Source organism: Pseudomonas sp. B611, assembly GCF_055407965.1.
The window spans coordinates 1-54,562 of sequence record NZ_JBUZST010000010.1; the positions used below are offsets into that span (position 1 = coordinate 1).

Here is a 54,562-nt window from a genome sequence, read left to right on the forward strand (position 1 = left end):
GGGTCTGCTTACGTTTGCCGGCGTACTCAGCATCGGCGAAGGACATCTGTTTCATCGGGACTCAACCGTTCGATTCCTGTGAGGCGGGTATTTCACCAAATCTGGAAGCCTTTTTCAGAGTTTCCACAGCGAATTAAAAATAATGATTCACTTCAGCCTTCGGCAAATCGAATACTTTGTAGCAGCGGCCCAATGTCGAAGTACCGTCAATGCGGCGAAGTCGCTGAGTGTGTCCCAACCCTCGATATCGAACGCGATTGCGGAGTTGGAAGCCTTATGGGATGAGCGCTTGTTCGTGAGGATTCCAGGCAAAGGGATCGAACTCAGCTCCGCCGGAACCCGCCGCTAGGTTTTACTGAGGAAGATTTCTCTCGGTTCAGGGCTGAGGTCGAGGAGCATAGCCAGTAGTCCGGGCACCCACCGTAGTGCACTGACGCGTCACTTGTGTCTGTCTCTGGCCGGAGAAATCACTTTCGCTATACTCTCCGCTCCAGTTCAGGAGCAGATCATGCCAGACCCACGATACCTCACATGGAACGACAAGTGGCTCATCACAACCGACATGATCAAATGCTCGGAGTGCTGGGCAGCCCAGTTCATGTCGCAGCGCGGCGCGACAAGGACTTCGAACACGCGTCGATCTGCCCACGGCGTGGCCCGGGCCAGCGGCCGTACATGGAGCTGCTGGAAATGCTCAAGGCCATCCAAGATGATTTGCCGGAGGATTCCACTCCGAAGTCTGGGCACCGCCCATCCAAGCCGACTTGAGAAACCACCACCACTCGAATACTGTACGCACACACAGTCAGGATCGAGCAGTAACATGCAAATCGACGACAGCGACTTCGGGTGCCTGGGCATCCCTTCCCCTCTGGAAATGTACCAGCAGCAGTGCGTGCTGCTCGCGACCGAGATCGAGGAGCACCAGGTGGACCTCCGCCAGTGCCGCGCCAATATCGCCAAGCTGGTGACCATCAACGCCCAGGTGTCGGCCGAGCGGGACAGCGTGAAGCACGAACTGGCCTGCACAAAGCGGATGCTTTCTGATGCCTACTTGAGGCTTTCGACAGTCGAGAACACATTGGTCGGGTACCGGAGCTGGCAGGCAAGGCTCGCTGCCAATGAAGCGGCGAAACCACCCGCAGACCACTGACAAGGAGTTGGCCATGGCCTTCGAGAACCTCATCCTCCCGCCAGCAATCCTCGCCGTGAGCCAGCGCCTGCTTGCAGCTATCGAGGAAGCGGCCACCCCGAACCACACCGTCAAAGCCAGCGACATGGCTGAGGGTTTCGTCCTTGGTCTCGAAACGGCGCGCACTCTGGAAGCTGCGCGGATCGAGGCCTTCTACATCCTGTTCGACGTGGCGACCGAGAAGCGGCTGCGAGAAATGGCGAATGCCGGGAAGTGAGCCGATGGCCCGTTACGCCGCGATCCCGAAGAACGACAAAAACGCCGTTATCAATTCGGCGCCCATACGGTTACGCTGCATCAGGCGAACCCCGTGGATGCCATCCGAAGTCCATGGCGAGCCAGAACCTGCGTACCGCTTCCGAATGTCGACGGTGCCCTTCACGCTGACCATATCGACCACAAGGTCGAGGCCTGCGGCGTCGAGCATGGCGTTGTGCTGATCAACTACGCCGCCCTGGACGTATGCGGCATGCGTGGTCTGGGTGTCTGTGGTGTATGTCCCGGTAGTGCGTGGCGGGACCTTCAGGACGGCTACCTTCGGGATACCTTGCGCCTTCACCTCGGTCACGACGGACATAAGGTCGTTATAGACGCCAGCAGCAGTGACGCCTGCACCGTCGAAGTCGTTCGTGCCGATCATCAAGGTCGCGGTCTTGAAGTACTTCATCCAAGGGCCTGTGCGTGCGTCTGGCTTGCGGTTCAGGGCCTTCCATCCCACGGCCCTGAAGTTCATGCCTGGGATACGCTTGGCGGCCGGGAGCGAGAGTTGGATGCCGTCCGGATACCGGATATTCAGGCATTCGACTATCGCAGTATCAATCAGCACTACGGCCGGGACAACTGACGCGCAATTTGTTGAGCAGGCCCCTGAGAGTGGCGGCCATACACCGCGCATTCTCAGTCGCGCTTGCACGGACGTCAGAGCAGCATGAACGGTATCCTGTCTTTCATGGGGCTCGTTCAGATGCATTGTGGTTCAGCGGCGCGCTCGCGTTAGCGCTAGGCGTCTTTTTTTTGAAGGTCCCCCGCCGGTGGCAACTGAGCTATACGTCACGTTAGGCTGAAGCAGAATGGGAACTGTAATGACCATGGTGACTCTCCTGACCGGTCAAAGAGCATGCGGTCCGATGGCTTCCTGCAGATCGCTGGGATCTCCGAAGAGCTACAACCAGTCGCTATTGATAGTTTTGCAAGCCCATAGGCATGCCTGGGCGGTGAGTTTCGGGAGGAGGCTAATCAATACAGAAGCTCAATCTGAATGCATTCGATTGAAGGTTGGGCCGACAGCGCTGTTGACGCCTGAAAAACCGGGCGTCGGTTGCATCCAATCGGTGATTTAACACTTTTTGTACCAACCGGCCCGTGCACCAAGCCAACGCCGCAAGCCAGAGTTTGTTACATTTTATTTCGACAAGCACGCTGTCAAAAAAATCACGCTAAAGGATCGACCCCATAAATAAACGACCTGCTTGAATATCTGCTTCAACTGTCGGTTTTTTTGACACCACTCTCTGAAAGCGCTGTTGTAGAGCACTTGCTCCACATGTTTCCACGTCCTATCCTCGCCCTCTCCTGAATGGAGTTTATTACGGACGCCTGAGTCTGATATGAATTCGCTCATCGCCTGGGAGCAGTTCAGCAAGGGCCTTACCGCTTTTCATGCTGCAACTAAGGCCATCTCGCTGAGCGCATAACAATATGGGATTTCGCCCACTCTCTGTGCGGCCAATCCACACGACCAATGCGAGAGGCCATCCTAAGGAATAGGAGGTCCCATGTGCCGACAATGCTCGGATCCGCATTTCAAATTGCTTTACACCCCTATCGAAGCAGCACTGCGCTGGTGTGGGCTTCAAGCGTTCGAGACACAGATCTGCCAGGCGAACTGGCTGTATCCCGAACAACTGCTCAAGCTCTTTCCCCGATGGCCCTGCCTGGCGACAAATGTCGGCGTGATCCTGGATGCCGTGCAGCACCAGGAGCTGCCGAGTCATCCGCAGGCGTTGTTTACCGGGATTGATGCCAACCTCGGTCCGAGGTCCCTGCGCATCCGCCACGGCGAACTGAAAGCCTGGATGAGCCTTTACCACCCAGACCAGAAACCGCCCTTTCTGTTTGCCTACGCAGCGGACTCGGAGGGCTCGGTGAAATGGGGTCACTATCTGGTATTGAAGGCTGACAGGGACACGCTTCAAGTCTTGTGCAGTCGGCTGACGAAATCTCACGCTGAAGTGGTGGACCAACTCGCCACGCTCGGGGTCGAGGTGGAGCAGCTTCGCGCCTCCGCCGAGGAGGGAAAGCCTGCGGATGCACGCACTGAAGCAAGCTTGCTGGATGTCACCGGCGCCCTTCTGAGGCTTTTGCTCAACGGAAATCCTGGAGAAAAAAATAAGCCTTTTTTTGCCAGCCAGGACGCGATCGTTTCCGCTATCCAGCAGCAGTACCCTGACCATCCAGGCTTCAAAAAACGGACGTTGGATCAACGGTTTGCGGACGCAAACAAGCGATTCAAATAGCGCGTCTGTACCAAGTTGCAATGCAATCGTCCGCGATTGCATTGCAATGACAAGCTCGATTTCCTGGTGTTGACTCATGTCACTTCCCATCGCAAGCCATCTGGCGCCAAGGAGTGACACGTATGCAAACCCAAACTGACGTGACCGTTAGCCCCGCCCAAACCGACCGCTACATCATGCGCCGTGATGAGGTCGAGAAACGTACCGGATTCAAGCGGGCGCACATCTACAACCTGATGAAGGAAGGCAAGTTCCCCTTGGCCCGGCGCATTGGTATGCGCGCCGTCGGTTGGGACTCTGCCGAGATCGACCGGTGGATCGCCGAACGCCTCGGCGCGCAGGCGTGACGGTGAAGGTGCTCTCCGTAGTGTCGACCAAAGGCGGCGTTGGCAAGACAACCGTCACGGCCAATCTGGGCGGCCTACTGGCCGATGCCGGACTGAGGGTGCTGATGATCGATCTGGACAGCCAACCGACGCTGTCCAGCTACTACCCGCTCACCTGCGCTGGCACCGCGGGCAGTGTTGAGCTGATCGGCCATCGCCTGGTAGATCTCGATCAGATCGTTTCACGGACCTGTGTCGAAGGTTTGCACGTGGTCCTGTCCAATGATCCGCTTGGCCAGTTGAATACCCTCTTGTTGCACGCCGCCGATGGCCGATTGCGGCTGAAAAATCTGCTCCATGTCTTCGAGCCTTTTTACGATGTGGTGCTGATCGACACTCAGGGCGCGCGCAGCGTCATCGTCGAGATGTCAGTGCTGGCCTCGGACATGATGCTCAGCCCCATCCCACCCGAAATGCTCGCGGCCCGGGAGCTGCACCGCGGCACGCTTGCGCTGCTGCAAAGCTTGGCGCCCTATGAGCAGTTGGGCGTCCGCCCTCCCCCGGCACGGCTGCTGCTGAACCAGGTCAATCTGAGCCGCCGCGATACGCGCTTAATCATTCAGAGCCTGTCTGCAGACTTTGTCGCACATAACCAGGTCACCCTGTGTTCCGCGGTAGTGCTGGATCGCGTGGCCTATTTGAACGCGGCCTCGCTGGGCCTGCCCGCGCACCGGATCGACTATCGCCCCTCTCCCTCTGGCGGGTTGAGCGCGGCGCAGTCGATGCGGCAGCTAGCGCTTGAGCTGTTTCCCGAATGGCATCGACTCATCGACCCTGCGTCAGCACCGGATGTCTGTGCCCGCTACTGAAATCTTCCAGCTAACTTATTGGAGCTCGCCATGCATGAGCCACGCTGCGTGATCCCATCGCCATCAGCTTCTCCCCATCGCGAGGTAACAGAACCCTGTTATTGCACTGTGGTGTTCGACCTCCCGGGCGGTCACCCCGCTATCACCAAGCTGTTGCATGAGCTCAGCCAGCACTTCGAATTGCCGGGCACAGCTTTTGTGGTCAAATTTGAAGTCGGTGACAAGCTCCCGCAGGCGTGACTGAGGCCCATCATGATCAAACCCACTCAGGAACAGATCAGCGCTGGACTGCGCCCACAGATATTGCTGCGCAGGCCAGGCGAAAGCGCGGCGCCGGGGTTAGACCAGGAATCGGAGATCGTCGTAACGCTGGAACAGTTACGGCCCTACGAACGCAATCCCCGATTCATCCGCAATCCGCTGTATGACGACATCAAGTCATCGATTCGTGAACGCGGGCTGGACCAGGCGCCTTCCATCACCCGACGACCCAGCGAGACCTATTTCATCATCTTGAATGGGGGTAACACCCGCCTGTCCATTCTGAACGAACTGTGGAAAGAAACGCGCGACGAGCGTTACTTCCGGATCGCCTGCCGCTACCGCCCCTGGACCAGCGAGACTCACGCCTTGCTCGGGCATCTGGCTGAAAGCGATCTGCACGGACAGCTGGCGTTTATTGAACGCGCGCTGGCGGTGGTCAACGTGAAGGCATTGCTGGAGGATGACGGCACGTCCCTTTCGCAACGCGAACTCGCCCAGGCGTTGGCATCGGGCGGGTATCCGGTCTCGCAATCGCAGATCAGCCGCATGTTCGACACCGTCGAATACCTGCTGCCCAGTCTGCCCAATGCCCTGTGTTCAGGGTTACCGAAGCCTCAGATCGAGCGCCTCATTCTGCTGCGCAAACGGGCCGAACAGGTGTGGAACCGCCTGCTGGCCCCGCTCGATCGACTGCTTGTGCTGTGGCAGCAGACGCTGTCCAACTTCGACACGACGTCCGACGAGTTCGACTGGGACGAGGTGCGCGGCGCCTTGTTGGCGCAGATGGCCAAGGTGCTGGACATTACGCCGCGGCTGATGGAATTGGAACTGACGCAGAACGGCTCTCACGTTATGCCGCCGAGTGAACGCTCCACCAATGAGCGGCCCACCACGACGGTAAACGAATTGCCAGACGCCGGAGCCAACCCCGCAAGCGCGCCGCCGCTGGTTCACAGTCAGACACCGCCTCCTCCCTATCTAACCGATCAGATCCGGGACGATGATGACCCCGTCGACGAGGACTCGCTAAGGTTGGACGATATTTTCGGCGGCCTGCGCCCAGGTAGCACAGAGGTGATCGAAGCGCAGACGACCAGTACCTCATCGCTCCCTTCTCTGTCACAGCTGATGGAATCCATCGCGCCACTGGCCATCGCCGAACTGCGCAGCCTCGCCGCCGAATTGGCGCAGTCATTGGCCCACTACGCGGCACTGACAGACTTTGTCGTGGGCGCAGAGCATGGTCTTGGATTCACGCTCAACTGGCAGGCCTCAGAGGCCACCGAACCCCTAGGCGTGGCCGTACAGCTGCTGCTCACCTCCATTCTGCGCGCGCAGGACGGGGTCGAATGGGAACTCAAGCAGCAGCTTCCCCCGACACTGGTGGGCCAATTGCTGGTCGGTGACTATCTGACCCCGCTCGTGGGCAACTCCAGACTCACCTTCGAACTTCAGCGCCTTCCCGACCCACAACTGAACCAGTGGGTCCAGTTGGTGGTGCTGGCACGACGTATCGTGGACCTGAGCCAGGCCACATCTCAGGACGATTCGGAGACACTCTCATGAACGCGATCTTCGCCCTGCTGAATAACACCATGCTTAACCAGGTGTTGCACGAGTTGCGCCAAGGCCACCTTCAGCGCTGTCGCGCGTTGGGCTTGGCCGAAGAGGACCTGGAGATCTTGCAATCCCTGCCACCGACCACGCTCTCGCGTTTAGCCCATGCCGCAGTCCCCTGGGTGGAAATCAAGGTCGATACCGCAGTGATGCGCCGGCTGATCGAGCAGGCCGACCGTGACGAGCAAAACGAACGCCTGATCAATCGCGCACTCAAGCTCGGCGCGAGCTCGCTGATCATGAATAAGTGCTTTGGGCTGGACCACTCCGAAACCGCCATGCGCCGCCGGCTGCTGAAGATCGAGGTCAGCCGCGGTCGCCCACAGAGTCTGACCGAAGCCCAGGAACATGCGTTGTGGCAGCGCTGGCGTCAGCTGAGACAGCAGGACGGCACCGCCGACAAGCTCGACACCATGATGATGCTCGCCGAGGAGCAAGGCGTCACCCTGACCATGGTCTGGCAACAGTTGCACCTCTACGGAGAGCAGCTATGAAGCACGGTCTCAGCTTTGAGGATCTAAAACGCGCCATGCGCCAGTGCGCCCAATACATGCAGGACAACCCTCACCTGTTTCCACTCCCGTCGCCGCCCAAACCCAAGCCACCGCCCGACACCTCAATCCAGTTTCGCTACATCGGCAAACCCCAGAACATCATGCCCCGCTCTCTGCTGCTTGATACCCGACTCACACCACTGGAGCGCAACGCCTGGCAGGCCCTGCACTTCATGATCGTAGAGCGCGGCCTCAAATACCCCCGCTACGAGGACCTGCAGCCGTATCTGTCCGCCGTCCCCTGCGGCGAGAAAGCTTCACGAGAGACCGTCGCGCGTGTATTGCAGAACCTGCGGCTGACCCGATGGCTCAGCCGGGTCACGCATCTTCGCGACGATCTAGGTCGGTTGCGGCCACCCATCTATGTCCTGCACGACGAGCCGCTGACGCCGGCCGAAGCACTGCAGTTGGACGAGGGTTACGGAGATCTGATCAAGCGCAGCCTCAAGCACGCCGCGAAGGGCATACGCATCACCGCCGGACATGTGCTGGGGGAACTGCGGCGCGACCAAACGGTACCGGCGGACTATGTACCCAAGGTGCTCGCCCTGGTGCCGTTGGCGCCTGAGCAACACTCATTCGAGCTCGAGGCGCCCTCTCCTGCTCACGAATCCGAACAGCCTTCGCTGGTTGTCGCTTCCTTGCCCTACGCGGCACAACGTCAATCCGAACTGCCAGCGAAAGCCCCGGATTTAGAGGCGGTTCGGATTCCGAATCCCCCTAGTACTGTACAAAAGCGTATAGAGCAAAAGAGTACGGTACTTCGCGAAGAGGAAAAATCCGAACTCGAGTGGCCAGCGAACCTGCCCATCAGCGCGAGTGATCGGCAGATCGCCTTGCAGGCCATGACCGCATTGCCCAATGAGGCCAGGGTGGCCGTGCTGCAGGAGGCCGTGGCCCGGTGCACGACGGGGGTCGTGCGGCGCCCCGCCGCTTACCTCATGGGGTTGATCAGGAAAGCGATCGAGGGGGACTTTCGATTGTGGGCCGCCAGGGACATCGCGACCAAAGTGCCTGCGCCCAAAGCCGTGCGGGTCCAGCAGGCGGTGCCAGAGCCGAAGAGCGCTGAACGCAGCGGCGCGCCGCGATCGGCGTCCCCCGTGGCACGGGCCTGCCTGGATCAATTGCGCCAACAATGTGGGCTGATGAGTAGCGCTTAATGGATTTGATGCCTGAGGCATCAAATCCATGGACGTCCAGTCGCCCTGTTCAGCCGTTCGCGTTGATCGAACCTGAAGCCCGGCTTCACGCACTTGCGGTAATGAGCACCAGCCTTCAGTAGATTTGATGCCTCAGGCATCAAATCCATACTGTTCCAGTTGCCATAGCTTATCCGAACACAGGTCCTTCAGGTTTTCGGCAGTCACGCCGGTGTTTGCCCGGCACTGTGTCCTCACCCGCCGACTTGAGGACCTGCCCATGGCCGACCATTTCCAGCTCAACCTGGGCTCGCTGCGCAGCACCATCACCCTGACCCTGCACACCCATCACGCCGCTCGGCTGTGGCAGGGCCGCCTGGCCCGCGAAGGCAGCCATCCGATCATGAGCATGGCGGCCTACATCAACATCACCAACATCCTCAAACAAGCGGCGGCGCAGGACGACCCTTTTGCTGACTGGTTCATGCTGATGCTCGAGGACAAGGTGCTGCGCGCCAAGGCGCAGATGGGCCAGTTGATGGAGCAGGTCAGCCATCTTGAAAAACTCCTGCCCTCGCAAATCGACGTAGGTGACAACCTCAACATCCACCCAGTGACCCTACCGCTGTTCATCGCCAGCCAGCTGGGATTTCTGGCGGTGTACCTGCTCACCGACTACGACACGCTGGTCAGACGCGTGCTCCTGGCCCATCACACGGCGCTCATTGGCCGGCCGGACATGGAGGGATGGATTGACCAGGGCGCTCACCAGGTGCGCAGCTTGTTTGGTATCGCCCATCGATACCGCGTGTCCGGCGTCACCCGCAGCGATGTGGCCGCCGACAATGCTCGCTTTCAGGAGGCGGTCGATAAGTTCGGTCGCCCGCCTCAGGATGTGCTCGATGGCGAGCGCCGCTCGCAGTTCGCCCCGCCCATCATCGCGGTGGCGGGATCGACGGAGAGTGCGCCGGCCAGTGCAAGTGATGACGTTCCGGCGGACCACGAGACAGACGCGACGGATAAGCCGTCATGACCCCACGAGACTTCCCCGCCGATCTGACCCTCGCACCCACTGCCTATCGGGACATCGAACACGCTGCCTCCCTAAAAGGCCTTTTAAAGCCTTTTAAGGGTAAGGGGGAACTGGTTCAGTTGACGAACGTCACGAGGGAGCTTGAACAGCGTGTGGCGCAGCTCATGGGCACCCAAGCGGCGATCATGGCGCTGCCGCCCTTGTCGTTGCTGGGCATTCGCCTGGTGCTGCAGAACACCGGCGCCGGCACCACCTTTCTGCGCTGGCGCACCCAGGACTTTTCCCGCATGGGCGCCCTGGTCTGGGAGCGGCTGATGCGCAATCCGCGCCTGCCCCCGGATCTGCGCACTGCCCTGTTCCAGCTCGAATGCAACCGCATTGCGCTGAACCTGCAGATGAGCGTGCTGCATTCCCTGCAGCGCCAGGCGCTCGACTGCAGCCACAAGATGGCCAACGCCGAAGGCGTGCTGCGCCAATCCCCATCCGGAACGGAGACATTACCATGAGCACTTTTTTTGTCGGCGAAGGCAACATCGGCAGCGCGCCGGACTTTCAGGCATTCACCTCGGGCAATGATGAGCCGCGGCGTCTGCTGCGCCTGAATGTCTACTTCGACAACCCGGTACCGCGTGAGGGCGGCTACGAAGACCGAGGTGGATACTGGGCCCCGGTTGAACTGTGGCACCGTGATGCCGAGCATTGGAGCACGTTGTTTCAAAAAGGCATGCGCGTGCTGGTCGAGGGGCGCACGGTGCGCGATGAATGGGAGGACAGCGAGGACAACGCGCGGGTGACCTTCAAGGTCGAGGCACGTCGCATCGGTATCCTGCCCCATCGGCTGGCCAGCGTGAGCATGCGTGAAAAGCCCTCCGACGCCGCACCGTCGGGCCCGGCCGACAAAGCGAGCACCGGCAGTAGTCGCAAAGGAGGTCGAGCCAAGAGCTGATCAGTGGACCTCAGTGGAATGAGCGCCTCACCGCGCGGCGCTCATCCAAACCCCACGCCATCGACGCGAGTCACTTCAATGCCGTGTCGAGCCCGCGCTGTATTGCAACAACATCGCCTCCAGTGCCGTCTCCAGCACGTCCGGATCCTCAGCGACTTTCGCCAGCGCCTGCCCCAGTTCCCGAAACGCCTGCCGGTGCGTAGGGCATTGTTCCAACCACTGCGCCAAGGCGCTGAGCTTGTCCTTGTCGTCGGGTGATCGATGAATCTCCAGAAAGCGTCGAAGCGCCTGCAACCGCACCTGGCCTATCAGCGCATCGTCCGCTGTATCCACGTGAGTTTCCTTGTACGTCAACACGCGCCTCGCGCGCGCAGCGACCGCAACTGATTCTTGCCCATTTTCAGCAATCCACACACTCAATTGAACAAATACAACCCATATCGCCCAGAGTCAACCCGATAGGTTATTCATCTTGCGAGGTCTTTGCTCGACCATTCAGGTTGAATGGGAGACCCGCACAGTTGCCGAAAATCATCGCCGCCGCCGATAAGCAGATTGGCCAAATGATCGCCAAGCGCCGCCGCGCCCTGGGTCTGACTCAGGACCAGTTGGCCGAACGCCTGTCGATGGGTCGTGAGGCCTATTCCCGGCTCGAACTGGGCAAGACGTCGCTGTCGGTCCCCAAGCTGATTCAGCTGTCGGGCGCGCTGGATTGCGGGCTGGCCGAGTTGGTGACCGACTTCAGCCCACGCCCCAGTGACCAAGGTCACAAGATCGGCTTGTTGCTCGCGCCGCTGTCCGATGCCGATCGCCAGTTCATCCTGTCTTCGACCGAGCACCTGATTGCCCACCTGAAGCAGCGTTAGTCTGCCGCCACCGTCCAATTGGACACCGCACATTCAGTTTTAAGCTGGCTCCCTCCCCCCTGAGCGTCACCCTGCTTCAGTCATCCGACTGGAGCGAAGCCATGCAATTGTTCATCTGCGAAAAGCCCTCCCAGGCGCGCGACATTGCCCGCGTGTTGCAGGCCGGCCGGCGTGCCGAAGGCTGCCTGGTGGGCGAACGGGTCACCGTCACCTGGTGTGTCGGGCACCTCCTGGAGACTGCGCCACCTGAAACCTACGGCAGCCACCTCAAGCGCTGGGCCCTGGAAGACCTGCCGATCCTGCCCCAGCAGTGGAAGGTGTTGCCAAAGCCCAAGGTCGCTTCCCAACTCAAGGTCATTCGCGGCTTGCTGGGCCGGTGCGACGAGGTGGTCATCGCCACCGACGCCGATCGCGAAGGCGAGATGATCGCGCGCGAGATCCTGGAACTGGAAGGCTACCGCGGGCCGGTGCAGCGCCTGTGGTTGTCGGCGCTCAACGATGCCTCGATCCGACAGGCGCTTGCGGCGCTCAAGCCCGGTGCGGAAACCTTGCCGTTGTATCACTCGGCCCTGGCCCGGTCGCGGGCCGACTGGCTGGTGGGCATCAACCTCAGTCGATTGTTCACCCTGCTTGGGCGCCGCGCGGGTTATGACGGAGTCCTGCCGGTGGGGCGCGTGCAGACGCCGACCTTGAAACTGGTAGTGGCGCGTGATCGGGCCATCGCGAGCTTCGTGGCGCAGCCGTACTGGACGCTGGATATTCGCCTAGCCGCAGGGGCCGCAGATTTTCAGGCTCGCTGGCAACCGCCCCCTTCGGTCTGCGATGACCAAGGCCGTTGTACCCAACAAAGCGCCGCCCAACAGGTGCTGAAGAGAGTGCTCGAGGCCGCACAGGTGCACACCGACAGTGTCGAAACCGAGCGGGTGCGCGAGTCCGCACCCCTACCGTTCGACCTAGGGACGCTGCAGGAAATCTGCTCGGCCCGGCTCGGCCTAGGCGCCCAGGAAACGCTGGAATGCGCCCAGGCCTTGTACGAGACCCACAAGGTCACCAGCTATCCTCGAAGCGACTGCGGCTACCTGCCCGAGAGCATGATCGACGACGCACCAGCGGTGCTCGAGGCGCTCACTCAAGCCGATCCAACGCTTCGGGATCGTATCCAAGACTTGAACCTGTCCGTGCGTTCGCGCGCCTGGAACACCGCCAAGATCTCCGCCCACCACGGCATTATCCCGACCGCCGTGGCGTTCCGGATCGACAGCCTGCCCCCGCGTGAAGGTGCGGTGTACGCGTTGATCCGGGCCCGGTACCTGGCGCAGTTCTGCGCGCTGCATGAGTACCTGAAGACGGAAGCGCTGTTCATCGGGGCCGGCGAAACCTTCAAGGCCGCGGGCAAGCAGATTCTGGTACCTGGCTGGAAGCCCTGGATCAACGAAGCCGACCCCACTGGCCAGGCCGAAGCCTCGCAGGCGCTGCCCGCGTTGCACGAGGGCCATGCCCTGACCGTGTGCTCGGCAAAAGTCGATGCCCGCACCACACAACCGCCCCAGCCCTACACCGAAGGCACGCTGATCAGGGCCATGAAATCCATCGCCAATCAGATCGAGGATCCGCGCCTGCGCCAACGCCTCAAGGACAGCATCGGTATCGGCACCGAAGCCACCCGGGCCTCGATCCTGCAGGGGCTGATCGACCACGGTTACCTGGTGAAAAAGAAGCGCAGCCTGTCGGCCTCGGCGGCCGGTCACACGCTGATCGAGGCCGTGCCGCCCGAGGTGGCTGATCCGGTGATGACGGCGTTGTGGGAGCAGGCGCTCGAGCATATCGAAACAGGCCGGCTGACCGTGGACGCCTTTCTCTTCAAGCAGGGCGAATGGCTCAGCCAACTCATCAAGCACCACGCGACACTCAAGCTCAACGTGCCGGCGGCGCGCGGCCCGGGCTGTCCGATCTGCAAGACGGTGATGCGCAAACGCACCGGGCGGACCGGCACCTTCTGGTCGTGCTCGCGTTATCCCGACTGCAAGGGCACCAAGCCCTTGGCCAAGCCCAAGGCGTCAAAGCCCAAGTCCAAGGGACCGTGACCCTCACCGTGCACTTGACGGGTCTGGTCGGGGCTGCTGTAGTGAGGACGCCCTTCGCCATTGGCGAGCCAAGACCGATTCGCTCCGGGCAGTTCGGTCGGACTCCATGAGTTCGGAGCCACTTCTTCCTGCAACCTGGTTGCCCTTCACCGCCCTGCATATCGCTGCAGCGAATGACCCGTGCCGCTTTTCACCAGGCCGCAGGGGTCATTCGCTTCGGCGATGACGATCAGCTCCGGTGCCCGCCGGCGAAACACTGGGCGCCTTTTGTGCGCGGATGCGTGCCAGAAAATTCCGACCCAGGCCACGACAAGGGTCGGTTGGTCAGGTCCTGCCAACGTGTGCTTGTCACGAGGAGCGACGTTGTCGCGATTGGCCAAAGGTGGTCCTTTTTGTCCCCAGCCCGATGACCGTCGGGCTATTTTTTGCCCGCGACGTTTCCACTGTGTGCCACTCGAATCTGGGCCAACAGCCTCTGTTTGATCGGCTGTTGACGTCCCATTGATCGCGTTTTATAGATGGGCTGCACTTGCTGTCGATGACAGCGCCCAGGCAGCTTGAACCTTCAAGGCTGCGCCATTTCGATGGTGGTTCTCCCAAGTGCGATTCGCGTTCGGCAGCTCGCACGGTCATCGATTCGTCGGTAATGAGCGCTGATTGTTTTCTCAGCCCTTCTGGGCCTACTTGTCATCCCCCTGCGGAATTCACCTCCCGCCGGGACGGTGGGTTTCCGCGTTTCTTGCAAACAGGAGATTCACCATGACTCAGTCCACTACCCAAAACCAAACCCAAGCTAGCAGCTACTTCAACCTGCACACCCAAGGCATCGGCTATCTGAACCGCGTGCGTGAAGTCACGGTTCGTCGCGGCCAGCCGTTCATGGCTTGTGATATCGCTGCCCTGCATGGCGCCAGCGATGACGTGGAATACACCCGTTTCGACTGCAAGGTCGCCGGTGGTGAAGCGGAAAGGCTGATCCGCCAACACATGGCCGACGTCCAGGCCGAACGCAAAGTCCTCTTGGGTTTTCGTATCGGTGATCTGTGGACCGATGCGTTCATCTACGAAAAAGGCGAACGTCAGGGTCAACCCGGCGCCTGTCTCAAAGGCCGCTTGATCTTCATCGAGTGGATCAAGGTCGATGGCACCCTGGTGTACAAGGCCCCGGCCCGTACACCCGTTGCCACCGATGCTGAGCAACCCACCGCTGATGCAGATCACGCACAGCATCAGGACGAATCGCAGGCACGTCAAACCGCCTGATCGTTCCGTCAACCCGCAACAGGCGCTCTCCCCCGAGCGCCTTTTCTTCTACCGCAGGAGGCTCCCATGGAATCCTTCTGGCTCTGCCAAACCTGCCTGTTTGCCGTCGCCTATGACGACTTCAGCGCGCTGTCCCTGTATTACACCGATGAGGAACTCGAGCAGCGCATGGCCGCAATCCATTCGGGTGCTCGGGAACTGATGCCCCTGAGCGCTGATTTCGACTCAGAGACCGGCCTAGGCATCGACCACTTTTCCACGTCACCTTGTGATGCGTGTCACTGCTCACTTCACGGCACCCGCCACCGTTTCACCCGATTGTGATTACTGAAATCCACAACTCTTTCACCCAACCCATCAGGGGCCATCACGCCCTTAGGGTGTGCCCCTTTGCGACTGGAGGATCACACCATGCACGCTCCCCTCACCTTGATCGACGGTACCGATGTCACCCGCCGCGGTGCAGAAGACCAAATGATTGCCGAAGCGCTTGACCTACTGGATCGGCGTTATTTCACCCGTGGTGAATGCCTGTTCAGTCCGACTGCGGTGGCCGACTACCTGAAGCTCCAACTGGCCCGGCATCACCAAGAGGTCTTCGCCATGGTCTGCCTAGACGCACGTCATAGGACCCTGAGTTTTGAAAAAGTGTTCTTCGGCAGCATTGACAGTGCCAGCGTGTACCCGCGAGAGATCGTGATTCGCGCCTTGGCCTGCAATGCCGCCGCGGTCATTTTCGCCCACAACCATCCTTCAGGGTGTGCCGAACCCAGCCAGGCCGATCGCAACCTTACCGCACAGCTCAAGAACGCCCTGGCCTTGGTGGAAGTTCGCGTTCTGGATCACTTCGTGGTGGGTGAGGGAAAACCCGTGTCGCTCGCCGAGATGGGTTGGCTCTGACTTCACGTGCAAACGCTTCACCGTGCCGGGGAAAATCTCTTCCCCGCTGGGGAGGCGGTGACTCCGGTTTCACTCAACCGAAACAGGAGAATCACCATGGAACTGTCCATCAATGATCTGGCGGGCGTTCAGTTTGTGGAAAACCCGTACGCACCCGACACCCTGCTGCGACGCGACGTGTTCGAGCGTCAATTCGTGGTGATGGGTCAGGGCGAGATGATCTTTTCCAAAAGCAGCTTTTGCTCCCAGGCCTTCCAGGAACGAGCGCTGGTGGTGCTGGGCTACTGTGGCCTGATCACCGAGGGCATGGCGACTGCTCACGATTGCCTGTTTAGCGACACCTTTGGGCTGCGTGCATTGGAGCAGGCGTGCGCGGTGGATTTCAGAATCCACCAGGTCAACATCGTCGACCTGCAGCGCCGCACCGTGCTGTCGGGCGTTGTCCGTGAAGCAAGCATCGAGTGGCTGTCGCCCTGTGTGACTCGAACCGAACGGATGTACGCCAGACTGACCGCTCAGGACCTGTTGAATCGGGCACAAGTGCATACCCACGACGGTCTGCACGAGGCCGCCCGGCAACTGCGCAACGAGGCCGAAGAGTGGCAAGGCCGGATGATCGCCGAACACTGGATACCTCACGCGCTGCAAGCGCTCTCGCGCTGACCCAGACCCGACCGGGGAGTAACCTCCCCATCGGGTGGACTCTCCCGGTTTTTCCATAAACTTGGAGAGACAGCATGAACCTTCATGTACAGCACTTCGATGGCGTCGCTTTCGTTCACAACCCCTATCTCGCTGGAACAGCCCTGCGCCAGGACATCTTCGAACGTCAGTTCCGGGTGCTCGCCCACGGCCAGGCAGAGCTCGCCGATGATGATGGCTTTGCTCACACCTTCTGGATGCCGCTGACAATCGAGCTCGCACAGTGCGGCTTGCTCGAGCAGTGCCTGCTCAAGGCCCTGCATTATCTGGTCTCGGGCAACGCTGGCTTCATCGGCGATGCGGTGCTGGACTTTCGGCCGGAGCGTATCTCGGTTCAGGATCGCGGCGGTCAAACCGTGCTGTCAGGCCTCGTCAGGCAGTCCGCTCTGACCTGGTTGCCGCCCTACTGCACCGGTGACGAATTGCTCTTAGCCGAAGCGCAAATAAGGCGCCTGCTGGCAGAAGCCATCGACGAAGACCGTTGGGACAACCACAGCACCGCAAAAAACCTGCGGCGTCAGGCAGACCATCTCCAGGCCCGCATTATCCCCACTCGCTGGCGGCCGCACGTGCTGAAGCTGCTGAACATCTGACTATTGATGCACATCCCTTGGGGGCCTTTCCCCCTTGGGGCGGGGTCCTCCTCACCTTGTGGAGAACCCGAGCATGAACACGACACCTGAAAACCCTTTCGCCCGCGGCTACCTGGCCATGGTCAGCGAACGCATGCTGATGATCATCTACGACGACAAGCAGCCGCCCTGCTACCGCACGCTGCACCCGTCACAGATTCATCTGAGCGACGAGCACATCGAGCAACTTGCCTGCCGTTTCAACGACGACATGGTATGGGTCGGTACTGATCCAAAGCCAGACCCTGATCTGGAAGCGCAATGCTCGTCCGAAGGCACCGTCGCGGCAGTGATTTACCAGGTGACGGCTGACCATTTCGGCAACGCCGTGCACCTCGGGGATTTCCCCTCCGAGGCTGCTGCGCAATCGGCGATCCTGCAGATGGCGTTTGAGACCGGCCACTACAGCCGCAGTTGGGAAATCAGCAGTGCCCACGTGCCTCAGCCGGACCTGTGGACTTTCTGCTTTCCGGCCAGCAGCGGGCGATCGACGGGCTACTTCGAGTGCTTCAGCCTGCCGGGCAGTACCGCGGTTGGGTTCAAGCTGTACTCGACTCCTTGGTCGGCAAATCCCTCTCGACGCTCGTTCGATGCCAGCAGTAGCGACGTCGAAGCGCGCATGCGCAGTGAAGACGTGCCCGAGGCGCTGATCAGGATTCTGATGCTGGCAGGTGAGGCCGATGTGCGGTTTTTGTTCCTTGATCCTGACGCTGCAGCAGTGCCTGGATTACCTGTTTTTCCTGATGATTGAACCAAAGGCGCCCTTGATACGGGCGCTTTTTTTCTGCGTGGCGCACCGGCAACCACTTGAGGCTAACGCATCCTGTAGTTCAGAAAAGTGGCCAGGTTGAATTCGGGTTTCTGGTAAGTGCTGTGTCATCCTGACTGCCATGGTTAGCCCTCGCAAATGCCGAGAGTTCATCATGAACCTGAATCTTCCCATCAGTCTCGCGTTGGCCCTCGCACTGACGGGGTGCGCCACCGCCCGCACTGACGCTCCGCCTGTGCCCAAAACGGCAAAGCCTGTGGTATCCAGCGCGATCGATCCCAGGTTCAAGCCGAAGTCGGCTCCCGAAATCGCCCAAGGGCGCTACGGCCTGGTGAGCACCCAGCCAACCGTGGAACAACGTGATCCATTGCTTCAGATCATCGACGTCCATATCACGCCGACGCTCAACGCCACGGTCGCCGATGCCTTGCACTTCATCCTGCAACGATCCGGGTACTCCCTGTGCGCCGCTACCCCTGGGGTCCAGATGCTGTTCAGTCGTCCACTGCCGTCAGTGCACTACCAGTTGGGGCCCATCTCGCTGATAGACACCTTGGACGTGTTGGGGGGCGAGGCCTGGCAATTGCAGACGGATCCGGTGCTGCGCACCGTGTGTTTTACCCAGCGGCAGGTCGTTACCAACGACCCATCGCTAACGGCCGAGGGCCAGCCATGAAATCGACTTCCTTTCAGGCGCTGGTTGTCGGCGCCCTGTGCCTGTGTACGTCGGGACTGGCGGCGGTGGCTGTTAATCAGCATCGGCAGCTACAAGCGTTACAGGCCAAACCGCAAAACGAAATGACGGTCTCCGAGTACCAACGCCAATGGAGTGAGCTGAACGACAAGCAAGGCTTGGCTGATACCGCCATCGCGCAACTGCGTAGCACGTTATCCAAGCTGGCCTCGACACAAACCGAGCACGGTGAACAGACGGTGCAACTGGCCAGCGACATCGAATCCCTTAGGGTCGCCAAGCAGGCACCAACTGCCAATCTCGACCTGCAGCCTTTGGAGCTACGGCTCTCGCTCATCGAGGAGCAACTGGCTCAAGTCCGTCTGCAAGCGGCGCCTCAGCCGAAGGCGAGACCCGCCAGCGTTTCAAGCAAGTCGCCGGCCGTCCCACGCCCACGCCCACAACCGCCAACGCCCCCTTCTCGATCATGGGCAGCGAGCTTCGCGGGCCAGAGCGCTTTCTGTCGCTCCTGCCACTAGGCGACCGAACGCTTAGTTCGGTACGCCTGATTCAAACTGGCGAGACCTTTGGCGGATGGCGACTGGACAACCTGAACACGAGCACTGCCGTGTTCTCGATCGCCGGCCAGGCTCAAACCCTACCAATTCCATAGGGAGGCGCCATGAAAACCTTCGTGTCGTTATTCGCCTGGTCGATGGGCTGTTTCTGCCACCTGGCCCTGGCCGCCCCTGACATCTCGACCGCAAACCACACGGCACCTGAGCGGCAAGCATTGCGGGCTTCAGCCCAGCACTCCCAGGAGATATGGGGGCTCACCGAACAGGAGTGGGCCAAATTCGAATCCTTGCAAACGGGTCCGCGCCGCTACTGGAGCCCGCAACTCGATCCTCTGACGACCCTCGGCGTCGAGGCCGAGACGGACCAGGAACGCCAGCGCTATGCTGAGCTGCAGGTTCGCCTTGAGGCCAAGCGTGCCGAACGCGAGCTTGCCTATCAGAAGGCCTACACGCAGGCGTGGGCCAAGCTGTACCCCGATTTGATGCCAATCCAGGGCATGGCGACCACTGCCAGTACCGCCTCTCAAACCGCCACTCGCAGCGCGCTCTTCGTCAAAGACGATTGCGACAGCTGCATGAACGTGGCGAAGCGCCTGCAGGACCAAGGTACGGCGTTTGATCTGTACCTGGTAGGCAGCGACGGCGATGACGATTCGGTCCGTCGCTGGGCTAAAGCAGCTGGGATTGTCCCAGCCAATGTTCAACGCCGGCAGATCACCCTCAATCATGACCGCGGTCGCTGGTTCAGCCTCGGTGCCTTTGGCTCGCTCCCCGCCCGCTTCGAACAGGTCGATGGCCAATGGCAGCGCATCGAATAGCCTGGCTGGCCGTGCTGCTGCTGCCGGTGCGGCTGGTGCTTGCCGAGAGCATCCCGCCGCCGGCTTACCAACTCGCCGCAGAGCGCGCCGGCGTCCCGGCGACCGTGCTGTTCGCGGTGGCGCTGCAGGAGAGCGGGACGCTGCTTCGCGGTCAGCGCATCCCCTGGCCCTGGACACTGAACATTGCCGGCCAGGGGCAACGCTATCCCACCCGGGATGCAGCCTGCCAAGGGATACACAAGGCTGCGAGGCAACACGACCTCAAACGTATTGATGTCGGCCTGGGGCAAACCAATCTGGGCCATAACGGCGCACGCTATTCATCCCCATGTGCCGCCCTGGATCCGCAGCAAAACCTCATCGTGACCGCGACGCTACTGCGCGAGCACTACGATCTGACCGGCGATTGGGTCCAGGCTGCCGGCCGCTACCACCGCCCAGCCGGTGGCGTGATCGCCGCGCGCTACCGCGCCCAGTTTCGGCAGCAGCTGCAGCAGTTGCAGGCCTCGACTTCTCCCACCTTGGAATCCTCACCATGATTGGACATGACCTCAATCGCCTTTTGCTGTCTCTGGGTATCGCTGCGCTGTGCGCTGCACCCGCAGCGGCCCAGGACCATACCCGAAAGCTCAACCCGGTATCGCCGTCGATCATCCATACCGACATGCCCCTCCCTTCGGGACTGCACTGGATCCTGCCGGTACGCAGCCCCAAGCTGAGCCCAGGCAATGTTGAAGCGAGAACGCTGCATATGCCGGGCCTTAAACCTTTCTTTTTGGTCGGGGAGGATGCGACCTCAGTGGAGTGGCTGAGCAGCAACGCCGCCCGCCTGACAGAGCTGGGCGCCGCCGGACTCGTGGTGGACGTGACTGATGCCGGCTCGCTGCGGCGCATCCAGTCATTAGTACCCGAGCTGACCATCATGCCAGTGAGCGGCGATGATATTGCGGAGCGATTACAGCTCTCCCATTACCCGGTACTGATCACCGCCACTGCCCTGGAACAGTAAGGTACCCGTCATGGCCGATCACGTGATGGAGTCGTTGCTACGCCCCGCCGTCGAGCTCTACACCGTGGCGGTCTGCGGTGGGGCCGCTGCGCTGTGCCTGCACTCCCCTTGGGCTGTCGCGCTCTCCCCGGAGATCGGCGCCGGGATGGCCATGGCCTACACAGCCTTCGGCCTCAAGCGGCTCAATGAGGCGCGCATGGTGCTGCGCTACCGGCGCAATATCCGGCGCCTGCCCCGCTACGAGCTGACCAGCCGCCAAATACCGGTGAGCCGTAAACGGCTGTTCATGGGCAGGGGCTTTCGCTGGACCCGCCTGCACACACAGCGCCTGGTCGAAGCTCAGGATCCGGATGTCGCCCGTTACGTGAACCAATCGTTGCCCCATCGGATGGCTAGGCACCTCGAAAAGCGCCTGGAATGGGCGCCCTATCCGCTCACCCTGCTGGGCCGCGCCACCGCTTGGGACAGCGCCCTCAACCCCGTCAGACCGCTGCCGCCTGTGGGCGGCTCGCCGCTACTGCATGGGGTCGAGCCCAATGAGACCGAGGTTAGCCTCCCGCTGGGCGAACGCGTAGGACACACTCTGGTCTTGGGCACCACCCGGGTCGGCAAGACGCGATTGGCAGAGGTGTACATCACCCAGGATATCCACCGAAAAGCGCCCGAAGTGGTGATCGTGTTCGACCCCAAGGGCGATGCCGATCTGCTCAAGCGCATGTACGTCGAGTCGCGCAGGGCCGGTCGTGAAAAGGAGTTCTATGTCTTTCACCTGGGCTGGCCAGACATCTCCGCGCGCTACAACGCAGTCGGTCGTTTCGGCCGCATCTCTGAAGTGGCCACTCGTATCGCTGGCCAACTGAGCGGCGAAGGCAACTCCGCGGCGTTTCGCGAGTTTGCCTGGCGCTTCGTCAACATCATCGCCCGTGCGCTGGTCGAGCTGGGCCGAAGGCCGGACTATTTGCAGATCCAGCGGCACGTGGTGAACATCGACGCCTTGTTCATCGAGTACGCCCAGCAGTTCTTTGCCCGACATGATGCCAGTGCCTGGGAAGCCATTGTGCAGCTCGAGGGCAAGCTCAACGAGAAGAACATCCCGCGGCACATGGTCGGGCGCGAAAAGCGTGTGGTAGCGATCGAGCAATACCTGGCCGCCAAGCGCATCTTTGATCCGGTCATGGATGGTCTGCGCTCGGCGGTACGCTATGACCGCACCTACTTCGACAAGATCGTGGCTTCCCTGCTGCCGTTGCTAGAAAAGCTCACCAGCGGCAAGACCGCGCAGTTGCTGGCCCCCAACTACACCGACCTGGAAGATCCGCGGCCGATCTTCGATTGGATGCAGATCATCCGCAAACGCGGCATCGTCTACGTTGGCCTGGATGCCCTTACCGATGCCGAAGTGGCTGCGGCAGTGGGTAACTCCATGTTCGCCGACCTGGTGTCGGTCGCGGGTCATATCTACAAACATGGCGTCGACCATGGACTCCCCGGTGCCGATGCCTCGGGGCAAAAACTCCCGATCAATCTGCACGCCGATGAGTTCAACGAACTGATGGGCGACGAGTTCATTCCGCTGATCAACAAGGGCGGTGGCGCCGGTATCCAGGTGACAGCCTATACCCAGACCTTGAGCGATATCGAAGCCAGGATCGGCAATCGCGCCAAGGCCGGTCAGGTCATCGGCAACTTCAACACGCTGCAAATGCTTCGTGTGCGCGAGACCGCGACCGCCGAGCTGCTCACCCACCAACTGCCCAAGGTGAATGTGCAGACCCGTACGCTGGTCTCAGGAGCCACTGATACGGCTGACCCTGATGCCCATACCGATTTCACGTCCTCATCCCAGGATCGTGTCAGCACTACTGCCGTGCCGCTGATCGAGCCCGCGCACATCGTCAGTTTGCCCAAGGGCCAAATGTTTTCCTTCCAGGAAGGCGGACAGCTCTGGAAGGTGCGCATGCCCCTGCCCAAACCGGCGGATGACGATGCCATGCCCAAGGACCTGCAGGAACTGGCCACCCGCATGCGTGCGGCGTATAACGCCCACGCGAACAAGTGGTGGACCGCCAGCGGCGGTGGTCCGACCGTGGACTATGACCCAGAGCAATCCCCGCCAGGACGCCGCCGTGGATAGCGGTATTGCACAGTCCCTCTGCACGCGGCTAGTGCTATGAGTGCCGATCTGCCGCGGCAGGCCCCACCGCAGCAAAGTCCTGGCCTGATCATGTCGTTCATTGCCGGCGTGCTGAAGATCATCGGACTGCTCTTCATGTCCCTGCTGGCGTCGATCATCATGGAATACATAGGGCTGATCTGGTTCTGGCCGGAGCAAGGCTGGCACCACAGTTACGCGATGCTCGACAGCGAGCTCGCGTGGCTCAGCAGCCACTTCAAGAACTCGCTCATTGTTGAACAACCTGGAGCAGCGACGCTGAAGGCTTTGACGCTTCTGGAGGAGTGGCTCATCGAGGGAACCGGGCTAGCGCGCCTGGATGCTCGCGCCAGCGAGATCAGGCAATCCGATAGCTTCTGGGCGTGGGTCGGTGGCGTATATGTTCTCACCAAGGACTACATCCTAGCCGCGGTTTACACGACAATGACCTTTGCGTTGCGCCTGGCCGTCCTGAGCTTGGCGACGCCACTGTTCTTGCTCGCGACACTGACGGGCTTGGTCGACGGACTGATGCGCCGGGACTTGAGAAAGTTCGGCGCCGGACGCGAAAGCAGCTTCATCTACCACCGTGCCAAACGATCTCTTGTTCCGCTGATGTTCCTGCCCTGGATTATCTATTTGTCATTCCCCATCACGGTAAATCCTCTGTGGGTGCTAGTGCCCTGCGCAGCTCTGCTAGGGATCATGATTGCCATCACTGCCTCGACATTCAAAAAGTATCTTTAAAGCCCCTCACAGGCCCCTCACCATGGGATGCGGCACATGAGCTTTTCCACTGTATGTGCCCATCCACCCTTATCTCGAATTTAACTTAAAGGTTTCAGCACGCTAGTCGATAAATCAGCCCGACGTCCCCACGGAGCTCGCGGTGCTAGGCTTTTCAGCATCCACCTTCCCTTGTTAGCCATCGGGGACTCACACAGCATCCATCACAGAGGCTCACATGAAACACATCCTGACGACGATCAGCTGCTTGCTGCTAGGCGCGTGCGCCAGCCAGTCCATCCCGCAAGGCACCTCCGCGGCGTTCCCGGTCGCGATCACACGGCTGACATCCAGCGTCGCCCCTGCGAGCGGACAGTTGGAGGTGCAAATCACGATCAAGAACAGTTTTCCGCGAACCCTGAAGACGCTGCGCGTATTCGTGGCTGCGTACACTACGGACGGTACGAAGGCAAGCATGGCGGACGAAAGTATCGAAATTCTGGGGCCCATAAACCGCGGTCAAAGCACTGGCCCTCTTGAAAAAGTGACGTCAATCCGAGACCGTAACGTGAGTTGTGTCGAAGTCGTGCGGGTGGAAGCCGTCATGATGGATTACGCGACGACTATCGCGTCCGGTGACAACGCCAAAGCACTGGTTACGGATGCAAATCATCGGCCTTGCAGCCCTGGTTCGCGGTAGTTGAAAGGCGTCCCACATTGATGCTAGCCGGAGGGGGCTGATACTCGCGTACCATCGGCCATTCGCCTATGGTTCAATGTTCTAGTAACTGGGCCGCCTTGGGCAACTGCTGGAATTCATTAAGATGAGCGACGAGTTTGAACGCGTCACCGATAGCATGCGAGATCGTGCGATGCGACTTTGCGATGGTGTGCTGCAGGCGCCCGGTGATCGTCGGCGACTCAAGTCGTTGAGGCTTTGGTTGCGTCAGGATGACCGCCATCGGCTCGCGCTCAGGGAATTGCGGCAGTTCATGGAAATCGTCCCGGATGATCCTGTGGGGCTGCTTAATCGGATGGTCTCCCGTCTACCCCCGCTGCCGACTCTCCATTGAGCATCACCGCTACACCGAAAGCCCTGCCCCCAATTCGATAGCCCTGTATTCGATTAAACGAATGCTTGCGACTCCCCATTCCAAGAGCCTAGGTCCCAGTCTTATCTGAGATCTGTCTCATGCCTGCTCTGAAGCCCCGAACCGTGCTGCTCAGCCTCGTTGCGATGGCATCGCTCAATGCGATGGCGTATGCCGGCGACGAACGTGCAGAACTGGACCTCATCATCCAGCAAATCCGAGCGATCAATCAGATTGCGCAGCGTGCCGACCAATCGTCGAACTCAACTGCGCGCTACCGGTTTGATTACCCCAGGTTCCGCCACGACCTTCAGCGTATCAAGGCAGGCCTCCAGGATTATCTGTCCCCTCGCCGTGCCCAACCTGCCGATCCCACCGAACTGATCGGCGACTACGCCGCCGAGCCCGCCCGCGAGTCACCGCCATGAGCATGACTGAGGCGCAAACCGCAGCCTTTCAGGGCGCCGCCGGCTATACCCCGCAACTGAGCTCTGGGCTCTGGATCTCGCTGACGCTGGTGATCGCTCTGCTGTGGTGTAGCTGGGCGTTGTGGACCGGCTACCGAGGCTGGGCGGCGGGTCATGTGAGTTTCGGGGCACTGGGCGGCAGCGCTGCCCGCGTGTCCGTCGCATTGTTGGTCCTGATGTTTTTCACGTTGTCCTGATGCCCTGGAGGTAATGCCATGATCCCCACCGTCCTCAACACTGCGCTGATCAAATCCCGCTACATACAAGCCAAGCAGCAAGCTTTCGGTCTGGTCCTGATTTTGGGGCCGGGTATGGCGTTGGCCGAGTTGCCCGCCATGGAAGCGCCCTCTCGCGGGGAGGGCGGCGGCCTGATCGAAACTATCAAGAACTACGCCTATGACGGCGGTATCATGATCGGGCTGCTCATTGCTGTACTGGCCTTTCTGGGTGTCGCCTGGCACTCCCTGACGGTCTACGCCGATGTGCAAAACCAGCGCAAGACCTGGAAGGATCTGGGCGCGGTGGTCGGGATCGGCGCTCTGTTGGTGGTGATCATTCTCTGGTTCCTCGACAAAGCCGCCACCATTCTGTGAGGCCCACATGAGTGACGATATCGCTCGCCTGGCAGATGGCACCTTGAGCTTCCTGCCAGAGCGTTTGAACCGCGATCCTGCCGTACTGCGTGGGCTCACCAACGACGAAATGTGGGTATCGTTGGGTGCCGGCGCAGTGATCGGCCTCGTTTTCGGCGTGCCGCTGGCGATCGTCACCGCGTCGATCGCCATGGCGCCCACGGGAATGATCGTCGGCATGGCGATCATCCTCTTGGTCAGCGGCACCCTGCTGCGCCGCGCCAAGCGTGCACGCCCTGAGACTTGGCTGTACCGCAACCTGCAATGGCAGTTGGCAATTCGTTGGCACATCGGCCAGGAGGCACTGGTAATCCATTCCGGCCCTTGGACGGTTCGCCGTACGCGCCGCCTGCGAGGACCCAGACCATGAGCCGATTCCGCAACAAAGTGGATGCCCAGCAGGCCCATATCATCAGTCTACGCATGGGGGTGATTGCGCTGACCCTCGTGTGCGCCGGCCTGTGGTATGGCTGGCAGTCTGCGCCGACCTCGCTGACGGTGCATGTGCCGCCGGACCTGCGCTCAGGCAGCACGCGCAAATGGTGGGACGTCCCTCCCGAGAACATCTATTCGTTTGCGCTGTACATCTTCGGCCAGCTCAACCGTTGGCCCACGGATGGCGAAGCTGATTATCAACGCGCCATCTATGCCTTGCAGTCCTACCTGACACCTTCGTGCAGAACGTTCCTGGAAGGCGACTTCGAGTTTCGCAAGGCCGCCGGCGAACTGCGCGATCGAGTGCGGGGGGTTTATGAAGTGCTTGGCCGCGGGTACAGCGACGACCCCGAGTTGCGGGTCGCCCAACTCGACGCAGATTCCTGGTTGGTGAAACTGGATCTGAACGCCGACGAGTATTACGCCGCGGAACCGGTAAAGCGCGTTGTGGTGCGTTATCCATTGCGGGTCATCCGCTTTGACATCGATCCGGAGCGGAACAAGTGGGGCCTGGCACTCGACTGTTACCAAGGCACACCACAGAAGCTGATATTGCCGGGAGGTGATTCATGAACCCACATTCGTGGCGCGCTCTGCTAGCGCTGTGCCTGGGGATCAGCACTGGCGCCCAGGCCGTCGAGGTCAAACAATGGGACCGCCTGCCGATCGCCGTACCCCTCATCGTCGGACAGGAACGCATTATTTTTGTCGACCAGGACGTCCGGGTAGGCCTGCCGGGGGGCATTGCCGGCAAGCTGCGAGTGCAGTCGATCGGAGGCACGGTGTATCTGCTGCCGTCTGACTCGATCGGGCCAACGCGGCTCCAACTGCAATCGATCAGCACCGGCGAAATCATTTTGCTGGATGTGGACGCTCAACCCGGCGAGCGCGCTTTGGAACCCATTCAAATCGCGACCACATCTTCGGCCACTGAAGCCGATGGAACAGGTAGATCCGAACGTCCACCGCAGCGTACGCCCGTTCCCGTCGCCCTGACCCGTTACGCCGCCCAAAACTTGTATGCGCCCTTGCGCACAGTCGAACCGCTTCCCGGCGTTCGACGTATGACGTTGAAGGTCCCCACCGATTTGCGCCATTTGCTTCCCACCCAACACGTTGCGATCACCCCGCTGTCCGCCTGGCGACTCGATGACTTCTGGGTAACCGCCGTGAAGATCAAGAATCTAAGCCTTCAGGTTATCGAGCTGGATCCGCGCGAACTGCAAGCTGAATTGTTCGGTGCTGCTTTCCAACACTCGACACTGGGTCGATCCGGGACCGCCGAAGACACCACCGTCGCCTATCTGGTTACGCGCGGCAGTGGCCTGGATCAAGCCGTTCTGCTGCCACCGACCCCGCCTGCAGGTGACGACCATGAAGGCTAACGCACTGCTGAAGTGGCTCGTACCAGGCGCCCTGGTGGCCGTGGTGCTGATTATTCTCCGCTCCTGGGTCAGCGATGCCCCAACCTCCAGCTCTACCGTCTCAGCGGAAGCGGAGCCGGTGCAACTGACCGCTGACCAAGCGAAGTCCCTGGGCATCGCCGGTGACACCCCCCGCGACACGGTCGCAACGCTGGTGGGACAGGTCAAAGCGATGCGCACCGAGATGCTGTCACTGAAGAAAAGCAACGACTCCCTGCAATCGGAGAACAATCGTCTGCGCACACGCGAAGGCAGCATCGATACCCGTATTCAATCAGCACTCGGCAGCGTGACACAGCAGGTCAGCGAGGAGCGCAAGCAAGCCGATGCGGCACGCCAGAAAGCCGAGCAGGACAACCGCGAGGCCAAGTCTTTGTTATCCCAGTTGAAGGATCAACTCTCCGGATTGGGGGGAAAGAACGATGATCTGCCTGTGGGATTTGGCCTCGAGCCCGGCGATGGGGACCGATTCAAGTCAGCGGCCAGCGAGAATGATGCCATGCGCTGGGTCGAACCCTCGGACAGAGCCGCTTCCGCCAAGCCCAGCGAGGGCTCGATTGCGCTGTCCAACCTTCCCTCGCAGTTCAAGCTCGACGGGTTGAAAGACAACGCCATCAATCGTGGCCAAAAACAACTCCGCGCCAGCTCGAAGGGCGAGCGCGACCTGGACGGCAAGACCGACCGCACCGAGGACGCCCGCCCCGTCTACACCATTCCCGAAAACTCGACCCTCATGGGATCGGTAGCGATGACCGCACTGATCGGCCGGGTGCCAGTGGACGGTACCGTCAACGACCCTTACCCCTTCAAGGTGCTGGTCGGGCCGGAGAACCTCACCGCTAATGGCATCGATTTGCCCGACGTGGCAGGAGCGGTCATGAGCGGGACCGCTTCTGGTGATTGGACGCTTTCATGCGTACGCGGACAGGTCGAGTCGATTACTTTCGTTTTCCAAGACGGCACGGTGCGCACCGTCCCGCAGCCGCAAGCAGTGGTCAACCGTAACACGGCCGCAACACAGTCCAGCAACACCGAAAAAATTCGCGGCGGCCTGGGCTTTCTTTCGGATCCTTATGGCGTCCCCTGCATCGCCGGCGAGCGCCGCTCCAACGCGCAGCAATATCTGGGCAGCCAGAGCCTGATCACCGCCGCCGGCGCCGGACTGGCCTCGGTGCTAAGCAATGAGCAGAACAGCACCAACGTGATCAGTTCAGGCAGCACGGCGCTGGGCATGTCTCAGAGCAACGGCAACAGCGCTTTGAACTCGGTGCTCAGCGGTGGCATCAGCGATATTCGCGAGTGGGTCAACAAGCTCTATGGCGAAGCCTTTGCCGCGGTTTATGTGCCGCCGTCGGCCAAGGTGGCGCTGCACCTGGACCATGAGATCGCAATCGACTACGAGCCCAAGGGCCGGAGGGTGAACCATGCAAGCACATCGGTTTCGTCACTGGATCTCGACTAGCCTGCTGCTGGTATTTTTGGCTGGATGCTCTACCGACAAGGAAGCCATGCTGCCCCACGGAGAGCAGACCATGATGGATATCTGGAACAGTGCTGGATCTATCGGCACCCAGCAGCAGTTGTTCGATGCACGCAGCGCGCTAAGACGCCCGCTGGTGGATCCTTCCTCAAATGCCGGTGAGCAGGCCAGTTACACCCGCACGGCTAAAACCGAGATTTACAATCTATTCCCTCGGCTGCCCAATCCGGACCTCGTGCTCTATGTCTATCCGCACCTGAGCGGCTCCGAGCAGGCGCCGGTGCCGGGGTACTCGACAGTGTTTCCGCTCTATCGCACGGTGCAGTATGCGCAGCCCGGCGAACGCGTGGATGACCTGTGATGGCGGAGGATCAAGCAGACCCTCGGCCCTTCTGGAAGCCCTGGCGCGATGACCGGCGTCGCCGCGCCACCCAGGGCGACGAGTCAAAGTTCTATGAGCATAATCCCAGCTTCACGGACCACCTTCCTTGGGTGGAATACCTCGAAGAAGGCCAATGCTTTTTGCTCGACGACAACCGTTCCGTCGGTGCCGCATTCGAGCTGACGCCCATTGGCACAGAGGGGCGAGAACCAGAATGGCTAATGACCGCGCGTGATGCTCTTGAAGATGCGCTGCAGGACAGCTTTGAGGAGCTGGATCGTGCGCCTTGGGTGGTGCAGTTCTTTTGCCAGGACGAAAGCGACTTCTCGCCGTACCTGCAAAGGCTGTCGGATTACATCCAGCCGAGCGCCCGCGGAACGGCCTTCACCGAAGCCTACCTTGAACTGACCCGGCAACATCTCAAAGCCATTGCCAAACCCGGAGGACTGTTCGAGGACACGGTTGTCTCGCACCTGCCATGGCGAGGCAGCAATCGTCGCGTTCGCTTGGTGATCTACCGCCGCGTGCAGAGCTCAGACGATGACGTAGGGTCGCCTGTCGCATCTCTGGAGCGCGCCTGCGAGCACATATCGGCATCACTGCAGGCCTGCGGTGTTGCACCACGGCGTGTGGACGGTAAAGCTTTCTACGCCTGGCTTCTGCCTTGGTTCAATCCCGCACCAACGCTGACCGATGAGGCGCCCGCTGACTTCTACGCCCGTGTCCCCTATCCCGAGACGTCTGACGGCGAATCCTTGGAATTACCCTTCGATCATGACTTCACTGAGCGACTGTTCCACAACGAACCTCGGTCTGATGTGGATCACGGACGATGGTACTTCGACAATCAGCCCCACCGGGTCATAGTGGTGGACAAACTTCGCAAGCCGCCACACATCGGCCAGGTCACCGGCGAAACCCGCAAAGGTGAGGCCTTGAACGCGCTCTTCGACCAATTGCCCGACGACACCATCATGAGTTTGACCATGGTGGTGACTCCGCAGGACGTGCTCGAGGAACAACTCAATCGCCTGTCCCACAAGGCGATTGGCGAGAACCTCGCCTCCACTCAAACGCGACAGGACGTTGAGCAAGCGCGTGCGATCATCGGCCGGCAGCACAAACTCTACCGGGGAACGCTGGCGCTCTACCTTCGAGGTAAAGACGATCGCGAACTGCATCAGCGATCGATTCAGGCGGCTAACGTCTTACTGGCGGCGGGGCTTCAACCTGTGCGCGAAGGTGACGAGGTGGCCGCCTGTAACAGCTATCTGCGCTGGCTGCCCATGAGCTATAACCCGATCCTGGACAAACGCAATTGGTATACCCGGCTGATGTTTGCCCAGCACCTGGCCAATCTGTTGCCCCTGTGGGGCCGTAGCATCGGTACCGGCAACCCAGGGATCACTTTCTTTAACCGCGGCGGCGCGCCACTGACCGTCGACCCGTTGTCACGCCACGACCGTGCCATGAACGCTCATCTGCTGTTGTTCGGCCCGACGGGCTCAGGCAAGTCGGCCACCCTCGTTTCGCTTCTGATGCAGGTCATGGCGATTTACCGCCCGCGGCTGTTTATCGTTGAGGCGGGAAATTCCTTTGGGCTGCAGGGTGATTACTTTGCGACACTCGGCCTGTCGGTCAACAAGATCCAGCTCAAGCCCGGTACCGGCGTCAGCCTAGCGCCGTTCGCTGATGCGCGGCGCCTGGTCGAGGAACCGCACAAGGTGGCCTCTCTGGCAGTTGAGGATCTGGATGAAGCTGAAGATGACAGCGATGAACAACGCGATGTCCTGGGCGAACTGGAGATCACCGCGAGGCTAATGATCACGGGCGGTGAAGCCAAAGAGGATGCTCGGCTCACCCGCGCCGATCGTAGTCTTATCCGTGAATGCATTCTGGATGCAGCGAGGGCTTGCCAGGTGACCCGGACACCTGTCAGAACGCGGCATATCCGTGATGCACTGCAACACGTTGCCGGCAACACGCTCTTGCCTGACAAACGCCGTGACCGAGCTCAGGAGATGGCTGAATCCATCGATCTGTTCTGTCAGGGATTCGAAGGTGAGCTGTTTGACCGCGAAGGCACACCGTGGCCCGAGAGCGATGTGACCATCGTCGACCTCGCGACCTATGCCCGAGAGGGATACGAGGCACAAATGTCGATCAGCTACATCAGCCTGATGAACACGGTGAACAATCTTGCCGAGCGTGACCAATATCTTGGCCGCCCGATCATCATGGTGACTGACGAGGGGCACATCATTACCAAGAATCCCCTCCTCGCTCCATTCGTGGTGAAGGGGACCAAAATGTGGCGCAAGCTCGGGGCATGGTTTTGGCTCGCGACACAGAATTTGGTGGACTTTCCGAATGCTGCACAGACCATGCTCAACATGATCGAATGGTGGGTATGCCTAAACATGCCGCCGGCTGAAATTGAGGAGATTGCGCGGTTCAAGAAGCTTACTCCCGCACAGAAAGCGCTCTTGCTAACCGCCAGTAAAGCGTCCGGCAAGTACACCGAAGGCGTCATCCTATCGAAGAAAGTCGAGACTCTATTTCGTGCAGTCACACCGAGCTTGTACCTGGCGTTAGCTATGACGGAGCCGGAGGAAAAGGCGCAGCGTTGGCAGGAAATGCAGGCGATGCACTGCTCCGAACTGAGCGCGGCCATCCGCATCGCGGGGAAAATCGATACAGCCCGGGGTATCTATTAGCGGCCGGATTAGTTCTGGCAAAAAATCGAGGGCGCTTCGTCGAGGATTGCGATAGGTGGCTATCGGTTGTGGATTCAACCGTTGAGCTGGCGCCGATGCGATACTGATGACGCCAGCAACTAGCTGACCAGTCCCTTGGAAAAATGCTCTACCGCGAAGTCTACAAAGGCACGTACTTTAGGCGCCATTTGCCTGCTGCTAGGCCATACAACATGAAAATTGCTACCGCCTACCAGGCTAGAGTCGAGCACCGTTTCTAACCGACCATCTGCCACGCCTTGCTTGACCGCAAAATCTGGAACGCACGTGATCCCGCGGCCGTTCTCTGCGAGGTAGATCAAAGCCTCGACATTGCTACAAACCATCGTCACAGGAAGAGCGGTACCGGACTGGCGTGCGGGTGATGCCTTAAAGGGCCATTGGTAGAGCTTGCCCGAGTTTTGCCAGCGGTAATGGAGGCAGGAGTGGTTCAGCAGATCCGCTGGTGTTTTCGGTATGCCGCGCTTCTCCAGATAGCCTGGGGAAGCGACCAGGCATGATCGGTATGGTCCGAGCGGCCGTGACATCAGTCGTGAATCCTGAAGATCACTTCCACGGATGACGACATCGAACCCTTCGTCGATAACGTCCACCAGACGATCCGTGAAATCGAGGTCCAGCTCGATTTCGGGATAACGTTCCATGAAACCGGAAATGACTGGAAGCGGCAATCCAGCTACCAGCGCCAAGCCAACGCGCAACCGGCCGCGAGGCGATGAAGTCATGGCGGATAGGTCATCCTCAGCGGCTTGAATTTCACTGAGGATACGCCTGCATCTTTCCAGAAAAACTTCACCCTCGGAAGTCAGCCGGACGGTCCGCGTACTCCGTTGAAACAGCCGGACGCCTACCCGCTCCTCAAGTCTGGAAATGCTTTTGCTGACGGCTGAGGCCGAGATCCCGACCTTCCGGCCTGTGGCGACAAAGCTCTGGCTCTGTGCCGTCTCGACGAATATCTCCAAGCCACTCAACGTTTCCAAAACTACCTCCGCATTAATGACGGTTCTGTCATCAGTGTTATGCACGTTACCTGCCTTAATCGAATGTGGTCAACGGCATACCATGGTCGACATAACGAGACAGCTGCTCTTTTCAACAGGCACACACTCAATACGGTTTTACGATTGTGGTTAACCACAACGTCATAGCGGGTTGGGCGTCTTTCCCAAAAGTCGCTCGCTGGAGTGACGCAATGGAGATCAAATGAATCCTTCGCAGTCTGCCGAAAAAGTATGGTTCATCACCGGGGCATCCCGTGGTTTTGGACGTGTGTGGGCCATCGCAGCACTGGAGCGCGGAGATAAAGTTGCTGTCAGCGCACGCGATATATCATCCCTCCAACCCCTGGTAGCAAAGTACGCAGGCGCCGTATTGCCTCTGCGCCTTGACGTCACCGACCGCGAGGCTGTGTTGCAAGCTGTGACAACGGTCAACGAGCACTTCGGCCGCATAGACATTGTGCTGAGCAATGCTGGCTATGGTCACCAAGGCGCGGTAGAGGAGATATCCGAAGCCGAGGCCAGAGCTCAGATGGATACCAACTTCTTCGGAACGATGTGGCTGGCTCAGGCGTCGATGCAGATCTTCCGTGCCCAAGGCTTTGGCCATCTGCTCGCGGTATCGAGTGTGTTGGGCGTGTTCTCAGCACCCACTTTCGGAGTCTACAGCGCATCCAAGTTCGCTGTTGAAGGCCTGTTTGAGGCTCTGTCACAGGAAGCAGGTTTTTTCGGTGCCAGCGTCACGCTCATCGAACCGCCGGGCTATGCCACAGATTTCAACAACGCGTCATCTGCCAAATATTCAGACGCTATCGCAGCCTATCAGCCTGTACGGGATGCCTTGAGCCAAGCGTTCGAGGGCTACGCGTTTGGTGATCCGGAAGCAACCGCAAATGCGCTTCTTAAAGTCGTGGATAGCTCCCAGCCACCGCTTCGAATCGCGTTGGGCGCTGGAGCCGTCGAGCAGCTGACGGGCGCCTATCAAAGCCGGCTCGCCACTTGGAACGACTGGCGTGAAGTGTCAGCGGCGGCCCAAGGCTGGTAAGGGAAATTTCAAAGCACGGAGGGAGGATCATATGCCGCCGCTGCTTAGGCCATTACCGACGAACTTCATCCCGATGGGTAGTGGCCTTTTTTCATTTATTCGTTTGTTCACATCGCCTGAACGGGCGGCTTTTCTTGAAATCGACGATCTCGCATAGGATCGCAACAGCCGAGAGCATTTATGAACACTGCTAACCGCTTGACTATCATTGCTGAATCCCAAGCCTACTGGCGCGTCATCTTCAACAATCCGCCGCTCGCCTTATTCGATCCGACGACATTTGCTGAGTTGAACGTGCTGATGGACAACATCGAGAAGGACGAGCACCTCAAGGTCGTTGTGTTTGAGAGTGCCGATCCAGATTTCTTCATGAATCACCACGATGTCGAAAATCGGCTGACCATTCCCGATCAACCGGGTGCAATGCCATTTTTTGGTAACTGGCCTAAGTGGGTCACACGCCTTGCGCAGTCGTTCGTAATCAGCATCGCCAAAGTGCGTGGCCGGGCACGTGCTCAGGGCTTCGAATTTGCATTGACCTGCGACATGCGCTTCGCGTCCAAGGAGCACGCAAAATTCGCGTTGATCGAAGTGGGCGGTTCGTCGATTCCAGGCGGTGGCGGCGTCGAATGGCTCAGCGCACTGGTCGGACGTTCACGCGCATTGGAAATCGTTTGCAGTGCTGACGATTTCGACGCTGACATCGGTGAGCGCTATGGCTTTGTGAACCGCGCCCTCCCAGACGTAGAGCTTGATGCTTTCGTCGATGCGCTCGCGCACCGCATGGGACGCTTCGAGAAGCGCGCTCTGGAGACCGGCAAGAAAATGGTAAATGCGCGTGCAGGCGTTCCCTCTGAGGGCGATCTATGGATGTCGAACCATATCCTGCGGGGTGTAGACCTGTGGCCTGAAGCTCAAAGCGCGTTCACAAAAATGCTCGACGCGGGGCTAGGGAAAGTCGGTGAGTTTGAGCTGAACTTTGCCGAACGGCTTGGCGATTTGCCTGCTGCTTGATTGCTCTTGTAATTGACCCGCAACCCACCGTGAGCAGCAGTCAAAACCGACCTGCGGCGCTCGAATCCATCGAGGACTCACCATGACCGCTTACGTTGTCTACGTCAGAGATCGGATCACCGATCCAGAAGAATTCAAAAAATATGAGGAAAGCGCGGGAGCCGCATCGGCAGGCCATCCAGTCACGCCACTGGCTTTCTACGGAGCTGTTGAAACACTTGAAGGCTCGCCAGTAGATGGTGCCGTTATCCTCCAGTTTCCAACCCTCGCGCAGGCCAAGGCTGCCTACGATAGCCCTCTGTACCAAGCGGCGCTTAAGCATCGATTGAAGGGTGCTGAATACCGCGTGTTCATCGTGGAAGGGCTGCCGGGGTTGATCGCTTCGGCCACATGAGCGCAAGCGTATCCTCGGTCAACCTCGGACGAGTTTGAAGACCGGCAGAATACGAGCAGCAAGCTGGGGCCAGGCTCAAGCCAATTTTCGTATACGTTCAGAGAACTCGCTCACTTGAGCGGAAGATAGGCACCGAAGCGTCGCAAAGTGTTCTAGGTGGTTAATAAGCGCTTCCGCACTTCCTATTTGCCCCGCCGCCATCCTGCGACACGTTTTCTCAAGGATGAGACGGGCCAATTCAGGGTTATCGACTTTTGACGCATCAAAAGCGAGCGCCACGGCCGAGGCTAAATCTCCAAGGTCCGGATTCACCCGCTGCAATGCGCGCAAGGCGTTCAACTGTCGTGCAGTGATAGGTAACGACACAGGATCTCCTAGATAACCAGTGCGCTAAATGCCGTATGACCGATAATGTTACGTGAGGAGCCGAGCATTGTGAAGACCGGCGCCCGAGGAGCCCAGTTCCCTGTGCGCGAAGTCTTACAGTGCCGATCTTCGCTATCAACGATCCGACTCGGTAGCTCTCACCGGACAGTACCATCAGCTAGGTTTCTCCTGGCGCACTCGCTGGCCAAGCGCCATCAAACGGCAAACTGCAAACTGCATCAACATTCGTCATTCGATGGAGGGCGAGTACTATGCGTGGGAGTTCGAGAAGGGTGATCGACCATGCTGATGTACATCAACGGGCTCGAGGAAATTCAACACGGACGTATCAGTGTTGATGGTGTTCACGCTCACTCCAAGCAGACGGACCTGAACAAGCTGCGGCAGAAAATCGGCATCGTTTTTCAGCAGTGGAATGCATTCCCGCATTTGACCGTCTGGAAAATGTCACGCTCGCTCCGCGCAACGTATTGGGAAAGTCTAAGCACGACGCGGAAGCTATTGCCGTCGAGCGGCTCAAGCACGTTGGTCTGGGTGAGAAAATAACAGCCTTTCCATCACGACTGTCGGGAGGCCAGCAACAGCGGATGGCGATTGCTCGGGCACTGGCCATGTCGCCTGACTACATGTTGTTTGACGAGGTGGAGTAACGCTCGCTCAGTAATTCTGTGCAGCGACATCCAACGAGCATCTCTCCCCGGTTAATCGGGGTCCGCGTCTTCAATTTAAATCCTTCTCCGTGCCCCACCTCCGAGGATGCTGACGCCTTTCAACACCCGCTGTTGAGGATGTCAGCCAATGCACGCAACACCTTCTCTCAAGACAAAATTCCGAAGCCACTGCGCACTCCGCCAAGCCGGTGCGTTACTACTGCTTGGTATCAGCACCAAAGCTTTAGCACTTACTACTGCAGGCATCACATCATCTGTTACGTCCCTGCAATGCTTGGAGTACCGCGTCGTCGGAATCTGCTTCTGGTTGTTTTGCACCAGCTTTGGCTGCGAAGTCCGCACGTCCACCAAAGTGAGACACTTCATTCCCGAGCTGGTGGTGTCGAGCTATGCCGATACCGGCGGCAACCCTTGGGCCGAGCTCTCGCCGCTGTCGAGCCCGATAGCCGGCTCCGAGGGCGGCGGAAACCTGATAACACCCAATCCATTACGCGACAATCTCCCCCGTTTTAAAAATGTCGACGGCATCGGTCATCCCGGCGGCGCAGCAGCGACTCAACTGGCATCCCAGTCCGGTTACGCCTGCCCAAGCGGCGCGACCGCCTTCATGCCCTATTACCTCAGCACGCTGGATCCATTGGGCTGGCGCTACGGCATCCCGGAGTCGGTGTACCCCGAGTCGTTGCTCCCTGGCATGCGCGAAATCGGCAGCCAGGCAAACGGTGAGATGTGGGGCAATGTCTATCCCCGCCAAGGCTTCCTGGTGCAACCCGACGACTTCAAGGCTGGGGCGGTCATGGCCCAGCGCGCTGGCGACTTAATCACCCGAAGCGGTCAGCCGCATGTTTACCTGCCACTCACGCCAGCCGCTCGTGACGGATATTGGCCTCCCGGGCCGATCCAAGAAAACGACATCACCACGCACAAGTGGCAGTTGCTGTACCCGCAATTGCAAATGACCTGCGCAGTCTTCCCAAGCGAAGCCCTACAGAGCGAAGACGGTGGCTACGCCTGGTCGTTGTGGCGTCCATACAGCTGCTGCAAGCGCGAGGGACAGACCTTCCTGTTCAGTATCGACTTCGAAGGAGGCGACTCATGAACCTTTGCTTGATCGCTCAGAGGCTATTTTTCTCGACTGTGCTTGGGTGTGCCGGCATTGGCGTCGAGCGTTCCGCGCATGCGGCTGAGGGTGACTATCGACTGGGGAATCAGGGTGAAATCATTGACGACCGCGTGATGTACACGGTCGGTGGCGGCTCGGCAGCTGGCGCACCGACCTCGCTGTTTCGCCCGAGTGGTCTCGGGGTGGGTGTCTCGTGGCGGGCCAACATGATGTGCGGCAACATGAACCTGTCGAACACCTTGCAGAACCAACTCAACGGCGCCACCGAGGGGTTCCAGCAGATCATGGGCAGCGTTGTCCAAAACGCCACCCAGGCGGTCATGTCGCTGCCAGCGCTGATCATTCAGCGCGCCAATCCAGGGCTCTATGAGTTGCTCAGCAACGGCGTCATGCAGGGACGAATCGACTTTGACCGCTCGAAACTCACCTGTCAGGCCATGGCCGAAAAGATGGCCGACAAGGTCGATCAGGCGGGCTGGGGCGCGTTAGCCAAGAATCAGGAAATGCAGAGCAACCTGGAGCAGAGCGGCGGCGACGCCGTCACGGCGGTACGCAACACCGAGACCCGCAATGGCAACAATGGAGTGAGCTGGGTCGGTGGACAGCGCGCCGGAGGCAATGCCCAAGGCGCGATCCACGTCACCGCCGACGTGGTCAGGGCAGGCTACAACCTGCTGCACAACCGATCGGTCGAGGATACCTCGAGCATGGGCAATTGCCAGGGCGGGGCCATCTGCCAAACCTGGTCATCCCCAGAACAAGCGTCAGAATGGGCGACGCGCGTGCTGGGCGAAACGGAAGTGGCCACCTGCGATGACTGCGAAACCTTGCGCAGCACGGCGGGTGCTGGTCTTTCTCCTCTGATTCAGGAGACCTACGAACAGCATCTGGAAGGCCTCCAACAACTGCTCACCCAAAACGCCGACCCATCTCCTGAAAATCTCGCGAAAGTGTCCAGTCCGATGTTGCCGGTGTCCCGCGGCGTCATCGAAGGATTGCGTGACGATCCTGACCAGGATGTATTGGCGCGCCGGCTGGCCAGTGAGACGGCGCTCTCGAAGGTGATCTACGAAGCTCTCCTGCTCCAACGCACATTGGCCGCGGGCAGCCGCGAGCCTAACGTCGCTTCGGCCGCACCCGCCCAATCCTCGCTGCAGAGAAACATCTCCGCACTGGATCGTGAAGTGCAGATGCTGCAGACAGAGCTGCAGGTCAGACAGTCGTTGGCCACCAACACCGCAAGCTTGGTGCTCGATCGGCATGCCGGAGGGGCCGACGGCTCTCGAACCGTTGAGCAGCGTGATCCAGAACCAGGCCGCCTGGAACAAGCAGATAAAACCCGTGGGAGGCCGTGATGCGATCACCGCTTCGATCGCTGCTGCTCGCCGTGCTCATCACCATTGGAGCCTCCGTTAGCGCCATCCTCATTGCATGGATCGTATTGAGCACCGTTGGCGATGCCATCCGCTGGAGCGAGTTCTCCAGGCGTTTCGAGATCGGACTGACTATCGGCCGAGCACTGCTTTACAGCGCCCTATTCACGGGCTGGTGGGCGAACCGGAAGCGACAACAACACCCTGCCCGGCGCCGATTGCTCGATCGCACCGGCCTAGCGGGTTTCGCCAGCATCCTGCTCGTTGAGCTCAATCGTATCCAAGGGTGACGCCATGACCATGAGTACCAACAGCTATCTCGAGTTCTACCTGTCGTTACTGGCCTGGATCATCAACAACGGGATCTGGAACACGCTGGTCGATACGGGTCTCTACGCGGCCCCCTTTGCCGCCATCATCCTTCAGGAATGGCTCTCGGCACGGCAGCAAGGCGCTGACGAAGGCAACAAGGGCCTGCTTTCAATCCCGCGGATAGAGAATCGATTGTGGCTTGCCTATGTCACGCTGATGTTTGGCTGCATGCCGATACTGCCGATCAATCTGGCATCGATGACACTGGATGCGTCGAACAGCCAGCGTTGCGGTGTATCGCTGTCCACACCGGCACAAACCGCATGGGGGGCGACGTTCAATACGATCGGCGACAAATCAGCCACCGTACCGATCTGGTGGTTTCTGGTGCATACCCTGAGTAAAGGGGTGACGGCTGCGGCCACCGCATCGATTCCCTGTGCCCCCGATATTCGCCAGATGCGCATGGACATCGACGCCACGCGCATCGATGACCAAGTGTTGCTCCAGGAGGTCGCCGACTTTACCCGTGATTGCTACGGCTATTCCAGGTCGAGGATGTTTACGAACCGGCCGGATCTGGACAAGGCCCAAAGCTACGACGCTGCGTGGATTGGCTCGAGTTACCTGCTGAACACCGCGGGTTATTACGACACCGACCGGTCGAGAACGCCGCGGGTGAATTGGCCCTATGACGACGTACGGGACACTTCACTGGCTCGCCTTCCCAACGGTGCAGGCTACCCGAGGTGTCGTGAATGGTGGAGCGACCCCGAAATCGGGCTTCGCGATCGCTTGGTGAACCAGGTGGATGCGACGCTATGGACATCCCTGAAGGGATGGCTCTCGGGTAGCTCAGCGAGCGAAGTAGAGGACGCGACGCTTCGCCAGCTTGTGAGCCCGCAACAACAGTCGCTGACCATGTCACCCGGACAGGTCTATCAAAGCTATGGGGCGAGCGCACGTGGTGGTTCCGTGAACCAGGGACTTAACAATCTGGCAACCAACACTGGCTTGGCCTTGGGATCCTTCAGCAACTTCCCTGCGATGAACGCACTACGCTCGGCGCTACCGATGATTCAAGCGTTCCTGATCATGGGGACCGTCATCAGCCTGCCGTTGGTGCTTTTAATCAGCACCTTTCAGCTCAAGACCGTGATGACGGTGACGTTTGCGCTGTTCACCTTGCACATGTTGACCTTCTGGTGGGAGCTTGCAAGGTGGATCGACTCGAGCATGCTTGATGCCCTGTACAACCAGGTTTCGACGACGGATCAAGTGCTGTTATCCCTTCCAACATCCGGGGTGATGGATGGGACGGTTACTGCACAGGTGATCGAGTACGTGATGGGGGCGATGTTTATCGTTCTGCCCATGATATTTTTTGGTGCCATGAGCTGGACAGGATACAACGTCGGTGCCGGCTTGGAAGGGATGCTTAACAACGGTTCCCGTGCGGCACAAAATGAAGGAGCGAAGGGCTCGGCACAGATAACGGGGGCGGTAAAAAAGCTGAAATAACCCTATCTGAATTATTTCAGCGATCCGTAATCATCATATCGCTCTGGGTGATAGAAGCGGTGCTCTGGATGAGATACATCGTCCACCGTGGGCAAGTCAGACGGTGTAGAAGTCGGTAGCGCCGCAAGAACGAACAATCCGAGCAGCACCATCGCGGCAGATATCGCGAAGCTCGCAGCCGAGATAACGATAGTGCACTTTATGAGCGCGAAGGCATACTTTCTGCCAGGCAGAGGTATGAAGGCCAAGCTTGGCGATTCAAGTGCACGCGCTTCTAGCCTATTTGCTACGCGAATGAGCTTTGCTGCAACCTTGCCGGCGCTTTGAGCAATAGCCGGAATTGCGCGCGGAGTACTCGATTGCTGAATGGCCATGAGATCTGCCCCATCCGAATATTCGTTATGAAAATACTACTCCGGACCGCAGTCCATGTCTGACCGCTCGTCAGTCTGCATAGCGGAGGGAAACGAGATAGAGCTCTGTGGACGCTACCCCGGCTGGCACGGGGAATTAGCATTGACGCGCCGGATCATCCTGGATATCTAAGAGGTGCAATGCGCTGGCTAGCCAGCATCCCAAATAGCCAGGACCTGTAAGGCTAAGTCACCCCTGTCATGGTCCAGCCCAAGTGCGATCCGCGTTCGGTAGCTCGCACGGTCACCTTCGGGTGATGAACGCCAAATGCACCCCTGGTGGGCATTAGCTTGTCCACGACCATGCCACATAGCAACACCCACTCCATGTGAGGGATCTTCTCCCTCCATGGGACAGATGCCCTCGCGACTCTATCGAGGACATCCGTCATGTTGAAATTCAAAGGCTCCGACTTGCGCGCGGTTCTGCTCGAGGCGCGCACCCATCAATGCCGTATCGTCTTGGCCAAGGACCAAGGCGTGTACCTGCTCTCCGAGTTTGGCGAGAAAGTTGCCGACGGCCCCCGTAAGCATCTGGCGTATGCCGTAGGCTGTAACCCAGAGGTCGACGCCTTTGACGACTGGTGGAGCAGAGCACGCGCCGAACTCGGTGGTGATGATTTCGCCGAGTACTTTGACCCGCAGGACGCCGTCCTTGCCAGAGCCTGGGAAACAGGCGGCGATCTGGTCCTGGAAGCGACCGAAACACACATCACCCTGGCGGTGGAAAATACGCCATCTAAAAAACGCTAGCGTGCTTTTCAGCCCCTCTTTCGAGGGGCTTTTCTTTGATCGGAGGTCAGCACCCAATACCTAAAGCGGTGCGTGGGCATGGACCTTTTGTCGGCCAACTGCCGAAAAATTTCGCCAATGGAATCCGGTAGAACGGGAGGCCTTTTGTCTCGCCTCAATGGCGTTGACCCTCCCACGGCTTAACGTTAAATACTCGATTGCACCCTGCTGCAAACCGCAGCCAGACAGCCCGAACCTTCAAGGTTGAGTCACCCCGGTGACCGGTTCATCCCAAGTGCGATTCGCGTTCGGAAGCTCGCACGGTCACCCCGCGGTGATGAGCGCTTACTTACCCTTCGCGTCTGCTGACGGTACTGCCCATTCCGCGTCCAGGGGTCCCCTCCCCATCGCGCGTATCTGTTCATCATCCTGCGAAAGGCTTCGCGGACGAAGCTGCGCAGGGTCATTTCAGGAAGCCACACCATGCTCATGAAGACCACTCCTGCCCCCTCGGTCATCTGCTCCGCTTTGGCCTGGGAGAAAGCCGTTTTGCTTGATCCACCGCGCGAGCAAAGCGATCTGCAGGAGCAGAGGCTGAGCTCGTTGATCCGTACCGCATTGGGCCTGCATCAACTGAGGCCTGACGACTCCAGCATCGGCTTCGACGTCTTGTTACCCATGCCGGGAAACCAACCACCGCAGGCGCTCTCCCTGCTGCTGCAAGTCATCCACTCGCCGGCGCGGCACCCTGCGTTGCTGATTACCCTCGATTACGAGCATCACTGACCCACCTTCAGGCTCTGCCTGACCGACTGCACCACCCTCACCCGCTCGGGAACACTTCCCGAGCGGGAGGCGTTCCCTCTTCAATCCTGGAGAACGCCATGTCTGATATCTACCTCGACGTCACACAGAAAATCGTCACCGCGCTCGATCAAGGAGTCATTCCTTGGATCAAGCCGTGGTCACGCGCACGCCACGGGGCGCTCCAGCCCTTCCCTGTCAACGCCGTCACTGGACGCGCCTACTCAGGCATCAACATCCCCTTGCTGTGGGCTGAAGCACGCCTGAAGGGCTACACGCAGGATCGATGGCTCACTTTCAACCAGGCGCGCAAGGCCGGCGGACACATCCGCAAGGATGAACATGCGACCTTGGCCGTGCTGTACAAACCGATGAGCCGCGAGCAGCAAGACGACACCGGCCAACCGGTGCTGGATGAACAGGGCAATGCCAAACAGGTGCAATTCGCGATCCTGAAGACGCATTGCCTGTTCAACATCGAGCAGACCGAGAATGTCGAGAACCTGGATGTTGAGGCCATCGCCCCTGATGAAGGCTCGCCGTTCGTGAACCACGACCTGGCAGAGCAACTGCTGATCGACTCGGGGGCTCGGATTGATCACCGTCCTGGTGATGAGGCGTTCTATCAGCCGATCGCCGACCGCATTCAGTTGCCGACCAAACCGCAGTTCAACACTGAAGGCGATTACTACGCCACGGCGCTGCATGAGTTGACCCATTGGACGGGTCACCATTCAAGGCTCAAACGCGAAGGCATCGTCGGACAGCACCGCTTCGGCGCCACCGAATATGCCTTTGAGGAACTGGTGGCGGAAATGGGCGCAGCGTTTCTATGCGCCCTGACCGGCATCCAGGGAGAACTGCGGCATGAGGGCTATATCGCCTCATGGCTCAAACTGCTCAAGGACGACAAGCGAGCGATCTTCCGCGCCAGCGGCCATGCCCGTGATGCTGCGGACTTTCTGCTTGAACTGCAACACCGGAAACAGGAGGACCTGCCGCAAAGCGCTTGAAGGATGCGTGTCACGAAAACAACAAAACCCAGCGTTGCTGGGCTTTGTTGTTCATGCAGTTCGGAAAGAACCGCTTTACCGGATCACTCCAGCCAGCTTTCAACCGTGTCGCCGCCGAATTCCTGTTTCCAAGCTTTCAGGGTGCGGTGATTGCCGCCCTTGGTCTCGACCACTTCACCGTTGTGCGGGTTCTTGTAGCGCTTAAGCTCACGCGGTTTGCGCGACTTGACGGCCGAAGCGGTCGACGAAGCCGGGGCTGCACGGTAGTGGGGGTCCAGAATTGCGATCACCTGCTTCAGACCGACGTTGTATTCGGCGAGCAACTCCTGAAGCTTGGTCTCGAACTCGATTTAGCGCTTAAGGCCCGAATCATTTTTCATCTGGTCCAGCTGCTGCAACTGCGCCGCCAGTTGTGCTTCCAGCGCTTTGAACTCTGCCAGCTTCGACATGATGAATCCTCATACTCAATTAATTAATAACAATCTACAGATCAGGGGAAAATCCTGAGGCAACACGTTTGTGACTATTGGCGATGGCTCCGCATACGCCCCTAACGTTACTCGATATCAAGCGTCGCACACAGATGCGCGACTAGCTCACGGGGCGCTGAGCTATCCACCACCTTGTAGATGAGTTCACGTTTGCTCCGCGGCAACTTCTTCACGCAACGCTTCGCGGCTGCCCGGATCGCCTCATCGGTACCGTGAATGCGATCGGCCAGCAACAGGATCAATGTAGCATCACTCAGCGTCACAACTGCGCCTCATGTTTCTGAATAGGACGATTCTACGCCGAAAAGGAAACAGCCGCCCATAGGTGGTTCAACTTTTAAAATGACGGAACGCATACCGATATAGCACTAAAAAGGTAAGGGGCCAGCATGTTAAAGGGAATGGCAAAGAGTCAATGGATGAAGGGAACGGGGATCAAGGGTAAGAGGCCTATCCGCGAAAAGCCCAAAAGGCCCTGCCCTGCCAAAACGGTGGAGACTTGATGCGCAAGCTGTTTGAACGGAAAAAGGGCCCTATACCGTCAGAGCCTGCTCCTGGGGTACCGGTAGGCTGGACGCCGGTGCACCCTCCCACCCATTTGTTGGCTGAACCACACCGTCAACGGCTGATGGAACGCATCTGGCAGTACACCGCGTTGTCACCGGAACAGTTCGAGCAGCTCTACCGACAGCCGCTGTTACGCTATGCCGAATACGTCCAACTGCTCCCCGCCAGTGAAAGCCATCACCACGCCTATGCCGGCGGCATGCTCGATCATGGCCTGGAACTGGTGGCCACCGCACTGAAGTTGCGTCAGTCCCACCTCCTGCCTGCCACGGCCGCACCCGAGGATCAGGCCGTGCAAGCGGATGCCTGGTCGGCAGCCATCGGCTACGGGGCACTCCTGCACGACATCGGCAAAGTGGCCGTCGACTTAGAGGTGGAGTACCTCAACGGCCAGCGCTGGCATCCGTGGCATGGTCCCTTGGAACATCCCTACCGCTTTCGCTATGTCAGCGGTCGCGACTACAAACTGCACAACGCGGCCGCAGGACTGGTCTTCACTCAGATTCTCGATTGGGACATTCTGGACTGGCTCAGCGGTTACCCAGCGCTATGGAGTAGCCTGCTCTACATGCTAGCCGGTCAGTACGAACATGCCGGCACACTCGGCGAACTGGTCACCCAGGCTGACCGCATATCGACCGCTCAGAACATCGGCGGCAATCCCGCCAAAGCGCTGCTGGCGCCTGTGACGTCGCTGCAGCATCATCTGCTTAGCGCACTGCGCCATCTACTGAAGAATGAGTTGAAGCTCAACCAGGTCGGCGCTGCTGGCTGGCTCACAGCGGACGCCCTGTGGCTGGTCAGTAAGGTAGCCGCAGACAAGGTCAGAGCCTACCTGCTGGCACAGTCCATTGATGGCGTGCCTTCATCCAACATCGCACTCTTCGACGAGCTCCAGTCCCATGGACTGGTTGAGGCCAACAGCGAAGGCAAGGCAGTTTGGAGAGCGGCAGTCGTCGACGGTGATTGGCAGCAACAATTCACCTTCCTGCGACTGCAACCGTCGCTCATTTGGCGGGATGAAACCCGGCCACCGGAATTTTTAGGGGCGGTAGACCCCGTTCTTGATACTGAACCTGACCAAACTCACCCATCAGCATCAAGTGGTCCAAACTGCCCCTCCCCGCCCGCGCTAGGCCAGCCCTCGACACACAATCCGCGGAGTTCGGAGCCGCCAGGAATCTATCCACCCGAAGCGGATGACAGCGACTATCTGGGGCCATTACTGGAACTGTTTGAGATGCCAGATTCCGATCAGGGTGTCGCACCGGCCAACGCACGGAACACCACGGAGCAAAACAACGATCTTGGAAAACACTTCCTGGAGTGGTTGCGGGCCGGCCTTCGGGACCATGTGCTGATCATCAATGACAGCCAGGCCAAGGTGCATACCGTCACCGATACTTACTTCCTAGTAACACCGGGAATATTCCAACGCTACGCGATGGAGTGTCATGAGCGAGCAGCTCACCTGGATAGGACAGAAACATGGCCAAGCGTGCAAAAAGGATTTGAAAAAATGAACATCCACCGGCGTAGGCCAAACGGCGAGAACATCTGGGCCTGCCACGTGCAAGGTCCCCGTAAGCGCGGAAAACTGAACGGCTATCTAATAAAAGATCCACTAGAACTCAGCCAAGACGGGCTTACAAACAATCCATTTCTCAGTTTGATCGAAACGTAGCGATGGGTGTCACCTGCCATTGCCCGGGATCAACCAGTTGTTTTGTGCACTGCTGACATTACGCCATCACAATTACCATTGCTGTCGGAGTCAGTTACTAAGCTCAGTCACAAGCTCAACCGCCCCATGCGTGCAACCACTTAAGCGACAATCTCCTCCTCAGCCTGCTCAATGGATTCCTCCACTTCCAACTGGTGGCGTGTCCACTCAGCAGCGATGGCGGGATTATCTAGAATCTGCTCTTCGATTCGCAGACTTTCTCGATACTCTCTCGCTTTCGCGCTCATCGTCCACTGCGTTTCTACCCCCAGCGCCTCAAGCTCTTGTCGAATGGCAGGTAAACCTATCCGGAAAAATTCTTTGCGTGGATTTACCTTGTTTACCTGCTCCCGAAGAAAGTGGCGATGGAGCTGCTTTTCGAGCCCCGGCGCATTGTCACTGAATATCAAGGCGTGCACGTCAAATTCAAATGGCACGCTCGCGTCCCCCAGTTCACGTACTCGATCAAGCGGTTCGAGTCGGCGCGTCATACCAATCTTAAAGACCTGCTCACCGAACGATCCGATGTTCGAAATCACATACACATGGCCAGCACGGGTTTGCTGGGCCATCGATAAAGCTCGCTGGTTCTTATCCTCGGCAGCCTTTAATTGCTCCTGAAGTTCCGCAAGCTTGAATTCGAAGGTCGCCCGCTCCGCAGCGGTTGCAGCGGCAACCTGTTCCTGGGCCTTCTCGAGAGCTTTTCGGAGTGTGCTCTCTTCCTTGGCGGCATCCTTGATTGCCCGCTCGAACTCTCGGCGAGCCTTTTCTTCTTCACGAATTTGCTCTCGGAGCTGACGCTGCTCCTCACGCTCTTGCTCTTTGAGGAGCTTCGCTGTGACGGCCCAGCGCAGCTCCTCTAAGCGGGATTTCAGATAGTCATCACTGATTCGCGCATTACGAAACGATGCGCCATTGAGATTCACCAGCGCAGCGGCATCTCGAATCTCCTGCTCTAGCTTGCCGTGATTATCAGACTTCGAGCGAGACAAGATGGAATCAACTTTGCCGTTGAATGCGTCGATTACAAATCGGATGGCAATCTCTCGTCGATTGGCTTCGACATACGCGCAGTTGGCGGCCCGACCAGTCTTCACCATCAGCCGACTATAATCACGAGCCGCTTTCAGCTGCTGGCCCGCTTCGGTGAAGCCGAACTCTTCGGCAAGCTCATCAAGGAGGTTATAGGTCGGAACGATATAGGCGTTGCCGTAACCTTCGATGATGTTTTTCATCGCTTGGGCGGCTTCCGTATATTGCTTGGCCTTCCCCTGCGCCTCGAGCGCGTCACCCGCAACTTCCAGTGCTTGCGTCTTGGCGTTGCCCACGATCTTGTCGGCATCTGCGATTGCCTGCGCTAATCGCATTTCTGCCTGCTCGACCCTGGACTGTGCAAGCTGCAATAAACGCGCGCGCTCTGACTTAGTCTCTTCGGAGACGCGCTCCGCCTCGGCTTCGGCGTCAATAATTCCTTCAAAGCGTTTGAGCTCGTGAAGTGCTTGCTGGAGTTGACGGGTCAGTTCGACTTTCTCGTCCTCCATCGCAGACAGATCATTTTTCCTAGCGCCGAGCTCGAGGCGAAGCTGGCTAATAACACCCTGAGCCTTGGTGTTCTTTACCAAAAAAACAAACGCCACGATCCCCGCAAAAGCGGCTAGCAATTCCATTGGCTACATCCCTGTGTTTTCGTGGAGCAAATGCTACCTTGAAGGCTGGCATTGCGCCACCAGGTTGGTGCCGAGCACCAGATTCACCTCGCAGCCCGCGATGAAACGCATAAGAGTGCCATTCGAGGACCGAAAATCTGGGTGGGGCAAAAAGTGGGGACAAAATCTCAGGCGGGACAAAACACGTGCCCATAAAAAAATCCAAGAACCGCTAAGCTCCTGGATTTCTTGAGAATAGATGGTCGGGACGGAGTGATTCGAACACTCTACCCCTTGCACCCCATACATGGGGTCGAGCGACCTGGTTCCTCTAATGCAGACCTGGCGATTCTCCTAGGCTTTGAGAGAGTACTGCAAACACTGAGCTGATAGTCGCTGCGGTCACCACACTGACAGCTGACTGCCCGTCGAGAGCAACCTCCGAGCGCGTTAGAGCCTTGTACAACTCCCACGCATCAGCCTCCGGAAATTCGCTCAAGACCTTTTGCACGAGCATATGCTTGGTGGGATCCAAGTGCCAGTCGGGAATCCGGTGGCCAAGATTACCAAAAGCCAGTGCCAACACCCTTTTCGCTTTGATCTCGTAGCTGATCCAGCGGCGCGACCTGCCCGATAGCTTAGCGAAAACTTCGGCCGGCAAATTGTGTGGTGAGTTGTAGATCTTAAGCTTCTCTCGTTGATCCGAAATCGTACTGAGATTGCTCGCCATTGGCCCTGTGATAGCCGAGATACGTTGTTTCTCCGCAACCGGTTTCGGCATGGGAGCGGCCCCGAATTTGGCCGGCACGAGCATATCTCCAGCTTCTGCTGCCGAGGCGAGATTGCCCTCTCCTCCAGCAGTCCGCGGTACCGCCTCGATTCGAACCGTCAGATGCCTGCTCGCGACCTCAAACTGATTCTGCTCGAACAGATCGAGCCGATCAGCCCAATCCTGCATCATGCGCCGCCGTTGGCCCACATACTCGGCGTGATTGTAGGCAGCGCTAACCTTGTTTGGGTCCGCGTGTGACAACTGCGCATCCACCCAAATCTTCGGATACCCAATTTCGTTCAGCGCCGTCGATAGGGTTCCACGAATGCCATGCCCCGTTAGCTGATCCGCATAGCCAATCCGCTTCAGCGCGGCGTTCAGGGTGTTCTCACTGATGCGCTTGGTGAGATTGCTGTTGTGCGCCAATAGATACCGCTGTGCCGGCCTCAGATGATCCAGGAGGTAACGCACCACCTCCAAGGCCTGTTCAGACAGCGGAACGATGTAGGGAGGAATATCACTAGCGCGCTTGCCAGCCTTACGCATCCCAAGCTGCAGCTGCTTCACTACCTCCGGCGGGATGATCCACAGAGCCGCCGCCAGATCAAACTGATCCGGCGTGGCGAGTCGGAGCTCCCCCGTACGCACGCCGGTCAACAGCAGAAGCCGAAGTCCCAACTGCGTCTGCAGCCGACCCGGGTAGTTGCGCAACTGCTGCAGCATGCCCGGCAATTCTTCCATCCGAAGAAACGGATTGTGGCGAACGGGCGGCTGAGGCAGCGCTACCACATCCAGATCAAACGCAGGATTCTGCTGCAGGCCTGGCACAACGACGAGCGCATAGCGGAACAGCTGGCGAAACCAGGTGCGGACCTTCTCCGCCGCCGTCAGTGCGCCTCGACGCTCAATCTGTGCGACAACATCAAGAAGGTCGGGGCGCTGCAGCTCGTAGATGGACCTGCGGCCGATCATCGGCAGAACATCCTTGGTAAAGACGCGACGAATCTGCGACAGGGTGCTCTGACGCCCTTCCTTGAGCACCAGGCATCGATGATCGAGCCATTTTTCATACACGATTTTGAAGGTGTTCTGATCGGCAAGCTGGACGGCTTGACGTTTCTGCTTGCGATCAAGCCGCGGGTTCACGCCCTTGCTGAGAAGCACACGTGCACCATCGCGTAGTGCACGAGCCTCCCGCAAGCTCACCTCTGGATAGGTTCCAAGAGACATCCGCTTTTGCTTGTCGGCCCAGTAGTAGCGAAAGTGCCAGGACTTACCGCCCACACCGGAAACCGCGAGGGACAGGCCATCGATATCGTTGATGGTGTAGTGGCTACCAGTGGCTTTGGCTTGCCGGATAGTGAGGTCTGAAAGCGCCATGATCGAGCTCCTGAACGTAAGGTCAGGACCTGATGTTTCGCTCGCCGCGTGCGCTCCTCCAGCAAAAAACCGATGTCAACCCCGCCGTTTTTACTCTGGACTCAAAAATGGACTTAAAAAGACTTGCTGGCGGTGGTTTTCAGCAGATTTCACTGGAACGAAAAAAGGACCCAAAGGTCCTGATTTCAATGACTTACAGACTTTAATGGAACTCTGTAGATCATAATTTGGAGCGGGAAACGAGACTCGAACTCGCGACCCCGACCTTGGCAAGGTCGTGCTCTACCAACTGAGCTATTCCCGCAATATGGCGTCCCCTAGGGGACTCGAACCCCTGTTACCGCCGTGAAAGGGCGGTGTCCTAGGCCACTAGACGAAGGGGACACACGTACAACTTCACTCCTCAACCGCGTTTCGCTGCTTGCTTTACGCGTCTAAGTGGCGCGCATTCTATGGATGGATTGAAAGGTCGTCAACCCCCAAGGATAAATTTATTAAAATCAATGACTTCGCCCTGCTTTCCAGGCCGGAGCAGGCAATCTGCCCGTCTGCGCCTTGGCGCCTATATTCTGGCGCACGACAAGACGTTATAGTTCGCTGCAGCAAATGATGGCAATGTGCATCTATGCAGGGAACGTTTACCTATATAGAAGAATCTACCTGGGCAACTGGTCGATCAGTCCTATCCGCCAGATGCCCCAATCACTACACTCCACTGCAAACCCTACAAAGAGGTCACACCGGTGACACCACTCCTGATCACCCTGCTGGTAATAGCCGGGATCGTAATACTGATCGCCATTGGCTACATGAACCACGTGGTGGAAAACAACAAACTGGAAAAGCAGCGCACCGTGATCGAGCTCAATGATCGCCTGCGTCGCTGCGGTGAAATCACCGAGACGTTCCCTGGCCAGTTGATGACCCCGGCGCTCAAACTGCTGATGACCCGCCTGGAGCTCAACGTCAACCAGCGCCTGCTCAACCTCAACAAGACCAGTGCAGCGCTCAAGGCACGTATCACCGAACTGAACGCATTGATTGCCCAGGGCGAATCGATCCCGGTGAATAACCCACCGGCACCGATCCAGACCGAAGCCAAGGCCAAGGACGTACGCTTCCTGCTGGAAGCCCTGCACGGCCAGGTCACTCGCGCCGCCCAGGATGGTTTCCTGCCGACCAACGAAGCCAAGCACTGGATCAAGGAAATCCGCCACATCCTGGTGCTGCTGCACATCGAGTTCTTCAACAACCTTGGCCAGCATGCCCTGCAACAGGGCCAGCCCGGCCAGGCGCGCCTGGCGTTCGAACGTGGCGTGCAGTACCTGCGCAAACAGCCGGAGCCGGTGATCTATGCCGCGCAATTGCAATTGCTGGAGTCACAACTGGCACGCGCCAACTCCACGGTATTGACCAACAGCAAACCGGCCGAGGATGAGGTCAACGAACTGACCGAAGGCCTCAAGGTGGTCGACGCCGACGCCGAGTGGAAAAAGAAAGTCATCTACGACTGATCGACCCCACTCCCCTGTGGCGAACCCGGTTCGCCACATGCCATCACTTTGCATCTATCGCCCCGCCCCCTTCTAGCGTAAAAAAGTGCCCCTCACTCCGTGAAGTCAGAGGCCTGCTATGCCTGTCACCGTGATAGATGGACAACCGTTGCACTATATCGACCAAGGCAGCGGCCCCGCCGTGCTGCTGGGGTCGAGCTACCTGTGGGACCGCACGATGTGGGCGCCGCAGATCGAAGCCCTGTCGCAACAATACCGCGTGATCGTCCCCGAGCTGTGGGGCCATGGCGAATCGGGCCCGCTGCCCAGCCACACCCAATCCCTCGATGACCTGGCACGCCAGGCCCTGGCGCTGCTCGACCACCTGGACATCGCCCAGGTCAACCTGGTGGGCCTGTCGGTCGGTGGCATGTGGGGCGCACGCCTGGCGCTGCTGGCACCCGAGCGTATCAACAGCCTGGTGCTGATGGACACCCACCTCGGCGCCGAGCCCGAAGCCACGCGCCAGTACTACTTCTCGCTGTTCAAGATGATCGAAGACGCCGGTGCCATTCCCGAGCCGTTGCTGGACGTGATCGCACCGATCTTCTTTCGCGCGGAAATCGACCGCGAGTCTGCGCTGTATCAGGAATTTCGCCAGGCGTTGCAGGATTTTTCCAGGGAACGCCTGCTGAGCAGCGTCGTGCCATTGGGCCGCCTGATCTTCAGCCGCGAGGATGTACTGGACCAACTTCCGCGCCTGGACGCCGACACCACCCTGGTGATGTGCGGCGAACAGGACAAACCCAGGCCACCCACCGAATCCCGGGAAATGGCCGAATTGATCGGTTGCAGCCTGATCCTGATCCCCGACGCCGGGCATATCAGCGCCCGGGAGAACCCGGACTTCGTCAATGAGGCGCTGCTGACCTTCCTCGCCAACCACGCCTGACCGCCCGCCTCCCTGGTCGCTACTGGCGTGTAGCGATCACAGGCGGAAGTGCCCGACCATGCCCTTGAGTTCCGTGCCCAACTGCGCCAACTGGATGCTCGACGCGGCATTGCCCTGCATGCTCAACGCCGACTGATCGGCGCTGGCGCGAATACTGGTGACACTGCGGTTGATCTCTTCGGCCACCGAGCTTTGCTCCTCGGCCGCCGCGGCAATCTGCTGGTTCATCTGCTGGATCAACGACACCGCCGTGGCGATGCTGCCCAAGGCGCTCTCGGTTTCCAACGCATCGCTGACCGCCAGTTTCACCAACTCGCCACTGTGCTGGATCTGCTGCACCGACGACTGCGCCGCGCTGCGCAAGGTGCTGACCAGCCGCTCGATTTCTTCGGTGGATTGCTGGGTGCGCTTGGCCAGCGCGCGCACCTCATCGGCCACCACCGCGAAACCACGGCCTTGCTCCCCGGCGCGAGCGGCTTCGATGGCGGCATTGAGGGCCAGCAGGTTGGTTTGCTCGGCCACGCTTTTGATCACCCCCAGCACGGTGCCGATGTTCTGGATTTCGGCACTGAGGCTTTCGATGCTGGCACTGGCGCTGGTACTGGAGCTGGCGAGCAACTCGATACGTTGCAAACTCTGGCGCACCACCTGCTGGCCGCTGTCCACCTTGTTATCGGCAGTTTGCGCGGCCTGGGCGGCTTGTTCGGCGTTGCGTGCCACGTCGTGCACCGTGGCGGTCATCTGGTTCATCGCCGTGGCCACTTGCTCGGTTTCGTCCTTCTGGCTGCTGACCTCGACATTGGTCTGTTCGGTGACGCTGGACAGTGAATGCGCCGAGCTGGCCAACTGCTCGATGCCCGCCTGCAACCCGCTGACCATCTGGCTCAAACCATTGCCCATCTGCTGCATCGCCAGCATCAACTGGCCGATCTCATCGCGCCGGCTGACCTCCATCCGCCCGCTCAAGTCACCCGCCGCAATCTGCTGCGCGACGGCGATCACACTGCGCAGCGGCGCGACGATCAAGCGCGTAATCACCAGCGCCGCAATCAGCCCCACCAACAGGGCCAGGGCAGACGAGCCGATGATCAACATGGTGCTGCTCTGCAGTTGCGCCTGCATCGACTGGTCTTCGGCGGCATAGGCCTGGTTGACCCGGTTGACCACCTGCTCGGCGCGCTCACGCAGCTGTTTGTAGACGATCTTTTCCTGCGCCAACAGGCCGGTGTACTCACCGAGTTTCTCGCTGAACGCGGCGATATGCCCGGAGACCTCGTTAAGTACCGTCTGGTAGCCAGGGTCCTTGACCGCGGTTTTCAGTTGTTCGACCTGGGCCAGCGCCTGGTCGGCCTGCTCGATCTTGCCTTGTTCGCCGCTGTCTTCATCGCCCTTGCGGCTCTGGTCCAGGCGCACGTGGGCCTCGTTCATCGCTTGCAACATCAG

Annotated in this window: 62 protein-coding genes, 2 tRNA genes and 3 pseudogenes (1 of these 67 cut by a window edge); 54 read left to right on the plus strand and 13 right to left on the minus strand. The window is 59.2% G+C overall.

What is annotated here, in order from left to right; all coding sequences use genetic code 11:
- Positions 1-142 precede the first annotated feature (142 nt).
- The 4 genes from ACZRMO_RS19925 to ACZRMO_RS19940 all read left to right on the plus strand — a co-directional run bounded on the left by ACZRMO_RS19925 (position 143) and on the right by ACZRMO_RS19940 (position 1,409).
- Positions 143-349: a helix-turn-helix domain-containing protein gene (locus ACZRMO_RS19925; RefSeq protein ID WP_234451197.1), complete on the plus strand. Its 207-nt coding sequence runs from the start codon at positions 143-145 to the stop codon at positions 347-349.
- 182 nt (positions 350-531) lie between these two features.
- Positions 532-768, plus strand: coding sequence for a hypothetical protein (locus ACZRMO_RS19930; RefSeq protein WP_308936187.1), 237 nt, complete (start codon positions 532-534; stop codon positions 766-768).
- A 55-nt stretch (positions 769-823) separates the two neighbouring features.
- Positions 824-1,153: a hypothetical protein gene (locus ACZRMO_RS19935; RefSeq protein WP_200656367.1), complete on the plus strand. Its 330-nt coding sequence runs from the start codon at positions 824-826 to the stop codon at positions 1,151-1,153.
- Between the two features lie 13 nt (positions 1,154-1,166).
- Positions 1,167-1,409, plus strand: coding sequence for a hypothetical protein (locus ACZRMO_RS19940; protein ID WP_200656368.1), 243 nt, complete (start codon positions 1,167-1,169; stop codon positions 1,407-1,409).
- 12 nt (positions 1,410-1,421) lie between these two features.
- Here the strand turns inward: ACZRMO_RS19940 and ACZRMO_RS19945 are convergent, their stop codons facing one another.
- Positions 1,422-1,859, minus strand: a complete 438-nt coding sequence (locus ACZRMO_RS19945; RefSeq protein WP_200656369.1) for an SGNH/GDSL hydrolase family protein — start codon at positions 1,857-1,859, stop codon at positions 1,422-1,424.
- A gap of 1,108 nt (positions 1,860-2,967) precedes the next feature.
- On the opposite strand from ACZRMO_RS19945, the gene ACZRMO_RS19950 reads away from it, so the two are divergent.
- The 10 genes from ACZRMO_RS19950 (at position 2,968) to ACZRMO_RS19995 (ending at position 10,456) form a co-directional block, all read left to right on the plus strand.
- Positions 2,968-3,708, plus strand: coding sequence for a hypothetical protein (locus ACZRMO_RS19950; protein ID WP_200656370.1), 741 nt, complete (start codon positions 2,968-2,970; stop codon positions 3,706-3,708).
- A gap of 122 nt (positions 3,709-3,830) precedes the next feature.
- Positions 3,831-4,055, plus strand: coding sequence for an AlpA family transcriptional regulator (locus tag ACZRMO_RS19955; protein WP_200656371.1), 225 nt, complete (start codon positions 3,831-3,833; stop codon positions 4,053-4,055).
- 2 nt (positions 4,056-4,057) lie between these two features.
- Entirely contained in the window at positions 4,058-4,903 is an 846-nt protein-coding gene (locus tag ACZRMO_RS19960) for a ParA family protein (RefSeq protein WP_200656372.1), read from the plus strand.
- 30 nt (positions 4,904-4,933) lie between these two features.
- The gene (locus tag ACZRMO_RS19965) at positions 4,934-5,143 is read left to right on the plus strand and encodes a hypothetical protein (RefSeq protein WP_157213084.1); all 210 of its coding nucleotides are present in this window, start codon (positions 4,934-4,936) and stop codon (positions 5,141-5,143) included.
- Between the two features lie 12 nt (positions 5,144-5,155).
- On the plus strand, positions 5,156-6,733 hold the full coding sequence (locus ACZRMO_RS19970; RefSeq protein WP_200656373.1) for a ParB family protein: 1,578 nt from the start codon (positions 5,156-5,158) through the stop codon (positions 6,731-6,733).
- Entirely contained in the window at positions 6,730-7,278 is a 549-nt protein-coding gene (locus ACZRMO_RS19975) for a DUF2857 domain-containing protein (protein ID WP_044321336.1), read from the plus strand. The genes ACZRMO_RS19970 and ACZRMO_RS19975 overlap by 4 nt, the downstream gene beginning before the upstream one ends.
- Positions 7,275-8,498: an STY4528 family pathogenicity island replication protein gene (locus tag ACZRMO_RS19980; RefSeq protein ID WP_463973976.1), complete on the plus strand. Its 1,224-nt coding sequence runs from the start codon at positions 7,275-7,277 to the stop codon at positions 8,496-8,498. The genes ACZRMO_RS19975 and ACZRMO_RS19980 overlap by 4 nt, the downstream gene beginning before the upstream one ends.
- A 259-nt stretch (positions 8,499-8,757) precedes the next feature.
- Positions 8,758-9,510 carry a PFL_4669 family integrating conjugative element protein gene (locus ACZRMO_RS19985; protein ID WP_200656375.1) on the plus strand — a complete coding sequence of 251 codons (753 nt, stop codon included), beginning with the start codon at positions 8,758-8,760 and terminating at the stop codon, positions 9,508-9,510.
- Positions 9,507-10,016, plus strand: a complete 510-nt coding sequence (locus ACZRMO_RS19990) for a DUF3158 family protein (RefSeq protein WP_200656376.1) — start codon at positions 9,507-9,509, stop codon at positions 10,014-10,016. The genes ACZRMO_RS19985 and ACZRMO_RS19990 overlap by 4 nt, the downstream gene beginning before the upstream one ends.
- Positions 10,013-10,456: a single-stranded DNA-binding protein gene (locus ACZRMO_RS19995; protein ID WP_200656377.1), complete on the plus strand. Its 444-nt coding sequence runs from the start codon at positions 10,013-10,015 to the stop codon at positions 10,454-10,456. The genes ACZRMO_RS19990 and ACZRMO_RS19995 overlap by 4 nt, the downstream gene beginning before the upstream one ends.
- Before the next feature lie 75 nt (positions 10,457-10,531).
- Here ACZRMO_RS19995 and ACZRMO_RS20000 read toward each other — a convergent pair whose 3' ends face one another.
- Complete coding sequence (locus tag ACZRMO_RS20000) at positions 10,532-10,789, minus strand: DUF4880 domain-containing protein (protein WP_308936189.1); 258 nt, start codon at positions 10,787-10,789, stop codon at positions 10,532-10,534.
- A gap of 188 nt (positions 10,790-10,977) precedes the next feature.
- Between ACZRMO_RS20000 and ACZRMO_RS20005 the strand changes: the two genes are divergently transcribed.
- The 26 genes from ACZRMO_RS20005 (at position 10,978) to ACZRMO_RS20130 (ending at position 32,256) form a co-directional block, all read left to right on the plus strand.
- Complete coding sequence (locus tag ACZRMO_RS20005) at positions 10,978-11,322, plus strand: helix-turn-helix domain-containing protein (RefSeq protein ID WP_008374264.1); 345 nt, start codon at positions 10,978-10,980, stop codon at positions 11,320-11,322.
- A gap of 101 nt (positions 11,323-11,423) precedes the next feature.
- Positions 11,424-13,406 (plus strand): DNA topoisomerase III, encoded by a 1,983-nt coding sequence (locus ACZRMO_RS20010; protein ID WP_200656380.1) that lies wholly within the window; start codon positions 11,424-11,426, stop codon positions 13,404-13,406.
- 759 nt (positions 13,407-14,165) lie between these two features.
- Positions 14,166-14,669, plus strand: coding sequence for an STY4534 family ICE replication protein (locus tag ACZRMO_RS20015; protein WP_200656381.1), 504 nt, complete (start codon positions 14,166-14,168; stop codon positions 14,667-14,669).
- Positions 14,670-14,735: 66 nt separating this feature from the next.
- Positions 14,736-14,993, plus strand: coding sequence for a hypothetical protein (locus tag ACZRMO_RS20020; RefSeq protein ID WP_200656382.1), 258 nt, complete (start codon positions 14,736-14,738; stop codon positions 14,991-14,993).
- 87 nt (positions 14,994-15,080) lie between these two features.
- Positions 15,081-15,569, plus strand: a complete 489-nt coding sequence (radC, locus tag ACZRMO_RS20025; protein WP_200656383.1) for a RadC family protein — start codon at positions 15,081-15,083, stop codon at positions 15,567-15,569.
- Between the two features lie 96 nt (positions 15,570-15,665).
- Entirely contained in the window at positions 15,666-16,232 is a 567-nt protein-coding gene (locus tag ACZRMO_RS20030; protein WP_200656384.1) for a hypothetical protein, read from the plus strand.
- A gap of 74 nt (positions 16,233-16,306) precedes the next feature.
- Positions 16,307-16,864, plus strand: coding sequence for a hypothetical protein (locus ACZRMO_RS20035; RefSeq protein ID WP_200656385.1), 558 nt, complete (start codon positions 16,307-16,309; stop codon positions 16,862-16,864).
- A 73-nt stretch (positions 16,865-16,937) separates the two neighbouring features.
- On the plus strand, positions 16,938-17,654 hold the full coding sequence (locus ACZRMO_RS20040) for a DUF5983 family protein (protein WP_200656386.1): 717 nt from the start codon (positions 16,938-16,940) through the stop codon (positions 17,652-17,654).
- Between the two features lie 172 nt (positions 17,655-17,826).
- Complete coding sequence (pilL2, locus tag ACZRMO_RS20045; RefSeq protein ID WP_200656387.1) at positions 17,827-18,348, plus strand: PFGI-1 class ICE element type IV pilus protein PilL2; 522 nt, start codon at positions 17,827-17,829, stop codon at positions 18,346-18,348.
- A complete protein-coding gene (locus tag ACZRMO_RS20050) occupies positions 18,345-18,884 on the plus strand; it encodes a hypothetical protein (protein WP_463973977.1) in 540 nt (179 codons plus the stop codon). The genes pilL2 and ACZRMO_RS20050 overlap by 4 nt, the downstream gene beginning before the upstream one ends.
- A gap of 143 nt (positions 18,885-19,027) precedes the next feature.
- A complete protein-coding gene (locus ACZRMO_RS20055; protein ID WP_200656389.1) occupies positions 19,028-19,741 on the plus strand; it encodes a TIGR03759 family integrating conjugative element protein in 714 nt (237 codons plus the stop codon).
- Entirely contained in the window at positions 19,723-20,280 is a 558-nt protein-coding gene (locus ACZRMO_RS20060; RefSeq protein WP_200656390.1) for a transglycosylase SLT domain-containing protein, read from the plus strand. Before ACZRMO_RS20055 ends, ACZRMO_RS20060 begins: the two co-directional genes overlap by 19 nt.
- Positions 20,277-20,750: an integrating conjugative element protein gene (locus ACZRMO_RS20065; RefSeq protein ID WP_200656391.1), complete on the plus strand. Its 474-nt coding sequence runs from the start codon at positions 20,277-20,279 to the stop codon at positions 20,748-20,750. Before ACZRMO_RS20060 ends, ACZRMO_RS20065 begins: the two co-directional genes overlap by 4 nt.
- Positions 20,751-20,760: 10 nt before the next feature.
- Positions 20,761-22,884, plus strand: coding sequence for a type IV conjugative transfer system coupling protein TraD (gene traD, locus ACZRMO_RS20070; protein ID WP_200656392.1), 2,124 nt, complete (start codon positions 20,761-20,763; stop codon positions 22,882-22,884).
- A gap of 36 nt (positions 22,885-22,920) precedes the next feature.
- Positions 22,921-23,649: a TIGR03747 family integrating conjugative element membrane protein gene (locus ACZRMO_RS20075; RefSeq protein ID WP_308936190.1), complete on the plus strand. Its 729-nt coding sequence runs from the start codon at positions 22,921-22,923 to the stop codon at positions 23,647-23,649.
- A gap of 217 nt (positions 23,650-23,866) precedes the next feature.
- Positions 23,867-24,328 carry a hypothetical protein gene (locus tag ACZRMO_RS20080; RefSeq protein WP_200656393.1) on the plus strand — a complete coding sequence of 154 codons (462 nt, stop codon included), beginning with the start codon at positions 23,867-23,869 and terminating at the stop codon, positions 24,326-24,328.
- A 124-nt stretch (positions 24,329-24,452) separates the two neighbouring features.
- The gene (locus ACZRMO_RS20085; RefSeq protein ID WP_200656394.1) at positions 24,453-24,701 is read left to right on the plus strand and encodes a hypothetical protein; all 249 of its coding nucleotides are present in this window, start codon (positions 24,453-24,455) and stop codon (positions 24,699-24,701) included.
- A gap of 119 nt (positions 24,702-24,820) precedes the next feature.
- Complete coding sequence (locus tag ACZRMO_RS20090) at positions 24,821-25,147, plus strand: integrative conjugative element protein, RAQPRD family (RefSeq protein WP_308936191.1); 327 nt, start codon at positions 24,821-24,823, stop codon at positions 25,145-25,147.
- Positions 25,144-25,383: a TIGR03758 family integrating conjugative element protein gene (locus tag ACZRMO_RS20095; RefSeq protein WP_200656396.1), complete on the plus strand. Its 240-nt coding sequence runs from the start codon at positions 25,144-25,146 to the stop codon at positions 25,381-25,383. The genes ACZRMO_RS20090 and ACZRMO_RS20095 overlap by 4 nt, the downstream gene beginning before the upstream one ends.
- 18 nt (positions 25,384-25,401) lie before the next feature.
- Positions 25,402-25,779 (plus strand): TIGR03745 family integrating conjugative element membrane protein, encoded by a 378-nt coding sequence (locus ACZRMO_RS20100; RefSeq protein WP_308936192.1) that lies wholly within the window; start codon positions 25,402-25,404, stop codon positions 25,777-25,779.
- 7 nt (positions 25,780-25,786) lie between these two features.
- A complete protein-coding gene (locus tag ACZRMO_RS20105) occupies positions 25,787-26,188 on the plus strand; it encodes a TIGR03750 family conjugal transfer protein (RefSeq protein WP_200656398.1) in 402 nt (133 codons plus the stop codon).
- Positions 26,185-26,826: a PFL_4703 family integrating conjugative element protein gene (locus ACZRMO_RS20110; protein ID WP_004407564.1), complete on the plus strand. Its 642-nt coding sequence runs from the start codon at positions 26,185-26,187 to the stop codon at positions 26,824-26,826. The genes ACZRMO_RS20105 and ACZRMO_RS20110 overlap by 4 nt, the downstream gene beginning before the upstream one ends.
- Positions 26,823-27,638 (plus strand): TIGR03749 family integrating conjugative element protein, encoded by an 816-nt coding sequence (locus tag ACZRMO_RS20115; RefSeq protein WP_200656399.1) that lies wholly within the window; start codon positions 26,823-26,825, stop codon positions 27,636-27,638. The genes ACZRMO_RS20110 and ACZRMO_RS20115 overlap by 4 nt, the downstream gene beginning before the upstream one ends.
- Positions 27,628-29,139: a TIGR03752 family integrating conjugative element protein gene (locus tag ACZRMO_RS20120; RefSeq protein ID WP_463973978.1), complete on the plus strand. Its 1,512-nt coding sequence runs from the start codon at positions 27,628-27,630 to the stop codon at positions 29,137-29,139. The genes ACZRMO_RS20115 and ACZRMO_RS20120 overlap by 11 nt, the downstream gene beginning before the upstream one ends.
- Positions 29,102-29,518 (plus strand): TIGR03751 family conjugal transfer lipoprotein, encoded by a 417-nt coding sequence (locus ACZRMO_RS20125; protein ID WP_200656401.1) that lies wholly within the window; start codon positions 29,102-29,104, stop codon positions 29,516-29,518. Before ACZRMO_RS20120 ends, ACZRMO_RS20125 begins: the two co-directional genes overlap by 38 nt.
- Entirely contained in the window at positions 29,518-32,256 is a 2,739-nt protein-coding gene (locus tag ACZRMO_RS20130; RefSeq protein WP_200656402.1) for a conjugative transfer ATPase, read from the plus strand. The genes ACZRMO_RS20125 and ACZRMO_RS20130 overlap by 1 nt, the downstream gene beginning before the upstream one ends.
- A 119-nt stretch (positions 32,257-32,375) precedes the next feature.
- Here the strand turns inward: ACZRMO_RS20130 and ACZRMO_RS20135 are convergent, their stop codons facing one another.
- On the minus strand, positions 32,376-33,275 hold the full coding sequence (locus ACZRMO_RS20135; protein ID WP_200656444.1) for a LysR family transcriptional regulator: 900 nt from the start codon (positions 33,273-33,275) through the stop codon (positions 32,376-32,378).
- Between the two features lie 223 nt (positions 33,276-33,498).
- On the opposite strand from ACZRMO_RS20135, the gene ACZRMO_RS20140 reads away from it, so the two are divergent.
- The 3 genes from ACZRMO_RS20140 to ACZRMO_RS20150 all read left to right on the plus strand — a co-directional run bounded on the left by ACZRMO_RS20140 (position 33,499) and on the right by ACZRMO_RS20150 (position 35,746).
- Positions 33,499-34,338, plus strand: a complete 840-nt coding sequence (locus tag ACZRMO_RS20140; protein ID WP_200656403.1) for an SDR family NAD(P)-dependent oxidoreductase — start codon at positions 33,499-33,501, stop codon at positions 34,336-34,338.
- A gap of 180 nt (positions 34,339-34,518) precedes the next feature.
- Complete coding sequence (locus tag ACZRMO_RS20145) at positions 34,519-35,352, plus strand: enoyl-CoA hydratase/isomerase family protein (RefSeq protein ID WP_308936194.1); 834 nt, start codon at positions 34,519-34,521, stop codon at positions 35,350-35,352.
- 82 nt (positions 35,353-35,434) lie between these two features.
- On the plus strand, positions 35,435-35,746 hold the full coding sequence (locus ACZRMO_RS20150) for a DUF1330 domain-containing protein (protein ID WP_200656405.1): 312 nt from the start codon (positions 35,435-35,437) through the stop codon (positions 35,744-35,746).
- Between the two features lie 75 nt (positions 35,747-35,821).
- Here ACZRMO_RS20150 and ACZRMO_RS20155 read toward each other — a convergent pair whose 3' ends face one another.
- Entirely contained in the window at positions 35,822-36,112 is a 291-nt protein-coding gene (locus ACZRMO_RS20155; RefSeq protein WP_308936195.1) for a hypothetical protein, read from the minus strand.
- Between the two features lie 297 nt (positions 36,113-36,409).
- Here ACZRMO_RS20155 and ACZRMO_RS20160 point away from each other — a divergent pair.
- From ACZRMO_RS20160 to ACZRMO_RS20180, 5 genes and pseudogenes are all read left to right on the plus strand, one after another.
- Positions 36,410-36,774, plus strand: a pseudogene (locus ACZRMO_RS20160) (ATP-binding cassette domain-containing protein); the annotation flags it as partial.
- 157 nt (positions 36,775-36,931) lie between these two features.
- A complete protein-coding gene (locus ACZRMO_RS20165; RefSeq protein ID WP_234451200.1) occupies positions 36,932-37,903 on the plus strand; it encodes a TIGR03756 family integrating conjugative element protein in 972 nt (323 codons plus the stop codon).
- Positions 37,900-39,282 carry an integrating conjugative element protein gene (locus ACZRMO_RS20170; protein WP_234451201.1) on the plus strand — a complete coding sequence of 461 codons (1,383 nt, stop codon included), beginning with the start codon at positions 37,900-37,902 and terminating at the stop codon, positions 39,280-39,282. Before ACZRMO_RS20165 ends, ACZRMO_RS20170 begins: the two co-directional genes overlap by 4 nt.
- Positions 39,282-39,590, plus strand: a complete 309-nt coding sequence (locus ACZRMO_RS20175; RefSeq protein ID WP_200656406.1) for a hypothetical protein — start codon at positions 39,282-39,284, stop codon at positions 39,588-39,590. The genes ACZRMO_RS20170 and ACZRMO_RS20175 overlap by 1 nt, the downstream gene beginning before the upstream one ends.
- A 4-nt stretch (positions 39,591-39,594) precedes the next feature.
- The gene (locus ACZRMO_RS20180; RefSeq protein WP_200656407.1) at positions 39,595-41,133 is read left to right on the plus strand and encodes a conjugal transfer protein TraG N-terminal domain-containing protein; all 1,539 of its coding nucleotides are present in this window, start codon (positions 39,595-39,597) and stop codon (positions 41,131-41,133) included.
- Between the two features lie 11 nt (positions 41,134-41,144).
- Here ACZRMO_RS20180 and ACZRMO_RS20185 read toward each other — a convergent pair whose 3' ends face one another.
- Positions 41,145-41,507 carry a hypothetical protein gene (locus tag ACZRMO_RS20185; protein ID WP_157213086.1) on the minus strand — a complete coding sequence of 121 codons (363 nt, stop codon included), beginning with the start codon at positions 41,505-41,507 and terminating at the stop codon, positions 41,145-41,147.
- Between the two features lie 429 nt (positions 41,508-41,936).
- Between ACZRMO_RS20185 and ACZRMO_RS20190 the strand changes: the two genes are divergently transcribed.
- The 3 genes from ACZRMO_RS20190 to ACZRMO_RS20200 all read left to right on the plus strand — a co-directional run bounded on the left by ACZRMO_RS20190 (position 41,937) and on the right by ACZRMO_RS20200 (position 44,095).
- On the plus strand, positions 41,937-42,299 hold the full coding sequence (locus ACZRMO_RS20190) for a DUF3085 domain-containing protein (RefSeq protein WP_004407534.1): 363 nt from the start codon (positions 41,937-41,939) through the stop codon (positions 42,297-42,299).
- A gap of 462 nt (positions 42,300-42,761) precedes the next feature.
- Positions 42,762-43,064, plus strand: a complete 303-nt coding sequence (locus ACZRMO_RS20195) for a hypothetical protein (RefSeq protein ID WP_200656409.1) — start codon at positions 42,762-42,764, stop codon at positions 43,062-43,064.
- Between the two features lie 98 nt (positions 43,065-43,162).
- Positions 43,163-44,095, plus strand: coding sequence for an ArdC family protein (locus ACZRMO_RS20200; RefSeq protein WP_308936196.1), 933 nt, complete (start codon positions 43,163-43,165; stop codon positions 44,093-44,095).
- Between the two features lie 83 nt (positions 44,096-44,178).
- On the opposite strand, the pseudogene ACZRMO_RS20205 reads toward ACZRMO_RS20200, so the two are convergent.
- Together ACZRMO_RS20205 and ACZRMO_RS20210 are read right to left on the minus strand one after the other, a co-directional pair.
- Positions 44,179-44,544 (minus strand): annotated as a pseudogene (locus tag ACZRMO_RS20205) (histone-like nucleoid-structuring protein, MvaT/MvaU family).
- Positions 44,545-44,651: 107 nt separating this feature from the next.
- Entirely contained in the window at positions 44,652-44,849 is a 198-nt protein-coding gene (locus ACZRMO_RS20210; protein ID WP_008374360.1) for a DUF7740 domain-containing protein, read from the minus strand.
- 239 nt (positions 44,850-45,088) lie between these two features.
- On the opposite strand from ACZRMO_RS20210, the gene mobH reads away from it, so the two are divergent.
- The gene (gene mobH / locus ACZRMO_RS20215; RefSeq protein WP_200656411.1) at positions 45,089-46,837 is read left to right on the plus strand and encodes a MobH family relaxase; all 1,749 of its coding nucleotides are present in this window, start codon (positions 45,089-45,091) and stop codon (positions 46,835-46,837) included.
- Between the two features lie 140 nt (positions 46,838-46,977).
- Here mobH and ACZRMO_RS20220 read toward each other — a convergent pair whose 3' ends face one another.
- From ACZRMO_RS20220 to ACZRMO_RS20235, 4 genes are all read right to left on the minus strand, one after another.
- Positions 46,978-48,543 carry an SNIPE associated domain-containing protein gene (locus ACZRMO_RS20220; RefSeq protein ID WP_308936197.1) on the minus strand — a complete coding sequence of 522 codons (1,566 nt, stop codon included), beginning with the start codon at positions 48,541-48,543 and terminating at the stop codon, positions 46,978-46,980.
- Positions 48,544-48,853: 310 nt separating this feature from the next.
- Positions 48,854-50,674, minus strand: coding sequence for a tyrosine-type recombinase/integrase (locus tag ACZRMO_RS20225; protein ID WP_200656413.1), 1,821 nt, complete (start codon positions 50,672-50,674; stop codon positions 48,854-48,856).
- Positions 50,675-50,902: 228 nt separating this feature from the next.
- A tRNA-Gly gene (locus ACZRMO_RS20230) sits at positions 50,903-50,978 on the minus strand.
- 4 nt (positions 50,979-50,982) lie between these two features.
- Positions 50,983-51,058, minus strand: a tRNA-Glu gene (locus tag ACZRMO_RS20235).
- A gap of 359 nt (positions 51,059-51,417) precedes the next feature.
- Between ACZRMO_RS20235 and ACZRMO_RS20240 the strand changes: the two genes are divergently transcribed.
- Together ACZRMO_RS20240 and ACZRMO_RS20245 are read left to right on the plus strand one after the other, a co-directional pair.
- Positions 51,418-52,188, plus strand: a complete 771-nt coding sequence (locus ACZRMO_RS20240; RefSeq protein ID WP_448184780.1) for a hypothetical protein — start codon at positions 51,418-51,420, stop codon at positions 52,186-52,188.
- 118 nt (positions 52,189-52,306) lie between these two features.
- Positions 52,307-53,119, plus strand: a complete 813-nt coding sequence (locus ACZRMO_RS20245; protein ID WP_463973979.1) for an alpha/beta fold hydrolase — start codon at positions 52,307-52,309, stop codon at positions 53,117-53,119.
- 36 nt (positions 53,120-53,155) lie between these two features.
- Here the strand turns inward: ACZRMO_RS20245 and ACZRMO_RS20250 are convergent, their stop codons facing one another.
- A complete protein-coding gene (locus tag ACZRMO_RS20250) occupies positions 53,156-54,037 on the minus strand; it encodes a methyl-accepting chemotaxis protein (protein WP_463974045.1) in 882 nt (293 codons plus the stop codon).
- Positions 54,014-54,562, minus strand: a pseudogene (locus ACZRMO_RS20255) (HAMP domain-containing protein); its annotated part runs 651 nt beyond the window's last position; the annotation flags it as partial. The gene ACZRMO_RS20250 and the pseudogene ACZRMO_RS20255, both read right to left, overlap by 24 nt.

Coding starts and splice junctions, on each gene's coding strand:
- ACZRMO_RS19925 (WP_234451197.1), top strand. CDS start 143: ATGATTCACTTCAGCCTTCGGCAAATCGAATACTTTGTAGCAGCGGCC.
- ACZRMO_RS19930 (WP_308936187.1), top strand. CDS start 532: ATGGAACGACAAGTGGCTCATCACAACCGACATGATCAAATGCTCGGA.
- ACZRMO_RS19935 (WP_200656367.1), top strand. CDS start 824: ATGCAAATCGACGACAGCGACTTCGGGTGCCTGGGCATCCCTTCCCCT.
- ACZRMO_RS19940 (WP_200656368.1), top strand. CDS start 1,167: ATGGCCTTCGAGAACCTCATCCTCCCGCCAGCAATCCTCGCCGTGAGC.
- ACZRMO_RS19945 (WP_200656369.1), bottom strand. CDS start 1,859: ATGAAGTACTTCAAGACCGCGACCTTGATGATCGGCACGAACGACTTC.
- ACZRMO_RS19950 (WP_200656370.1), top strand. CDS start 2,968: ATGTGCCGACAATGCTCGGATCCGCATTTCAAATTGCTTTACACCCCT.
- ACZRMO_RS19955 (WP_200656371.1), top strand. CDS start 3,831: ATGCAAACCCAAACTGACGTGACCGTTAGCCCCGCCCAAACCGACCGC.
- ACZRMO_RS19965 (WP_157213084.1), top strand. CDS start 4,934: ATGCATGAGCCACGCTGCGTGATCCCATCGCCATCAGCTTCTCCCCAT.
- ACZRMO_RS19970 (WP_200656373.1), top strand. CDS start 5,156: ATGATCAAACCCACTCAGGAACAGATCAGCGCTGGACTGCGCCCACAG.
- ACZRMO_RS19975 (WP_044321336.1), top strand. CDS start 6,730: ATGAACGCGATCTTCGCCCTGCTGAATAACACCATGCTTAACCAGGTG.
- ACZRMO_RS19980 (WP_463973976.1), top strand. CDS start 7,275: ATGAAGCACGGTCTCAGCTTTGAGGATCTAAAACGCGCCATGCGCCAG.
- ACZRMO_RS19985 (WP_200656375.1), top strand. CDS start 8,758: ATGGCCGACCATTTCCAGCTCAACCTGGGCTCGCTGCGCAGCACCATC.
- ACZRMO_RS19990 (WP_200656376.1), top strand. CDS start 9,507: ATGACCCCACGAGACTTCCCCGCCGATCTGACCCTCGCACCCACTGCC.
- ACZRMO_RS19995 (WP_200656377.1), top strand. CDS start 10,013: ATGAGCACTTTTTTTGTCGGCGAAGGCAACATCGGCAGCGCGCCGGAC.
- ACZRMO_RS20010 (WP_200656380.1), top strand. CDS start 11,424: ATGCAATTGTTCATCTGCGAAAAGCCCTCCCAGGCGCGCGACATTGCC.
- ACZRMO_RS20015 (WP_200656381.1), top strand. CDS start 14,166: ATGACTCAGTCCACTACCCAAAACCAAACCCAAGCTAGCAGCTACTTC.
- ACZRMO_RS20020 (WP_200656382.1), top strand. CDS start 14,736: ATGGAATCCTTCTGGCTCTGCCAAACCTGCCTGTTTGCCGTCGCCTAT.
- radC (WP_200656383.1), top strand. CDS start 15,081: ATGCACGCTCCCCTCACCTTGATCGACGGTACCGATGTCACCCGCCGC.
- ACZRMO_RS20030 (WP_200656384.1), top strand. CDS start 15,666: ATGGAACTGTCCATCAATGATCTGGCGGGCGTTCAGTTTGTGGAAAAC.
- ACZRMO_RS20035 (WP_200656385.1), top strand. CDS start 16,307: ATGAACCTTCATGTACAGCACTTCGATGGCGTCGCTTTCGTTCACAAC.
- ACZRMO_RS20040 (WP_200656386.1), top strand. CDS start 16,938: ATGAACACGACACCTGAAAACCCTTTCGCCCGCGGCTACCTGGCCATG.
- pilL2 (WP_200656387.1), top strand. CDS start 17,827: ATGAACCTGAATCTTCCCATCAGTCTCGCGTTGGCCCTCGCACTGACG.
- ACZRMO_RS20050 (WP_463973977.1), top strand. CDS start 18,345: ATGAAATCGACTTCCTTTCAGGCGCTGGTTGTCGGCGCCCTGTGCCTG.
- ACZRMO_RS20055 (WP_200656389.1), top strand. CDS start 19,028: ATGAAAACCTTCGTGTCGTTATTCGCCTGGTCGATGGGCTGTTTCTGC.
- ACZRMO_RS20060 (WP_200656390.1), top strand. CDS start 19,723: ATGGCAGCGCATCGAATAGCCTGGCTGGCCGTGCTGCTGCTGCCGGTG.
- ACZRMO_RS20065 (WP_200656391.1), top strand. CDS start 20,277: ATGATTGGACATGACCTCAATCGCCTTTTGCTGTCTCTGGGTATCGCT.
- traD (WP_200656392.1), top strand. CDS start 20,761: ATGGCCGATCACGTGATGGAGTCGTTGCTACGCCCCGCCGTCGAGCTC.
- ACZRMO_RS20075 (WP_308936190.1), top strand. CDS start 22,921: ATGAGTGCCGATCTGCCGCGGCAGGCCCCACCGCAGCAAAGTCCTGGC.
- ACZRMO_RS20080 (WP_200656393.1), top strand. CDS start 23,867: ATGAAACACATCCTGACGACGATCAGCTGCTTGCTGCTAGGCGCGTGC.
- ACZRMO_RS20085 (WP_200656394.1), top strand. CDS start 24,453: ATGAGCGACGAGTTTGAACGCGTCACCGATAGCATGCGAGATCGTGCG.
- ACZRMO_RS20090 (WP_308936191.1), top strand. CDS start 24,821: ATGCCTGCTCTGAAGCCCCGAACCGTGCTGCTCAGCCTCGTTGCGATG.
- ACZRMO_RS20095 (WP_200656396.1), top strand. CDS start 25,144: ATGAGCATGACTGAGGCGCAAACCGCAGCCTTTCAGGGCGCCGCCGGC.
- ACZRMO_RS20100 (WP_308936192.1), top strand. CDS start 25,402: ATGATCCCCACCGTCCTCAACACTGCGCTGATCAAATCCCGCTACATA.
- ACZRMO_RS20105 (WP_200656398.1), top strand. CDS start 25,787: ATGAGTGACGATATCGCTCGCCTGGCAGATGGCACCTTGAGCTTCCTG.
- ACZRMO_RS20110 (WP_004407564.1), top strand. CDS start 26,185: ATGAGCCGATTCCGCAACAAAGTGGATGCCCAGCAGGCCCATATCATC.
- ACZRMO_RS20115 (WP_200656399.1), top strand. CDS start 26,823: ATGAACCCACATTCGTGGCGCGCTCTGCTAGCGCTGTGCCTGGGGATC.
- ACZRMO_RS20120 (WP_463973978.1), top strand. CDS start 27,628: ATGAAGGCTAACGCACTGCTGAAGTGGCTCGTACCAGGCGCCCTGGTG.
- ACZRMO_RS20125 (WP_200656401.1), top strand. CDS start 29,102: ATGCAAGCACATCGGTTTCGTCACTGGATCTCGACTAGCCTGCTGCTG.
- ACZRMO_RS20130 (WP_200656402.1), top strand. CDS start 29,518: ATGGCGGAGGATCAAGCAGACCCTCGGCCCTTCTGGAAGCCCTGGCGC.
- ACZRMO_RS20140 (WP_200656403.1), top strand. CDS start 33,499: ATGAATCCTTCGCAGTCTGCCGAAAAAGTATGGTTCATCACCGGGGCA.
- ACZRMO_RS20145 (WP_308936194.1), top strand. CDS start 34,519: ATGAACACTGCTAACCGCTTGACTATCATTGCTGAATCCCAAGCCTAC.
- ACZRMO_RS20150 (WP_200656405.1), top strand. CDS start 35,435: ATGACCGCTTACGTTGTCTACGTCAGAGATCGGATCACCGATCCAGAA.
- ACZRMO_RS20165 (WP_234451200.1), top strand. CDS start 36,932: ATGCACGCAACACCTTCTCTCAAGACAAAATTCCGAAGCCACTGCGCA.
- ACZRMO_RS20170 (WP_234451201.1), top strand. CDS start 37,900: ATGAACCTTTGCTTGATCGCTCAGAGGCTATTTTTCTCGACTGTGCTT.
- ACZRMO_RS20175 (WP_200656406.1), top strand. CDS start 39,282: ATGCGATCACCGCTTCGATCGCTGCTGCTCGCCGTGCTCATCACCATT.
- ACZRMO_RS20180 (WP_200656407.1), top strand. CDS start 39,595: ATGACCATGAGTACCAACAGCTATCTCGAGTTCTACCTGTCGTTACTG.
- ACZRMO_RS20185 (WP_157213086.1), bottom strand. CDS start 41,507: ATGGCCATTCAGCAATCGAGTACTCCGCGCGCAATTCCGGCTATTGCT.
- ACZRMO_RS20190 (WP_004407534.1), top strand. CDS start 41,937: ATGTTGAAATTCAAAGGCTCCGACTTGCGCGCGGTTCTGCTCGAGGCG.
- ACZRMO_RS20195 (WP_200656409.1), top strand. CDS start 42,762: ATGCTCATGAAGACCACTCCTGCCCCCTCGGTCATCTGCTCCGCTTTG.
- ACZRMO_RS20200 (WP_308936196.1), top strand. CDS start 43,163: ATGTCTGATATCTACCTCGACGTCACACAGAAAATCGTCACCGCGCTC.
- mobH (WP_200656411.1), top strand. CDS start 45,089: ATGCGCAAGCTGTTTGAACGGAAAAAGGGCCCTATACCGTCAGAGCCT.
- ACZRMO_RS20220 (WP_308936197.1), bottom strand. CDS start 48,543: ATGGAATTGCTAGCCGCTTTTGCGGGGATCGTGGCGTTTGTTTTTTTG.
- ACZRMO_RS20225 (WP_200656413.1), bottom strand. CDS start 50,674: ATGGCGCTTTCAGACCTCACTATCCGGCAAGCCAAAGCCACTGGTAGC.
- ACZRMO_RS20245 (WP_463973979.1), top strand. CDS start 52,307: ATGCCTGTCACCGTGATAGATGGACAACCGTTGCACTATATCGACCAA.
- ACZRMO_RS20250 (WP_463974045.1), bottom strand. CDS start 54,037: ATGCTGGCGATGCAGCAGATGGGCAATGGTTTGAGCCAGATGGTCAGC.